This window comes from Teredinibacter sp. KSP-S5-2 (assembly GCF_032773895.1).
Classification (GTDB): domain Bacteria; phylum Pseudomonadota; class Gammaproteobacteria; order Pseudomonadales; family Cellvibrionaceae.
The window spans coordinates 600,686-658,356 of the sequence record NZ_CP120416.1 but is presented as its reverse complement, the minus strand read 5'-3'; the positions used below and the strand labels follow the sequence as shown (position 1 = coordinate 658,356).

The window sequence follows — 57,671 nt, the reverse complement described above, 5'->3', positions numbered from 1 at the left end:
TCTTCAGGAGAAATACCATCCTGATAAACAGAAACAACCGCAATGGGAACAGAAGGGTTAGGAGAAGCTTCAATTGTCATGTTATTGCGCGCCTGAATACCCGCAACAACAATTAAAACCATGATACAGAGCGTTGCTCTCGCTCTGGAAATTGCTGCACTGATTACATTCATTACTGGATACCTACAACAGATGCTTCAAGAACATCATCCCCTTCCTTTGAACTCTCCTCTCCATTAATCACGACCTTAACCTGCTGACCTTCAGAGACATATTCCTGTCCAACAGTAATGAGCAAAACATTTTCAGGTAAACCCGTCACCCAAACACCGTCTTTATCATCACCGATGAGGTTGACACTCACACTGCGAACTTTTTCTGACTCATCCAGTATACGTACAGCAATTTTTCCGGAATCCTCCAAAGAAAGTAGAGAAGGAGAAATTAAGTGCGCCACTTCAGATCGAGTTGCAACAGTAATATCTGCCGTTAAGCCAGCCTTTAAAACCAAATCTGCATTTGGCACCACAACCTCAATACGAAATGTTCGCGTCAATGGGTCTGAAGTATGGCCAATGAATCGCAATGTGCCATCCAAGGTTTCCCCGGAAATAAAATGGACTTTTGCTTGAGCACCTCGATCCAACTGCATCACTTCATCTTCCGATATTTGTGCTGCAACAACTAAAGGTGACAGTTCAACAAGAGAGGCACAGGGTTGACCACGTTGAAGAAAATCTCCCGCTTCAGCTTCACGTCGTTCAATGATGCCGGAAAAAGGTGCTTCAATTGTGAGCCGATCCAACTCCAAAGTTGCTCTCTTTAATGTTGCTTCAGCTAAAACCAGACTGGATTTCGCCGCAGCAATCTGAGATTTCGATTGGTAACCACCGTCTTTAAGTTTTAACGCGCCTTGATAGTCAAGCTTTGCTTTTTCCAATGAAGCTTTTGCTTGCGCCAATTTTAACGCCCTGTCTTCAGAATCCAACTCACAGAGAACGGAACCTTCTTCCACCCAGGTACCCTCTGTTGCTGGAGTGGACACAACAACACCATCTATTTCCGCCATAACCGCAACAGTTCGATTTGCTTCGGTTTTACCTCTGGCCAAAATTCCTCGCTGATATTCCCGGGCATGATGATATTCTGCCTGCACAGTAAATACCGACGCATTTTTTGATTGCTCAGCAAGCTCTGCGTCTTTTTCCAATTTATTTTGGCGAACATAACCAGAAGCGACCCATAATACGGTTAAAACCGATAAAAATAACGCCAGCCGGTAATTTGAATTCATGAGTTCTTCCCAATAAAAAAACGAAATGGATTAGCAATACAAACAGATACTTTTTATGCTCGAAAAGTATCAGAATTTCGCAGAGAAAGAGGGAACTCTATACGAGGGTGAAGACGGTGAAGTAGCTCCCCTGCACTCCAGATGCGGAAGCTTATTACATCAAAGGAACTGTGAACAGAGAGTGAATGTTACCCTTTGTTATCATTGATAAAAATCAACAATGTTAACCAATTGCAGCTAAAGTGGTGTAATCCAATTTATCTCTTGGTGAAATTGCTAATCTATCAAATTCTAAATTCCATTGTACTAATAAACGCGCCAACGCTCTTGCTTGTTCGTCCAAACTAATAAGCTCTTCCAGCGTGTCTTTTTTTCCAATGTAGAGTTTTACTTTACGATGATTTGAAGCAAAGCTGTGTTCAGGGTAGGACATTCGATAGACTTCCAATTTCCATCGTAAGTTATGCACCATATTGCGGTAGTAAACCAACTTGGTAAATAACGAAATTTTGCTGATATCAGTTAACTCACCGAATACAGTAAAGTCCGTTCCAAAAACCAAGACGCGCTTACAATTTGAATCAGCAATCACTGTCGCTGTTCGTTGATGATCAACCAAAACCGCCAAATCACCGAAGACCTCCCCAGGTGTCAGGTAGTTGACGACTTTTCTCTCTGCCTTGGTATCACCAACCAACACAGCAAGCTGACCTTTCAATAGGAAATACAACCATTGATCATTTTGCCCCTGTTCCATCAGAACCTCGCCAGGTCGAAATTCACTCACACGCGAATAGCGCATCAACAGGTCATATTGATACTGATCTGTTTGCTGTACTGTCTTATAAAATGGTATGGAGGCCAAAAGGTTATCAAGCGTTGCCTGAGGGTATCGACTTAGAGGATGAACTTCCATAAAGCGCCTAGTGAATTTTATTAAATCTGTTCTGCCTACGCAGCTCGACTATTCTTCTAAAACAATAGCCGTTAATCCGAGTAGCGAATCAAATTTGAACGACATTCTTATTCCATTTAGTATTTTTGTTACCCAAATCACGCTCAAAAACTGAACCAATGCTCTTTTCAAAATGGCGCAACAATCAACATAAGGATGTAACTCAAATTTGGGTGCACTCTACAACTTCAGGCGCCAACTGCCAAGACCTTAAAGAAATGTTTATACCTCTGAAATTTACTATAAATCCAAGAATTCACGGCTTGAAGTGAGACTAAATTCCTGTACAGTTAGTGGGGTAGTCTGGTGCTGTTCTCGCTAAGGCGAAAACTCGCACCGGACTTTGTCGGTATATACTTATATTACTTAGTTGTAAAACAGCGTTAACAGCATACTTTAGAAACCCCTTATAAAAGGGTAAAAGCAACGTATCCGTATCAATGAATACTGGAGCTTATGAGGTTCATATGATAAGAACGAAAAAAACTCCGATCTCTCAAATTGGTCGTCTAATCACAATTGCTGCACTCTCAATCGCCTCACTCTGTGCAAGCGCAGAACCAACGATAAATGGGATGTCCACCCACTCTGAGCTGGGTAAAGAACAGTTTATCGCCGCACTTTTCACCGAAACCCTGACAGACAGCTCTCGAGATGTGCTGCTGGCTGACGAAAACAAACGGATTCAAGTCAGAGTCACTGCAGATAGACTCTCCTCACGACGCTTTAAGCGAATGTGGATTGAAGGGATGGCGATTAATGCCAGCCCAGCTGAGCTGGAGAAACAAGCTCAAAATATGGCCGACTTCAGTAATATGCTGAAAATTAAGATGCTTCAGGGAGATATTTTTACCATCGACCGGGGGTCAGACACAGTAAAAGTCATTCTCAATGGTGTTCAACTGGGCGAAATAGAAAGTACGCAGTTTTTTGACCTGTTACTTCGAGCCTGGATCGGCCCTGTTCCGCTGTCCTCAGAGTTCCGCAGCAAATTGGTTGCTAATGGTAAGGTCGAGTCAGGCTTACAGTCCCGATTCGATGAAACTCGCCCCTCCGATGAACGTATTGCCACAGTGGATGAATTGGCTCAAAGCATCGCGGCGAGACATCAGGAAGCATCAGAAGATCAGACAGATATACCCAAGGTTGCGGTAGACCTGCCCTCGGAACCGACTGTTGCAGCGCCAAAAATCGCAACCGCTCCGCTTCCAACCGCAAAAGTGGATATTGCTCCACCCGCGGCCGTCGCGGCAACCAAACCCACTCCAGAGCCACCTAAGGCAAAACCTCAGCCCAAGGCAAAACCAAAGCCCAAACTCGCGATGGCCCCCAAAGAAGAGCTATTGGATGATGAGCTTGAAGAAGACGACCTGGATTTCACAGCAGAAAGTCTACTAGAACAGCAGCTCTACATTGCCAAGCTGAAAAAGTGGTCAAGCAAATTTATGAAATACCCCTCGCGGGCACTTTCACTTAGCCAGGAAGGAATAGTAAGGCTTGCCGTTACCATCGATCGAGAAGGAAAAGTATTGAATATTGAAAGCGTGCAAAACAGTGACTATTCGGCGTTGGATAAAGCCGCGGAGAAAGGCGTAAAACGTGCCAGCCCTTTCCCAGCTATGCCTGAAAAAATGAGCGGGGAGCAATTTACCTTTAGTTTACCCGTGGTATTCCAGCTCAAATAATTTGATAGCTATTCTGGCTGCCCCATTCCGGGGCGGCCATTTCTATACCCTTCCAGCAAGCTCCTGCAAACGCTCCAATACAACAGATTGAATATCCTTAACCTCCAAAGCAGATAGTTTTGGTAAATCCGAAAGCAACAGGGAATGTAAGTGCAGGCAGGGCGTATCCGCATCCAGTTCTCGTAGGTCACCTTTGATTAACACTGGCAAAAAAGGCTTGTCTGATGGGCGATGTTGATTTATCAGTTTTAACCCAACGTCAAGCGGAACACGTCGAAAGTTTCTCTTTCCGGCATCACTTCCTTTTAGCGGAATCATCATACTTAAACGACCTTTTTCATCTCTGGGGTCAGAAGGTACGATAAAAATGCCCGTCGCCTTAACAGAAGCCTCCTCAATTCCGTGGAAAGTGTCATGAGCAGCATAGGGGTTAGGAAGGATAACCAACTTGTGATTCTCATCCTTAGGGAAAAAGATATCGTAATTGGTATAAAGCTGTTCTACCGACCCCGAATAAACACACAGTTTATTTTCGAAACCGAGAACAAAATTTTCTGCTCTTTTTCGTTTTTGGAATTGCTCCAGATCCCAAACAAGGTCTTTGTTATCCATTCTGCTCCAAATAACTCTCTGAATTACAAATAACCCACTCAAACTAAGTGAAGTAAGTACTGAACGATACGATACCATTCCTTCAGGAATGCATTATCAACACCTAATGATAATAGTAACCGAAGACTTGGCGTTTAGCTCATTAATTTAATTGGGGTGATATTGCCAATATCTTACAAGAAGATATCATTGATAGCGAAAAATTATGACTATTAATACATTTAACAGCCATTTTTTATAGCAGCGAGTCTACATTGTCACCAGATAACACATTCAAGCACTCGCAAAACAAGCTTTGAAATAGGCAGGAGAGTATGAAAAAAGCGGAGAAGTAAAAAGAAACAACTGTTTGATAACGCCACAACACCATGCGAGTGAATGCATACCTGTGTCTCAGATGGTGTTTAAAGAGAAAATAAGTAATTAGCTCAATCCCGAGTATGGGTTGCAACAGAAAAGAGCTACACCGTTAGAAAAGCTCGATAGTATTGTCTGTTGAGTGCTTTTCCATAATCGGCATAGGACTAACTTTCCTCGACAATTCCGCGGCCTCATCCACCTCAGCGAGTGTGCGTGCCACCGCATACTCCAATTTGGAAAAGCACTCGTCGACTTTTAAGCCATCATTGAAAACCCGATTTGTTTCTGTCACACATTGATCGGTAATTTCATAAAGAAAGTTTTCATCCCCCTCCGTTAAAGCAAACGAAGGTACCCTGGCCTGTACCAGCTCAGACATATTTTCAACTTCGGTCGCAATTTGATTCATTACCGTTTGATACGACTCTTGCAATGTCATCATAACAACCTGGACATCTTTAGATAATTTCCGCAGAGATTCTCGTTCCTCCAATAAGCGATGCTTATCTTCCAACGCGATAATTCGGGCATTCATTCCCTGAATCAGCGAAAAAGTATTGTCTTTAATCGAGCCGTACTTCTCTGCATCATCGATTGGCATGTTTTTAATCAACAGCGAAACCCGATCGAAATTGATGATTGTCCTTTTACCAAAATCGATATACCTGTCAGATCCCTTTAACTGCGTTAACAATTGCGATTCCAAGTCTTTCGCCATGCCGTGAGCTTCCATATTTTTCTCACCCATAATGCTACGCATTTGCAAACTACAATGCAGACCATAACGCTCTATCGTGGCAAAAAACTGTTGGCCAAGCTGGTCGAGGTTGTCACAGGAATGCACGCTGAGCAAAAACTGTATATTGGCTCCCAAATCACTATTGTCTACCAGTGCACTGCGCGCAGTTTGATTTGCCATTTCCAGGCGACTGGATAACTGGTCGGTAGCAATACGATGAAAAATGGACTTGGTAATTCGAGCACACACCTCATCTTTGGTAATTGAACCATCAATAAAGTCGTCGAAACCTATATCAAAGGCTTTGAGTTTATCCTGAAGAGAATAGCTCCGCGTAAGTATTACAACGGGCAGTTTAATCAGCTCTGCATGAGATAAAACACTTTCACACAACTCAATATCCAGGTCTCCCGCTTCCATGGTGTCGAACACCACAGCTTTGTAGTCCTTACTGGATACCATTTCAACAGCCTCATCAACATCTGCTGTTGAATCAGCTTCAAAAAACGATTGAATGTGTTTGCCTAAATCAGAAATTTGCTGCTGGAATAAGATAAGAACCTTGTGATGCGCCATGAGTCAACATATGCCTCCAGTCCTACTATGCATTGGCGAAACGCCCCATCACCCTACTGCGCTATTCATAGCGCATCCACAGAGAAATACCCTGTCGTCACTATCTTTGAATCTAGACTATGGAAAAATGCTTTGCCATCAATGCGAAGTCATATGCGACAAAACGCGACAAAAATTTGATTTATGAGCACAGAGTTTTTGCTATATAAATCAGTGATATAAAAAGAATCGTCTACAGCATTTTCTTTTATTTTGTCTCAGATTAAGGATTTGCGCTCTCGAAAGCTAACTACGTGCTAAATTTATAACAATAGCCAATAAGAAATGTTTAAGCGCCTCAAGGTAACTTTTTATGACCACCGAAGCTGTCCAGTCCCCCGCTTTTTTACAGGTTGAGCCTCTTCTCCGAGAAAAAACACTCAATGGACAGATCGACGTCCCCATGTTGCCTGAAGTCGCTGGTAAAGTTGTCCGTTTAACGCAAGACCCCGAATCCGACGCGATCGAACTGGCGAAGCTCATACAAAGCGATCAAAGCCTGGCAGGACACGTTATGCGAGTGGCAAACTCCGCCGCATACAGCCCAAATAGCACGATGGTTTCGTTACAACAGGCGATTACTCGACTGGGAATGAAAGTAATTTCAGAAATTGCCCTGGCAGCTTCCATAACCTCATCCCTTTTTGATGCCCCCGGATTTGAAAAGTACATTCAACATGAATTACGTTTTTCTCTGGCAACGGGGCTTTGGTCAAAAGAAGTCGCAAGGGTATGCAGAAAAAATGTTGAGGCGGCTTTCTTAGCCGGCCTGCTTCACGATATTGGCAGGCCTGTTGCCATACAATCCTCTCTCGAGGCGGCTAACGAATTAGGTGTGGATTTAACCAAAGACGATGTCTACCTCCTTGAAAGCCACTACCAACGCCTTATCGGTTCCAGAGTTGTGGAAGAATGGGAAATGCCCGCTTCCGTTATTAGCGTTGTTCGTTTATTTGATAACTACAGCCGTCCTCACAAAGGCCAGGATCAAACCATGGTGGTGGTTGCCGGAGCCCGCTTTGCCCATCATTTTATTGGGAAAAAACAGGGGGAAGACCGGTTGTCACTCGAAGAACTTACCGATAGTAACGTGCTTGCGGATTTAAACCTGTATCAAGATGACATCGAAAAAATATTGGAAAAAGAAGAAGTCATTACCAGTTCTCTGGAGGTAATGCACTCGTGAATGAACGTTACTACGATATGGTCGTTATCGGTAGCGGCCCAGCCGGGCAGAAAGCTGCGATTCAGGCAAGAAATCTGGGAAATACCGTTGCTTTGATCGAAAAAACACGGGAGTTAGGAGGTAGCTGCGTTCACAGAGGGACTATCCCGTCAAAAACACTCAGAGAAAATGCGTTACGCGTAAAAAATATGCGGATGAACGCGGAACTGGCTAACTTCAAGCTTCGAGAAGACCTGGAACTTGCAACACTTATAAATCGCCTGGAAATAGTATTACATGCTCATGACAAATACATGAGCAAACAAATGACACGATGCGGCGTAGAGTTTATTCATGGTCGAGCCAGATTTCTTTCACCAACCAGCCTGGAAGTAACAAAGTTACGCCAGGAACCGGAAATAATTAATTGCCAACGTATTGTTATTGCAACAGGTTCTCACCCGCGAGTACCGGATAATATTCCCATTGACCATGAGCATTTACTGGATAGCGATTCTATTCTCTCCATGATGTACCTGCCCAAAAGTTTGGTAGTTCTGGGCGGAGGAGTGATTGCAAGTGAATACGCATCGATATTTCAGGCCCTTGGGGTAAAAGTCACAATGATAGACAAATATCCCCGCCCATTGGGGTTTTTGGATGATGACTTAAGCTCAACCTTCATCAGTGCATTTGAAAACATGGGCGGAACCTGGCTCGGCAATACTAACGTGATTAAAGCCTATTGGAACGGCTATGATGGAGTCATTACAGAGTGCGAAGGCGGTCTGGAAATAAAAAGTGATAAATTGCTTTGTGCAGCAGGTCGAATTGCAAATGTTTCTGACCTGAATATTGAGGAAGCCGGGCTACAACTGAATTCCAGAGGGCTCATCACCGTCGACGAACACCTGCAAACACAGGTTCCCAGTATCTATGCAGCAGGGGATGTAATTGGCCCCCCTTCTCTTGCCTCTGCATCGATGGAGCAAGGACGAAGAGCAAGCTGCAACGCGCTCGGGAAAGAGTGTGGAAGAATTCACCAGCTTATCCCTACCGGTATTTACTCAATACCTGAACTTTCTTCCGTTGGCTTAAGCGAAACCCAAGCCAAAGAGCAATACGGAGAAAATGTCATAGTCGGACGCTCGTTCTTTGACGAGATTGCTAGAGGGCAAATCAACGACATTCAGGATGGTATGTTAAAAATTGTCTGTGATCCGCAGGGACGTAAAGTCCTGGGAGTTATGATTGTTGCCGAGGGAGCAACAGAACTGGTACACATCGGGCAAATGGCATTACTGAATGATAATGATGTCGATGTTTTCGTAGAAAGCATCTTTAACTTTCCAACGCTGGCAGAAGCCTATCGAGTTGCGGCACTGGATGTATTAGCCCAACGAGAAAAAATACAATAAGAATCTCTTGTAGTTACGCTCAAACAGTCGCCAATTAAACCTATACCTGACTTAAGCACTCGGTTTAGCGCACTATATTTGGGCACATAGCCGCTGGTAGTAACACACCAAAACTAAAATAAGACACAAAATCGTAACCAGCCAGCAGACAGTGCAAACTAAACACTTTACTATTAAAAGCGGTCTATTGGGTGTGTAAAAACCCGTATTTTATAAAATATGTCTGCAGCGAACCTACCGACACAATAAAACGCAATGGAATACAGCAATGATCCGTAAAACTCTATCTTTGTTAAGCTTAACCGCTATAGGCTTTTTTTCTGCATTTAGTTACGCAGAAAACCTCCAAATAGAAGGTACCTTTGGTGTAGCGAACCTTTCAAAATCCGGTTATACCTCGGGTGAAAATAGTGAAATCTCAATTGCCTACACCACTCCAAATATTTTTTACCGGGTTGGCGGAACATACATAGGCGGGTTTAGTTTAAGTGAAGATAGAGATCACTCGGATGTAAATATTGGTGGTATTTTTGCCGGAGTGGGTAACACATTTGACTTAGGCTTTCTGGACATGGACATAGAAGGCGGCCTTCTCTATTCAAAATTAGAAGCCAGCTACCAAGGGAGAGACCTTGATGAGCAAAATGACACCAGTCCGTACTTAACGGTTAAATTCGAAAAACGCCTTCCCAAACTCGTGGGTATACACCTCGGCTACAAATACATAAACGACCTTTCCGGTTCAGACATCAACCTAATCCAGGCTGGTGTCCGGTTCCATTTTTAAAAGGAGGCTAACAATGAACAATATTTGCAAAACCCTTATGCTTGGACTGCCTCTGTGTTTTTCTCTGTACGGTTGTGACGATACGGATGACAACACCAATAGAGTAGATTCTGACTACGTTGCAACCGGTGATATTTACGCCACAATCCAGGTTGTTGCCGACGAAGGCGATACTATTTACGCCGAGACACAATTAACCAAAGGTGTTCCGCCATCCTATAGCGGCAAGATTTACGTTCAACTGGTTAATAGTGATGAGCTCTGGTTTTCTGCGGGAGATAATATTAGCGCCATCGATTTATCCGACGATTTTTTCGGTGAATTTGCACAATTCCCCGACACCCAAGACAGATTTTATCAAGCCAAAACCACCAGTGAACGCTATGGTTTCTTATGGGATAAAGTCATTATTAATGAATATGGCACATGGTACAGTGCAGAACTGCCTAAAAAAGAACAAACAGAATTTACCATCTCACTACTTCGAGATCACAAAACTTCAGCTGTAAACTCCATGGTTAAAATACCTGGAGATTTCCAATTAATTCAACCTCAATCAATAGAGAGTTTCAGTCGAAGCACTGACGATATTGTTGTTGAATGGAACAACCTGGAGTCTGATACTCAAGTAGAAGTTGAAGCTGTAACCACCTGTTCAGATTACTCTGTAGAAACCTATAGTCAGCTATTCGATACAGACTTAGGCAGCGCTACAATCACGGCAGGGAGTTTACAAGATGTCAGTTTAGTCGGTGACTGCACAACCACACTAAACCTTCGCAAAATAAAAATTGGGCAGTTTGATTCGAAATTTATTGGTGGAACCATCAACGGCTATCAAATTCGACGCGTATCCCTAGTCACTTCGAATTAAGAATCAATATGTGCACGAGGCTCCAAAGCCCGTGCACAACATGAACTTAGTCCATTTGAGGAAGCTTTATCACACTCGCTTCAGCGTCCTTTTCCAACTCCTCCGAGCGATGCAGAATACTCCGACCAGATCCAAGCATTAACCCAATTGCACGAGTATCTTCAAAACTCTCCAGCGCAATTTTTACCGTCATTGTCAGGGGGATCGATAACAGCATACCCACCGGGCCAAGCACCCAGCCCCAGAAAACCAACGAAAGAAACACAACCAAGGCGGAGAGATCCAGACCTTTGCCCATTACTCTCGGCTCCAAAACATTACCAACAATAAAGTTCACCGCTAAATAACCTGCCGCCACCAATACAGCGTCACCCACTCCAAGCTGAACGACAGCAAGCAATACCGCAGGTACAGCCGCCAGAATCGAGCCCAAGGTTGGAACAAAGTTTAGTAAAAAAGCCAGTAACCCCCAGAGAACAAAATAATCAACCCCAAGAATCCACAACCACACCATAACAATAGCGCCAGTGAGAAGACTCATAAGCGACTTAATTGCCATATAGCTGTTGACACCAGAGGTAAATTTTTCGATCGCGGCGAGGGTTTTATCTGAGTTCTTAAAGAAGCGGATTTTTTCGCGAAAGCCCACTTCCTCAACCAGAATAAAAATTACAGTAAGCTGAATCAATAAGGCGTTAGTCATCAGATTGCCAAATGACGCTAAAGTATTTCCCGCTAAGGATAACGCTGCTGAAGGATTCAATCCTTCTTTAAACTGGCTGGCGTCGATATTAAAACCAAAGCTGTTTAACTTATGGAACAGGTTACCGGTCATAGTCTGAAGTCGAGCCTGATACTCTGGTAAGTCCTGGCGAAAGTCTGCAATGGACGCTCCAACCACCGTGCCGATAATTGCCCCAACAATGACCACTACACCGATCATAATCAGAATAGATAAAAAACCAGGAATCCCTTTGCTGCGCATTAACATTAAAGGTGGAGTAAGAATAACCGCGATAAACAAGGAGAGAAGAAAAGGCACCAAAATAGATTCCGCCGCCTTCATTCCCGCCACCACAATAACGAAAGCAGCCATGACATTTAAAAAGCGTGCAATTGGAGATTCAGACACCATAAAGTTCTCCCAGGTCGATTATTGTTTGTCTGGATGTTTAGCTGTGTATCTGGAATTTATGTATTCTCGCATCTGATCAATGTCTCGATAATAATCTCCAGTTGTTTGCCAGATTTTATCCAGATGCATCGTCTTGGATGGGTAATCCCATGCCACTAGCATAACGGGTACATTGGCTTTCTCCGCTACCCGTAAAAAGCCGGTTTTCCATTTATCCACTTTGGAGCGAGTACCTTCAGGAGTAATAACCACCCACACTTTATCGTGGGTGTTATACCAACTCGATATTTGCTCAACAGTATCTTCAGCTGCACTTCTATCCAGGGGAATTCCCCCCAGAGCCATAAACATATTTTTAAATGGCCAGAAGAAGGCTTCCTTTTTCATCAGATACGAAATTTTTATTCCAAGCGCCATAACCGCACTCATGGCCAGAATAAAATCCCAATTAGAGGTATGGGGGGCCGCGGCGATAATTAACTTCTTCTCCTTTGGAAACTCCCCAACCACCTTCCACCCTGCTAGTTTCAGCAGGGCTCGACCAATAAATTTTACCAAGCCCAATGCATAACGATTTTGCATTTGAGGCATGTGTTCAGGTACATCGGGTAACAATTTCGATTCGTCCATTATTTTTATTTTGTCGATTAGTGCTCTCGCGTCGCTCTGAACACAACATCAGGATAACGTTCTTCGGTTAATGACAAATTCACACGCGTAGGGGCCAGATAGGTTAAGTGACCACCGCCATCAACAGATAAATTATCCGCACACTTGCGTTTAAATTCTTCCAGTTTTTTGGCATCGTCACATTCCACCCAACGGGCTGTCGCCACGTTAACCGGTTCGTATATTGCCTCAACTTTGTATTCGTCTTTCAGCCGGTATGCCACCACTTCAAATTGCAGTACACCAACCGCACCAACCACAATATCATTGTTGTTAACAGGGAAAAATACCTGGGTAGAACCTTCCTCAGAAAGCTGCTGCAAACCTTTCTGCAATTGCTTGGTTTTCAACGGGTCTTTCAGACGAATCCGACGAAACAGTTCGGGAGCGAAATGAGGAATGCCGGTATATTTAAGCGTTTCACCTTCCGTAAAAGTATCGCCAATCTGTATCGTACCGTGATTATGCAAACCAATAATATCGCCCGAAATAGCCTCTTCCACATGACTTCTATCACCGGCTAAAAACGTTACGGCATCCGCAATTTTGACATCCTTACCAATACGCACATGTTTCATTTTCATGCCTTTGGTGTATTTACCAGAACACACACGCATAAAGGCAATTCTGTCCCGGTGCTTTGGATCCATATTCGCCTGGATCTTGAACACAAAACCCGAGAACTTTTCTTCATCTGGCGCAACCTCTCTTGCTTCCGACAAACGACTGATGGGAGGAGGAGCCCACTCGACAAAACCATCGAGCATTTCCCGCACACCAAAATTCGCCAGGGCCGTACCAAAAAAGACAGGTGTCAGCCTGCCAGCAAGATACTCTTCTAAATCAAACTCGTGAGTCGCACCTTTAACCAATTCGATTTCTTCTCGAACATCGTCAGCGTATGGCCCCATCAACGCATCAAACTCAGCGCTGTCCAAACCTTTTATCTGAATATCTTCAGGAATGGTATGACCCTGACCATGACTGTATACATGAACGGTATCGGTATACAGGTTGTATACACCTTTAAATTCTTTACCCATTCCCAACGGCCAGTTAATGGGCGCGGCGGCGATTTTTAACACATCCTCAATCTCATCCATTACCTCGATTGGATCGCGAATATCCCGGTCCATCTTGTTAATAAACGATAAAATAGGAGTATCTCGCAAGCGACAAACATCCATGAGTTTGATAGTTCGATCTTCAACACCCTTGGCCCCATCGATTACCATCAATACAGAATCCACTGCGGTTAGGGTGCGGTAGGTATCCTCAGAAAAGTCTTCGTGGCCCGGCGTGTCCAGCAGATTTACAACACGCTCTTTATAAGGGAATTGCATCACCGAAGAGGTCACAGAAATTCCACGCTCCTGCTCCATACTCATCCAGTCAGATTTCGCATGCGGTCCCTTTTTTCCTTTTACGGAACCCGCTAACTGAATGGCATTGCCGAAAAGAAGGAGTTTTTCGGTGATGGTGGTTTTACCTGCGTCAGGGTGAGAGATGATAGCAAACGTCCGTCGCTTGCCAATTTCTTCTTTAAAATGCGTACTACTCATGGAATTCTTATCAATAATGGGCCGGAAATAAAATGCCGGCCATTATATCCCGTGCAGATGCGGATTTATATTGAACGGGCTGAGTTTCTGCTCAAATAGCACTAACGCGAAGGTGCGGGCCGTAAAACCTGCCCGGGGTGGGAATATTTCATCCCCAAAGAGTCTGCAACTGCACGATGCGTGACCTCCCCCTCGCTCAGATTGACGCCACTTAGGAAGTAAGCATCCTCCAATAGGGCCCGCTTACCTCTACCCGCTAACGCCTGGATGTAAGGCAAGGTCGCATCAGTTAGAGCAAAAGAGGAAGTTTTGGCGACTATACCTGGCATATTTGCCACGCAGTAGTGCACTACCCCTTTATGGATATAGGTCGGCTTATCGTGAGTTGTGGGTCGACTGGAAGCAAAGCAGCCCCCCTGATCGATTGCCACATCGACCATCACCGATCCCTCATCCAGCAGGTCCAAGTCTTCTTCGTTAATGAGCTTCGGTGCCGATGCACCCGGTACTAGCACCGCGCCAATCACGACATCCATACTTGGCAATAAGCGCTCAATGGTTTCCTGAGTTGAGTACAAACAGGTAATACTCGGGCCATATAGTTCGTCAATTCCTCTTAAACGGGGAAGGGATTTATCCATAAGGGTAACCCGAGCCCCCATTCCGATAGCGACTCTGGCAGCATTTAGACCGACTACACCCCCACCCAGGATCAACACATTCGCGGGAGCCACCCCAGGGATTCCCGCCATCAACACACCTTTACCACCTTGATTTTTCTCCAGGCAGGTTGCCGACGCCTGAATCGAAAGCCTCCCGGCAACTTCGCTCATCGGTGAAAGCAATGGCAGTGCTCCGGTTGGGTCGGTGACGGTTTCGTAAGCAATGCAGGTCGCCTCGCTCGCCAATAACTGTTCTGTCAGCGCTTTATTGGCCGCGAGATGCAAAAAAGTAAACAGCATGTGCTTTTTCTGCAGCAGACCGGTTTCTTCCGGCAACGGCTCTTTCACTTTGACAATAAGCTCAGCCTCCTCGAACACTTCTTCCACAGACGGTAATACCACCGCTCCACTCCTTTGGTACTGCTCGTCACTAATACCTATACCTAATCCCGCTCCTGCCTGTACATAAACATCATGCTCAGCGCTAACAAGCTCTCTGACCCCCGCAGGGGTCAGTCCCACTCGGTATTCTTGTGGTTTGATTTCTTTCGGAATTCCAACACGCATGTTTTTCACCCAAGCAAATGACAAAGGAAACTTTTCTAGAGCTTAGCTTATGCCGCCACCAGAGAAAAATATTACCTTTCAGAAAAGTCGAACAGACTCACATGAAATAATTCCGATGCCCACCAACAAAAGATAAAGCTGAGCAAAATACATACAATCACGAGTAACGACTTGCAAAAACCAAAAAAACGCTGCCAACCAACTCGCACGAAAAAAACAATCCTCAAGCCCCTTATGACCGTTGGCCGGGCCGGACAAAAAACCGACGAATAGCAAAGAATTGAGCAAATTGCTCCTCGCTCAACCATTGGCGCAGCTCAACAAACTCCCGACAAAAACATCCGTCATGGGCACTCGACCCACAGAATTAAGTTATACCAAAAATAAAAACGTTTCGGAGAAACTCACACATTCCCTACAGTTTCCATTGCCATTTTAGCCATACCACCTAACGCGAAAAAGTATCAAAATCATTGAGCTCAACTTATTATTCCTGTGAGCTAAAAACTATTGAAGAACAAATAAAAACATATCAAATCACAACAATAAAAAACCAGATAGTACAGAAAACAATATGTTAATAGCTATTGGATAGAGCCCTTAGGATAAACAGCTATTAGGCACTAATAGTGAAATAGAAATAAAAGCACACACCCTCTTATTAGCAAGATCCATTATGCATTTACTTTATGTTAAAAATTTTTATTAATTAAAAAAAATATTTAGTAAATCCAGGAATTCTGACCAATGTCAGCGTTATTTAGTTTCGCACCGCTATACTTTGAATGCACATCCGCTACATTCGGAGGGTTATCCAATGACCATATCGAAAAGAGTGAGCGACTATTTAGATGCTAACAACATCCAATACGACACCCTAGACCATTACTACACCCACAGCGCTTATGCATCCGCATTGGCAGCACACATTCCAGCAAAAACGATTGTTAAAGCCGTAATTTTTGAGGATCACGAAGGGCATCATCTCATGGCGATTCTTCCCGCTGATGCAAAAGTCAGTGTAAGCAAGCTTGAAGAAAGTCTCAGTAAAGGACTTCACTTAGTCGACGAAGAACATATCTATGCGATGTTTAATGACTGTGAACCCGGAGCAATTCCAGCAATTGGCCAAGCATATAATATGAATATCGTGTGTGAACAGGATCTTGATAAGCTAAACGATGTTTACATCGAAGCAGGTGATCATGAAACCTTACTTCACTTATCTCAGGAAGCGTTTCAAAAACTCATGAAAAATATCAAGCATATACATTTCAGCCAACGAACATATCACTAAACTCATAAAAACATATGTAACAAGGAAGTTTACTTTTTTATGATCGACCAGCTGATTGAAGACGTTAAACAGGATTTCCTACTCACCAGTACAACAACTGGGTTTAATTCCCTGAGCAACAAGGTGGCGAGCGGTCCCCAGAGAGGCGTTTGTTCCACAAGAACTCGAACCAATGAGTTATGACAACCGCCCACTTCCCATTGGCTACGGACAAACCATTTCCCAGCCATTTATTGTTGCCCTCATGACTCAATACCTGGATATCAATAGTGATGACATAATTCTGGAAATTGGCACCGGTTGTGGCTATCAGGCTGCAATCCTTGGTGAGTTGGCCAAGCGGGTTTATTCTATTGAAATCATCCCGACGCTTGCCGAAAGTGCCAGACAAAGGCTTCAGGATTTGGGATATACAAATATTGAAGTGTATTCTCAAGATGGCCATTTAGGGCTTGATGATTACTCCCCATATGATTCGATTATTGTTACTGCCACCGGGAAAACTATCCCTAAAGCACTAATTAAACAGCTAAAACAGGGAGGGAAAATGATCCTTCCCATTGGTGGTGAGTATGAAACGCAGTATTTGACGCTCGTAGAGAAAAAGTCTGGTAATCGAATAGAAAAACTCCGTTCAATTCCCGTTAGGTTTGTACCACTAACCCATGACTAAATGATCCGCCCCTATTTATCGTCACCCGATTGCATTCTCTGCAAGGTGTCTTGCCATATTACATGAGCACCTTGTTCAAACAGATAAAAATAAATATCAAGACCAGAATAACGATCAGCCAAGCAGCACTTTATCGCTATGTGAGCGGCTTCTCTCAATGGGTAACCATACACACCACATGAAATAGCTGGGAATGCGATGGATTTACAACCTTTTTCCAGCGCAAGATCAAGACAGGCTGTATATGCAGAGGCCAATAATTCTTCGGGCTTTTTTTCAAAGCGGTATCTCGGTCCTACCGTATGGATGACATACTTCGCGCGCAGCTTTCCTGCACCAGTGACTCTGGCTTCCCCTGTTGGGCAACGTATCCCATTAACCGATTCCACCTTATAGCATTCTTCCAGTAACTCGGACCCGGCAGCTCGATGAATAGCACCATCAACACCTCCACCACCCAACATAATTGGGTTGGCTGCGTTAACAATTGCATCTGTCTCGGCGAGTGTAATATCACCTGCAATGATTGCTATATTAGCCAATATGCCGCCCTCACAAGTAATACTTTGCGCTAATCAGCGCTAACCTCTTCACTGACAATCAACGGAAAGTAGTTTTCTATTTTGCCAATAATTCGATTGTGCTGAATCTGACATTCACGCCCAACCACAACGACATCACAGCCCGCAGCCAAGGCAGAACATACACCGTTGTTGGAATCCTCAAACGCCAAACAACGCTGGGTAGCAAACCCCAACCATTCAGCCGCAATCTGGAACTGTTCCGCGTTTGGTTTTCCTTGATACACCATCTCAGCAGTAACAAATACGGAAGGAACCGGCAAATTAGCAGCATTCATCCGCATTTTTGCAACAGCTTTGGTTCCGGATGTCGCCACCCCCCAAGATTTACCCCTCTCGGTTAACTGGTGAAGCCATTCGCCCGCACCTGGGATTTCGGTCAATCCTGTTTGAACCTCAAGCTCCCGCTTTAACAGGTACTCAACCTCGTCCTCCACATCAAGTTGTGGAGCCACACTAGGCAGCACATCAGTGATACGGGCTCCATGCGATGCGGCAAGCATGATTTCCAAGTCGAGTTCTCGAGACTCACACCATTCGTTTAATATTTCCAAAATGGCTTTTGATGAATCAACCAACGTACCGTCTAGATCAAAAATGTACGCATCGTAAGTCTCAATCTGCTGGATCAGCTCAGCAAAAGTTTTCGCAGCCATACACTCCCATTTCAATGTTATTTTTTAACGGCAATTAACTATATCTCATCTTGCCTGAGAAAAGATAAAACCAGCGTGAAATTCATTTAATACTGAATATCATACGTTAATTGCCTTGCAGCATGAATACAGCGTTTTGCGTCTTTCATACCAAGCTTGGCGATACCAATATAGCTTCTTTCCATCACTGAACCAATTTTTTGGTAAAGCTCTTGTTCGTCAGAAGACGCAACTTTCTCCACCGTATCAACATGTGCAAGCCAAAGAATTCTGGCAAACGCTGTACCCACCCACTGAATTCGTACCAAATCCGAAAGTCTGACCAACTCGTCTAGCTGGGAAGGTTTGATACCCGTCACGTCAATCAGATGTTCCCGCCTTTCTTTTGTGGTCGAAGCATTAAATAGCTGCTCACTGCTATCAATACCAATGCTTTCCAAAGCATGAACTGAAGTCATGTCCACATTTGGGAACTCCCTTAATTTTACCGGACGAGCCTCCATACTATTTATTTCACGTGCGAGTAATATTAAATATTCCATATTAACCCCGGATCGGGTAGCAAAGTCCTCTAAACGTTTTTTCGTTTTAAGTACTGCCCGCAGATCCTGCAGATTTCGAATCCCTTGTCGACTGATTTGGGTAAAGCGTTTTTCAAGGCCAAATTTGAGCGCCGATCGACTTGGCAAAAGCTCTTTTTGAGTAAGCTCTTCCAGGTATTGGCCAAGCTCGATCTTATTAAAATCAAGTGCATATGCCATAGCCGCCCCCTATATACCCTTATATAACACTATTATTTTCACCCCATATTTGTAGATTGATACTAACTACATCAAATTTACAGAATGAAAATAAGTTTATTTGGGGCTAACTATCCATGTTTTTATAAACAATAGAATTAAATACAGAATAGTGCACTTGCTAGATTGGTGACGATAGAATAATACACCAGACACGGCATATATTGTCTGGTGTTTATGAAGAATCCGACTATTGAAGATAGGTTTTTGAAGTATCGACCGAAATATTTTGAGCCTCGGCGGAGTGAACAAGCTCACGAACATACTCAGCAATCGCCTTACACCGCTTTTTCTCATTCAAGTATTCAGTTATTTGCCCTTTGACACAGTCAAAAGATCGCTCTCTGGCAAATGCTTTATCGAGAATATTCACAACATGAAAACCAAAACGCGTCTCTATTGGCGCAGCTTGGATACCCAACTCGCCTTTCAGTAACGCTTTTTCGAATTCTGCAACCGCTTGGCCATTGGAGACTTTGCCAAGATAACCACCGTTATCCCGTGATGGGCAACATGAATACATATTAGCCATTTCGGAAAATGTAACAACACCGGCAGTTAAATCAGATATTAATTTTTCGGCCAGAGATTTTGCGACCTGTTTACTCTCTGCATTCTCGGAATCTGCAGAAATTAGGATGTGGCTAACCTCTATAGTTGGGATTGAGAAAAATTCGTGTTTGTTTTCTTCATAGTACTTCAGACACTCTTCTTCTGTAGTACAGGAATATGTCACTTCTTTTTCAAATACAGCCTCAGCCAATGCGACATCATCCAAGCTCGTATCAATACCCAACGACTTGGCTTTTTTTCTCAGCAAACCATCAATAATTAAGGCCTGTGCTGATGAACCGCTATGGCGACTCGTATTAGAAGAAACCGAACCAGCATCACGCTTTGGGAGGTTAATATCCAAATCTGAGATATCCGAAAAGACCATAGTGTTCACCACTTATTTGGAAAAAACCTGGAGTAATACGAAACCCCTGTCTGCCAACAGAGGTTCCTATTGTTAGGGTGACTTAGTACCACTCCAGGGTCTAAAGCGCTTTGTCAAATACTCCTGACAAAGCCAGCAAAAAAATTATTTTGTGCTTATAGATCGATCAATTGGATCCAAGCTTTGAGCCGCTAGACTACATGAGGGGATAAGCTAAAAGTTTGCGACGAATCAAAAAGTATCGGCTTGAAGGGGCAGAAATATAGACCAAAAGGAAATGAGAATGAGAACGGATTTTTTAATTCCTGCTAACTGCATTTTGTTATAAAAATAGTCAAAAAAAGAATAAGAAAAAGGGAGATATTTCCCCCTTTTTCTGAATCAAAAATGACTAAATCTTATTCAAACTTATACCTTGTAACATTAATGCTGATGACCACCATCTCCGTGAGCATGGCCATGAGCAAGCTCTTCTGCCGTGGCTTCACGAACACTGACAATATTGATATCGAACACAAGCGTCATCCCCGCAAAAGGATGGTTAGTATCAATATCCACAGCCTTCAGTCCATGTTTTACCACGCGCGCATCTCTCATTCCCTGAGGGGTTTTGACTAACACAATTTGTCCCGGCTTAAGCTTGCCTTTTACAGGAGCATTGTCAGGTAATTGAATATTTTTTAACGGCACTCTCGCTGCCGCGTTTTCACGTCGTCTTCCATAGGCATCATCCTGCTCCAAGGTTACAGACACATTTTCTCCATCTTGTTTTCCTTCCAGCGCTGTTTCGATACCTTGCAGCATATTATTATGACCATGGAGATATAAAGAGGGGTAACTACTGCTTGATGCTTCCAGTAAATTCCCGTCAACATCTTTTAACTCGTAATGAAACGAGACGACTTTATCTTGCTCAACCTTCATTGGACACACCATTCTCTTTTAATTTTTTCTGACACTTCATTATTTTTTTAAGGTTACGTTTCAATCCGCCATCAACTTCACTTTCAACTACAATTTTCAAGGCGTCAGCCTTAAAAAAAACACTATTTTTTTTGAAAAACTCAACAAACCATTCTGCAACAGCAATGTCATTTCGATACGGATATTTGTTATTAAAATATTGCTGATTCATGGTATCAACCATTAAATTAATGCCGTTTTTATTGTCATAGGAATCATTCAATAGTTTTTTTATCCCAGCGACCTGCAATCGCCAATGAGGAGAAGCTATTGCCATCATAAGCAGCGCGTCTTCATCCGTACCCAAATCATGTTGCTGCCTGATTTGACTAATCGTTTTGTACCAATGCTCATAGGCATGAAACTTAGTCCACTGTTTTTTTGCATGTCTTCGTAAATGCTCATTTTGAGCATTCAACGCCTTTGACAAGCTAGGCTTGAACTGAATATCGCCTGATGACGAAACTGCCTTCACCCAGTGACCAGCAACGGTTCTATCCTTAGCAGTACCATCCAAGAGAGCTTGAAGCTGGTGATCCAATATTTTCCACGAAGCCGTGTCCAAAACACCCAGGTTATAAATTGACTGGACGGCTCGAACTCTTAAGTCGATATCATTTTTACTATCACTTTCAAGTAACAAATCGCGAGCAATCTCCTCTTCGCTCAAATGCGGGAAGTCAGCAACATCCCCCTGATGTGATTCAACCGCCTCTTTTATATCACTGAACAGTTGAAGCTGAAGATAACTCTGCCCATAGGAAGAGGAGAAATCGCCTTCAGGATAACTTCGAGGTTTTTTATTGTATAGATCGATCAATAAAGATTTATCATTGGTACGCTTTGCGATTTCAAACATCGCTTCACGCATGTAATTTTGCAACCTGATCACATCTAAATCATTGCCATCCCATTTTTCAATAGAACGTTCATAGATGTTTTTAAGTGCGACGCCTTCTTGTATACCGCCTGACAGTTTTAATACACGTATTAAATTAACCGCAGTATCAGTAATCAATCCACGATAGTAGATCGGCTTTGCCTCTATCAACAGTTGAAGGTATTCAGATACGGACAACAATGTTGCGCCATCGACTCGTTGCTGGGAATACAACGCCCACGCTGCTGCACTTGCCACCTCTGGATCATCAAACCATATTAACGCGGTGTAAATACGACTTAAACCAACAGTACGTTCAGACTCTTGCGGCTTTAGAGCATAGGCGACAGCTTTTTCTTTTCGAGAAGAAACCACTGCACGCTGAACAGCCTTTGCGACCGCAGAATCCAACCGACCATGTATGCCTTCCAGAGAGAGATAAAGAGATATGTATTTTTTATCTTCAGCATCAGCCAGCATATCCACCATAGACACGGCCAATTTCTTGTTATTCTCAACAAAGCTTTTATTCTTCAATAATTTGGCAAACAACTCTTCATATTGTTGGACAGGCGTCTTCTGCTCAACAATTTTCTCAAGTTCAACTAAAGAGGGTTTCCCACCAGATTCAATAAGGCTTACTGTATCTGACGAAATATCTGAAAAAACAATAGAGGAAAAAACGACACCAACCAAAAACAAAAAACTATGCTTTAACACGGATTTACCTATCAACAATATTTTGCATGTTCAATCATAAGCTGAACACTTTTCACACCACGAAACTCATTCACATTAATCGAATAAACGAAATGCATTTTTTTATTCTCGCACTGCCCAAACTCTGCAATATCGGTATTGAACCATATCGCATCAAAGGTATGCGCTGAAAATTCATTTTCAGCCACAATCATTTTCAAATGCTTATTGGCCAACACACGTACACTGACAATATAAAATTCCCCATCAAATAATGGCATAGGAAAATGCTGTCCCCAGGGGCCTGCTTTCTCAATCATCTCCGCAGTTGATAAGCTAATATCCTGTTCAGACAAACCACCATCAGTGTAGATTTTTTCCGCCAGCTGATCATCCGCTGCATGTTTATCCACGACTTTATCGAACGCCTGACAAAACAGCTCATATAAATCTTCCTGTATTGTCAGACCAGCCGCCATTGCATGACCGCCAAATTTTTTGATCAAGTCAGGATGCGTTGTCGCGACCTCATCCAAAACATCTCGAATATGGATACCTTCAACAGATCTGGCTGAACCTTTAATTTCACCATTATCAGATTGAGCAAATACGATCGTTGGTCGATGAATTTTATCCTTGATGCGTGATGCCAAAATACCAATGACGCCCTGATGCCAGTCTTCTTTATATACACATACGCCTGCTGGCAGAGCTTCCTCATTGAGATTTAATGCCTGCAAGTAACTCATCGCTTCGACTTTCATCGAGCTTTCAATCGATTTTCGTTCCTGATTTAAGTTATCCAGTTCTCTGGCCAATACTTGAGCTTGGTGTGGAGAGTCCGCAAGCAAACATTGTATTCCAATTGACATATCATCCAGTCGGCCAGCCGCATTTAGCCGTGGCCCCAGAGCAAACCCCAAGTCGGTGGAAGTGAGTTGTGTGATGGATCGATTGGCGATTTCGATAAGTGCGAGTATGCCCGGCCGGACACGACCAACTCGAATACGTTGCAAGCCCTGATCGACCAAAATACGATTGTTCTGATCCAGAGGTACGACATCGGCAACTGTACCCAAAGCCACTAAATCCAGAAAGGCAGCCATATTGGGAAGCGAAATATTTTTTTGTTCAAACCAGTTGAGTTTCTGCAGATGCGTTCTTAACGCACTCATCAAATAAAAGATAACGCCTACACCGGCAAGGTTTTTACTGGGAAACGGGCACTCCGGCTGATTGGGATTAACAATCGCTTCAGCCTTCGGCAATACATTACCTGGAAGATGATGGTCGGTGACCAAAACCTTAATGCCAAAAGCGTTTGCACGCTCAACACCCTGAATACTGGAAATACCGTTGTCTACGGTAATTATCAGATCCGGTTTATTCTCTGCCGCAAGGTCAACGATTTCGGGAGTAAGCCCGTAACCATACTCAAAACGGTTAGGTACAATGTAACTCACATTCTCCGCACCAAATTCCGTTAACGCTTTTACGGCTAATGCCGTACTTGTCGCGCCGTCGGCATCAAAGTCGCCGATGATGCATATACGCTGATTTGTTTGCAGGGAAGCAGTTAAAAGCGTTAAGGCAGTGTCCAGACCTTTTAACGAATCAGGTCGAAGGAGATTAGTAAAGCGGTAATCAATTTCCTGATAAGAAGAAATACCACGATGAGAATAAATTCTTTGTAGAAGAGGATGAAGTTGTTTTAAAGACGTGTCCACCTCAACCAAAGGTGAACGTCGGATAACATGTTTTTCCATTGCAGGTTTATTCTTGGCTCACGTCCCTGTGAACATAGGATTATGCGTTGATGTTACTTTTTATAAAGCCGTGCACTTTTTCCATGTCATTGGCAATCACTTCGTAGGCTTCTTCCCGCTCAAACAAATCGGACATATGATGTGGTAACGCCGGATCTTCTGTTTGCCCTGCCTGTTTTACTGCTTCCGGGAATTTGGCTGGATGTGCTGTAGACAAGCACACCATTGGCGTTTCCGATGACCGTCGGGTTTCACGAGCAGCCTGCACACCAATAGCCGTATGCGGATCCAGTAAGTATTCTGTTTTCTCAAACACTTCGCGAATAACATCGATAGTTTCGTTGTCATCCAAACGATAACTGGAGAATAATTCGCGGGCTTTTTCCAGCGCTTCGTCGCTTAGTACCATGCTGCCAGATTTAAAATCTTCCATCAGTTTTTTGATTTGTGCACCATCACGACCGTATAAATCGAACAGCATACGCTCGAAGTTACTGGACACCATAATGTCCATACTTGGCGACAACGAATGAATCAACGGCTTTTTACTGTGATCGTTGTCGCTGATACAACGATGCAAAATGTCATTGCTGTTGGTTGCTATTACCAGCTGCTCAATCGGAAGACCCATTTGATTAGCTAAGTAGCCGGCAAAAATATCACCAAAGTTTCCAGTAGGCACGGAGAAAGAAATTGCACGATGCGGCGCACCAAGCGCCAAACCAGCATAAAAATAGTAAACGATCTGAGCCATAATTCGGGCCCAGTTAATGGAGTTTACTGCAACAAGCTGTCGACCTTCAGGCAGAAATGACTGATCGGCAAAGCTGGCTTTCACCATATTTTGGCAATCGTCAAAATTACCTTCCAATGCAATGTTGTGAACGTTCTTTTCGATCACGGTGGTCATTTGTCGACGCTGCACTTCCGACACTCGTTGGTACGGGTGCAAAATAAAAATATCGACATTTTCACAATCGCGACAACCTTCAATCGCCGCTGATCCTGTATCGCCAGAAGTTGCGCCCATGATGACAACTTTTTGATCACGCTTTTTCAATACGTAATCCAGCAAGTGCCCTAAAAACTGCAGAGCAAAGTCTTTAAACGCTAAGGTCGGCCCTTGGAACAATTCCAATATCCACTCGTTGTGACCAGTTTGTACTAGCGGCGCAATCGCTTCATGACGGAAGCTATCGTAGGATTTATCAATCAGGTTTTTTAAATCTGCTTCAGGAATCTCGTTAGCAACAAACGGGGTCATAATCTTCAGAGCAAGCTCGCGATACTCCAACCCAGCCCAAGAGGCAATTTCTTCCTTGGAAAACTTTGGTAGGGTTTCCGGCACATAGAGACCACCGTCACTTGCCAGACCTGTTAATACGACATCCTCAAAACTCAGTGAAGGTGCTTCTCCACGGGTACTGATATATTTCACAGCTATTCTCACTCACTAGTAGCTGCGCCTTTTGGCGCAGAGGTAACAATTACCCTAAAGATTCAACACGGATGCGAACGACTTTGTCTTGAACTGAGCCCAAGGCTTCAATTTTTTCGATCGCAGCATTAATTTGTTTTTCAATAACCCGATTGGTTAACAGAATGACCGGCACATGGTCTTGGCCTTCAAGCGGTTCTTTTTGAATCAAGGCCTCAATGCTGATACCTGCATCGCTAAGTATCTGGCAGACTTTGGATAGAACCCCAGGCTTATCCAAGGCCGATATACGCATGTAGTACGCAGTCTCTGTTTCTTCGATCGGAAGCACATCATAGTCACACAAATTCGCCGACGAGAATCCCAATGCAGGTACGGAGTTGGATTCAGCTACAGCCACATTTCGACTTACCGATACCACATCCGATATCACCGCTGACGCCGTTGGCTCAGAGCCCGCTCCAGCACCGTAGTAGAGTGTCGGGCCGACAGCATCCCCTTTTACCAATACGGCATTCATCACGCCATCAACATTGGCAATAATTCGTGACTTGGGTATTAAGGTTGGATGAACTCTGAGCTCAATACCATTGTTGGGTCTGCGACGGGTAATACCCAAATGCTTAATTTGATAACCTAATTCGAGTGCATAAGACACATCCACTGGTTCAATTTTGCTTATACCTTCAGCAAACACTTTAGTGAACTGAAGCGGCATACCGAAAGCAATGGAAGATAAAATAACCAGCTTATGGGCAGCATCTATCCCCTCCACATCGAATGTTGGGTCTGCCTCTGCATACCCCAGTTCTTGAGCTTCTTTCAGTACATCAGCAAATTCACGCTGTTTATCGCGCATTTCGGTAAGAATGAAGTTGCCGGTACCATTAATGATACCCGCCAACCACTGAATTTTGTTTGCCGCCAAACCTTCTTTCAACGCACGGATAATGGGAATTCCACCAGCAACAGCTGCTTCGAAAGAGATGGTCACGCCTTGCTTGTCCGCTTCGGAGAATAACTCGTTACCAAACTCAGCAATAAGTGCCTTATTTGCTGTTACCACATGCTTACCATTGGCAATCGCCTTGAGAACAAGATCTTTCGCAACCGTTGTGCCACCAATGGTTTCTACCAGTATGTCAATGTCAGGGTCTTCAGCCACAGCAAAGATATCGCGACTCACTTTTATCCCGGATGTGTCGCAGTTTGGGTTATCCCGCCGTGCACCCACATGGGTAATTTGGATGTCACGCCCGGCACGGGCATTGATATCAATTTGGTTTCGGTTAATAACGTTAAACACACCACCGCCAACGGTGCCAAGACCACAAATTCCGACATTGACCGGTTTCAAAAGAGACTCCTCAGATACAAGAGATTGAGCGCTCTGGATAGCTCCAGAAAAGGAAGTGCAACATTACTGATGCGGCATTACGCTGTCAATGTGGCACGACAGAATAGCGTGATTTTAGGGGGGTAGATTAAGAAAATCGCCGAAAATCTGGCAGGATCTTCGGCGACTTAATACATTAGAGGCCTAATCGTTTGGCTAACTGGGGAGCAGGCATATAACCTGGCACCAATTCACCACTTTCCAATACCAGTGCAGGGGTACCAGTCACACCAGCTTTCCGACCCAAATTAAACTGCTTAGCAACAGGGTTATCAGCACAAAGGTTTTCCGGGATAGACTCACGACGCTTCAATTTGGTCAGAGAATCTTGCTTATCCTTCGCACACCAGGCCGAAACCACTTTTTTGTAGGATGGAGAACCAATACCTGCTCTTGGGTAAGCCAGGTATTTCACTTCGATTCCCATTTCATTGAGCTGAGGGACTTCGTTGTGTAGTTTTTGACAGTAGCCACAATCCACATCGGTAAAGACCGCAATACTGGCTTTTACCTCACCTTTAGGTGAAAAGATGATCATTTCATCGCGGCTCACCTCGGCCATCATGTCTTTACGAGTACCATTAAAGCGACTCTGGATCTCACGACGCTTATCATCACTTACATTAACCAAACCGGAGTCGGTTACCTGAATCATATCGCCAGGAAAGAAGAAATCAGCCGTTTCAGTAACATAAATAATACCTTCACCATTCACCACCCCTTGGTATATTCCGGGTGCAGGAGAGGGTTCAATATCGGTGAATTCAAGATCTGGTCGCACTTTATTCAAGCGAGCCAGAATTTGGCCTTCTTTACTATTTGGGTCAATATCGGCATTTTTGACAACTTCAACTTCTTCAGATTGTGCAGCCGCCGACTTAACCTGAGTTTCCTCAATGACTTCATTTGTCTTGGAAACAGCATCTTTTTCAGCAGCCTGGGCATCTTTCTTACACGCCTGTAGACCTAAAGCGACAACCGCCGCGAGTATCATCATTATTGTTTTATTTAGAAAAATCTTCATAGCATCCTCAAACGGCCCTTTCAGACCAACAGCCTAGACAAGTTAATGGGATAGACTACCAGAGAGCCGCCAGGTTCCACACTCTAAAAAAAGGAAAAAATATAGAAAGATGTCTCAATTAGCCACGAGGATGATGCTCGGCGTGCAGATTTTTCAAACGTTCAGTCGCTACATGAGTGTATATCTGCGTAGTAGACAGGTCGCTATGCCCCAAAAGTAGCTGTACAGAGCGAATATCAGCACCATGACTGAGCAGATGGGTGGCAAAGGCGTGACGCAGAGTATGGGGAGACAATGACTTGTTAATTCCTGCTACATTGGCCCAATGCTTTATCCTGTGCCAAAAGGTTTGACGAGTCATAGCCCGAGCCCGAATACTGGGGAAAACCACATCACTAATCGCATTATTGAGGATATCCCCCCGCGCACTGGACAGATAGCGTTGCAACCAGGTTAACGCCTCGTAGCCCATTGGAACCAAGCGCTCTTTACTCCCTTTACCAACCACCCTCACAACCCCCTGACGAGTATTGATTTGATCCAAAGTCAAATTGACTAATTCTGATACGCGCAAACCACTGGCATAGAGGAGCTCAAGCATTGCCCGGTCCCGGCAGCCAACTGGATCTTCCACATCCGGAGCCTCAAGCAAGCTTTCAACGTCGTACTCAGACAAGGTTTTGGGGAGAGAGCGCCCAAGCTTCGGGTTTTCTATATGTTCAGTAGGTGCGGCTTGCATACTGCCTTCTCGAACCAAAAACCGATAAAAGCCACGCAGGCAAGATAAAAATCTGGAAGTAGATCTTGCGCTTAGCTTTTCCCCCATCCGGAATGCCAGATGCTGTTGGATAATAACCTGATCAGCCGACTTAAGAGAGATCCCCTGCTTATCCAGCCAACCAGCAAAAGAAGTAAGATCTCTCCGATATGAGCTTAGAGTATTATCACTGAGCCCCTTTTCCGCCCAAACTCGGTCTAAATAGTAGTCAATCAGTTGTTTATCTGAGCTTTTCAAGACTCTTCTCTGCGAATAGGTAAAAATAACTTTGACCCAATAAGATGTAATCAAAGGCGTTTCTTATTATAGTGGAGACGAGTGAGCCGGGGTTGCTCACTCAATTAGGGCACTTAATGCTGTCTCACGAAGGCATTATCCTAATTTCCAATAACAACGAACATAACATTCTATTGGGAGTTATACATGAAAGCTTTAACCATTCTTTTCGCCATTTTAATCTCTCTCACATTGGCTGCGTGCGACAAAAAAACAGACAAACAGGATGCTGTCAAAGCAACAGAAGAAACGAGCACACTGGAAGCCGTTAAAGAGAAATCTGATAGAGCTGTGGATGCAGTTAATGACAGCGTAGAAGATGCAGTGAAGCAAGCTGAACAAACAGCTTCAGACGTCGCCGAAGCAACAGAAGAAGCCATTGAGGACGCGGTTGACGAAGTCAACGAAGCTGCAGAAGACGCAAAAAAAGCAGCTGAAGATACTGTTCAAGATGCAAAAGATACTGCCAACGCTTTATTAAAATAAGGTACAAAAACAGCCGAAGAGTAGGGTTCGCTCTACTCTTTTTAAGTTTTTCATCTCCTCCCACCTACAATAATTTCCGCCTCTTAAAATACTTAGACGCCACATCACTCCAAACCAGAAAAAACTCCACAAGCTAGCTTTACGCCCTTGTCGCTCAAAATATATACAGAGATCACACTTACATCAAAAAAAGTCATATTTTTTAACCAAAAAACATTTTGTCACCTAATACAATAGAATTATTTATTGATACAAATAAACTAATACTAAAGCAGTAAACAATCATTCACGAGGTGCCGAATGAAAACTATCAATAAATACATTCTTCCAATCGCTTTCATCCTTCCAGCTTTTTCATCTGGAGCCAATGCACAGGAAACACTTTCCGCAACCATCTCGTGGGAGATTCCAACAACCCGCGTCAATGGGGATGCGTTGCCATTAAGTAGCATAGGTGGATACCAAGTTCTGTTTCGCCAAACCAACCAAACAAGCTACGCCGAAATAATGGTTTATGACGAAGCTCAAACATCACTATCAATAGATAATATTGAATCTGGAGAGTATGAATTTTTGATAGCTTCATTCGACACTGATGATATTTTCAGTGCGTACTCCTCGCCTTATGTTACTCAACTTGGTGACGCAAGCCCTGGTGGTGACATTGATACAGGAGGCAGTACTGGAGGTAATGATGGCTCTGTTCAAATCATTTCAGCGGAACTTGACTGGGCGGCCCCAACAACACGACGCGATGGACAACAGCTGAGCCAAAGTGAAATTGGAGGTTATCAAATTCTGTATCGTAAAACAGACGAGATGCAATACACCGAAGTGAACGTTGCAGACAGAGCGGCAACCAGCCACCTGTTTCAGGAAATTCAAACCGGTGAATATGAGTTCATGATCGCGTCTTACGATACAGACGATGTATTTAGCGAGTTTTCTGCTCCAATGATTGTGTACCTGGACTCAACAGGAAGTACTGTCATAGATAGCGGCAATGGCGATAGCACTGACAGCAGCGGTGGCACTGGAGACGATACCAGTACCGGCGGCACAACTGGTGGCGGAGATAGTACTGCCGATAACGGCTCATCAAATGATGACGGTTCATCAAGCGGAGGCAACGGATCTTCAGAACCAACACTGCTTTCCGCAGAGGTAGATTGGACAATCCCAACCACAAGGGAAAACGGTGATGAACTACTACTAAGTGAAATTGGCGGCTACCATATCCTTTATCGCCGTACAGATGAGATGCAATACACTGAGGTGGTAATTACAGACCAAACGATGAGTAACTACATTATTCAAAACCTTGAAGCTGGTGAGTATGAATTTCTAATCACCTCGTTTGATACCGACAACCAATTCAGTGCCTACTCAACACCTTATGTAACACAAATCAGTATGTAGGGAAGAAACTGGGCAAGTCACACGATTCAGACCCCGCTCTCGACCAAAAAGGGAGTAATAACAGAAAGCCATCGCCCAACCAGGCGGTGGTTTTTTCTTTGTAAGAACCAAGTGTAAAAAACGACGAGTTTACGCCCTAAAACACACAGATTTTAGCTTTGCGCTAAAACCAGGAAGAAAAAACTCGAACTGAAAGAATGAGAATATATTAAAAACAACCTGCGCTCAGTCTTCCTGATAAAGTAAACCCAATTACAGAATATGGATTTTAGACAACGAAAAAAGCCAGCTCATACGGGCTGGCTTCTTCAGAAAATAGGAAGAGAATAACTTAGTTAAGTTTTTCTTTAATACGAGCTGCTTTACCAGTAAGTTCGCGTAGGTAGTAAAGCTTAGCCTGACGAACATCACCACGACGCTTAACTGTGATGCTATCGATTAGTTTACTGTGAGTTTGGAAAGTACGCTCAACACCGATACCGTGAGAAATCTTACGAACAGTAAACGCAGAGTTAACACCGCGATTACGAATACCGATTACAACACCTTCATATGCCTGAAGACGCTCACGGTTACCTTCTTTTACTTTAACCTGAACAACTACAGTGTCACCTGGAGCAAACTCAGGAAGATCTTGTTTTAGCTGTTCGCTTTCCAGCTCTTGAATGATTTTATTTCGTGAACTCATGGTTCTGCTCCCAATTAATCCGCTTAAGCCTCACGGCTAGAATCTAGTTCGCCAAGGCGATTTAACTTTTTAACTTTTCAATCTTTAGTCTGTTCAGCCTGGTACTTATTCAAAAGTTCAAGCTGTCCATGATCCAATTCAGTGTCTTGCAACAAGTCGGGGCGCCGGTTAAAGGTTCTCCCCAAAGACTGCTGCTGTCGCCACTGACTGATCTTTCCATGATCACCGGAAAGTAATACATCCGGCACTTTAAATTCTTTTACTCCATCCGACCATACTTCTGGTCGAGTGTAGTGAGGGCAATCCAATAATCCCTCTTCAAAGGAGTCCTGCTCTGCAGACTGTGCGTCACCCAATGCGCCAGGAATTCGCCTTATAACGGCATCCAGCAAAACCATTGCTGGCAGTTCCCCACCACTGAGAACGTAGTCACCGATAGACCACTCCTCATCGATATAGCGCTCAATAAAACGCTCATCAATTCCTTCGTAACGACCAGCAACAATAATCATGTGCTGTCTATCACCAAATTCTTGTACACCCGAATTATCTAACAGGCGACCTTGCGGCGACATATATATTACTTTCGCTTTATGCTGCGAGCCCGAAACGTTTTGCAACCAGTTTTGAGCATCTTCCACAGCTAGAGCCAAAGGCTCGACTCTCATCACCATGCCTGGCCCGCCGCCGTAAGGGCGATCATCCACAGTCTGGTGTTTGTCTGTCGTATATGTTCTCGGGTTAAAACACTTTAGCGTGATTAACCCTTTTTCTACTGCTCGCCGAGAAATACCACTCTCGGTTAAAGCGCTAAACATCTCTGGAAACAAGGTAATAACAGCAATATGTTTAGCGATGTTATCCATCTGTTTCTGCGGCCTAAAATTCCGGATCCCAGTCAACGAATATAACATGTTCCGTCAAATCTACCGACTTTACAAACTGTTCCGGTACATAGGGAATGAGTCTTTCCCGGTCATCCAGACTATCTTCATCTGGACTAATTACCAACACATCATTGGCACCGGTTTCCATTAGACTAGAGACCTTCCCGAAAGAATACGTCTGTCCATCAAACTCACTGACAACTGTCAAACCAATCAGCTGATGCCAGTAAAACTCGTCATTTTCTAAGGGTTCAAAAGCGCTCCGCTCTACCGCCACATCAACTTTCGTATACTCAGCGGCAATATCCCGGTCATCTACGCCTTTTATATGCACTATCAAGCCCTGAGGGCGTATTTGATAGTCATCTATTTCTATTTCACGAACCCCGTGACGGGTTTTAAGGAACCAGGGAACATAGCTAACAATGTTGTCCTCTGGATCAGTAAAAGATTTAACTTTTACCCACCCCTTAATACCAAAAACGCCAGTGATCCGTCCGACTGTTTCCAAGTTGGAACGTTTAGATGCCACTGACGTTAAGAGCTCTGCCTCGGTTTACCCGAATTAGGCAGCAGCAACTTCTTTCAAAAGAGTTGCAACGCGATCAGACACTTGGGCACCTTTGCTTACCCAGTAGTCTACACGCTCATTGTCAATACGAAGACGCTCTTCCTGACCACGTGCTACTGGATTAAAAAAGCCTACACGTTCAATAAAACGACCGTCACGAGAGTTACGGCTGTCAGTCACTGTCAAATGATAAAATGGGCGCTTTTTAGAGCCGCCACGAGCTAAACGAATGCTTACCATGTAAGTCTTACCCTGTTTTGAATTCTTTGTTTACAGATGGACCCGCGTTTCTGATACCAGCCTCTGTAGCCTGCCCCTAAGGGCTATGCTCATGCTAAATCCTATTGATTTGCCGAGCTTTTCAGTCGCATAAAAATAAGCCACCTGCGAAAGGCGGCGTATTTTAATGGAAACCTATGCCAATGTATAGGCCTGATATAGATTTTATTTCAGGCCCAGATAAGCCCCTCAAATAGGGCTTTATTGACCCAATCCCGGGGGCAAACCACCCCCACCCATTGGCGGCATACCTCCTGGTCCACCACCGGGGAACATCCCCCCCATACCGCGCATCATTTTTTGCAAACCGCCGCCTTTCATCTTCTTCATCATCTTGGCCATTTGCTTGTGCTGCTTGAGCAAGCGGTTGAGGTCTTGAATATTCGTACCGGACCCAATGGTAATTCGTCGCTTACGCGAGCCGTTCAAAATATCCGGGTTGCGACGCTCAGCTGGGGTCATGGAGCCAATAATCGCATCCATCTGTTTGAACTGCTTGGTCATATTTGCCTGCTCAGCCATTTGAGCGATATTGCCCATACCCGGCAGTTTTTCCAGCATGGCCGTCATGCCACCCATGTTTTGCATTTGCTGTAGCTGCTCACGTAAATCCTCCAGATCAAACCGCTTACCCTTCTGGACTTTCTCTGCAAGCTTGGCCGCTTTTTCTTTATCAACTTTCTGCTCAACTTCCTCGATAAGCGACATGATATCGCCCATACCTAGAATTCGAGACGCAATACGATCCGGATGGAAAGGTTCTAAAGCATCAACCTTCTCACCCACCCCCAGGAATTTGATCGGCTTACCCGTTACCTGACGGACAGACAGAGCCGCACCACCCCGGGCGTCACCATCGGTTTTGGTGAGAACCACACCGGTAAGCGGAAGTGCCTCATTAAATGCTTGCGCCGTATTCACGGCATCCTGACCGATCATGGCATCGATGACGAACAGAGTTTCTACTGGATTGATTGCGCCATGTAAGTCTTGAATTTCCTTCATCAGCTCGTTATCAACATGCAGACGACCTGCCGTATCGACAATCAACACATCCATATGCATTTTTTTGGCCTGGCTAAGCGCGTTTTTAGCGATATCGACAGGCTTTTGCTTTTCATCAGAAGGGAAAAACTCAACCTCGACCTCACCAGCCAGTGTTTCCAGCTGTTTAATCGCAGCAGGACGATAGACATCAGCACTGACGACCATCACCTTTTTCTTTTCCCGGTCTTTAAGATACCGAGCCAACTTCGCCGCCGAAGTGGTCTTACCCGCACCTTGAAGGCCTGCCATTAACACCACGGCAGGAGGCTGAGTGGAAAGATCGAGTTTTTCATTGACCTCCCCCATCATCAAGGTCAACTCACTCTGAACCACCTTGAGAAACTGTTGACCGGGGTTAAGTGAACGAGCAACTTCCTGCCCCAATGCACGCTTGCGTACATGGTTGGTAAACTCTTTTACCACCGGTAGCGCAACGTCTGCCTCTAGCAGCGCTTTTCGTACTTCACGCAATGTGCCTTGAATATTGTCGTGATTAAGACGGGATTTACCGCTGATCTTTTTTAACGATCGCGCCAGGCGATCCGATAAAGTCTCAAACATGTTTTTGAAATCTGTCCAGAATTTACGTGTCTGTGTGCGCCAACACCGCCGCAAAAGCAGAGCGTGTGTCGACAAAGGGCCGCAAGTATAAATCCATTAGGTTGGAAATGCGAAGACGAACGATTGAGAAGTGAACAACTCTCTGTTTTTTTGTGTCAGAGGGAGGATATTGGCTTGCAATTGAGATAAATAAAAGCCTAATCTACTGATCAACAAAGCATCGGCTGACGGGATTTCAACTCAATAACAATGTTTAGCGCCGCCTCTATTATTTGCTATCTTGGTGCTTGGGGCATCTTGATACACTTTATCAAAGTACGAAATCAGAACGTTTTACCCAAAGCGCTCGGTGTTTTGTGTATAGGCATTCTGCTTCACATTGCTACAACCCATCAACAAATGGTCAGAGCCGACGGATATCAACTCGGTATTTTCCAGGTCCTATCTCTGTTTTTCCTAGTCATAAACAGCCTTGTTCTACTCAGCAGCCTTAGAAAGCCTCTGCACAATCTGTTTCTGTTTTTGTTACCTCTGTCAGTAGCAGCAATTATTGTGGCTTCTATATACGGCCAATCCACCAAGCACGCATCAGAGCTTAGCGCTGGCCTGGTTGTCCATATCCTGCTATCTATACTGGCATACAGTTTGTTGACTATTGCGTGCTTACAAGCACTATTTCTCGCATATCAAACCAGACAACTCAGACATAAGCACCTGAAAGGAGTAATGGGCTTACTCCCTCCGTTACAAACAATGGAAACCCTGCTGTTTGAACTGATTTGGGCCGGGGAAATATTACTCACTCTCTCAATTATCACCGGTGCGGTGTTTATCGAGAATTTGTTGGCTCAACACTTGGCTCACAAAACCGTCTTCTCAATCTTGTCCTGGTTAATCTACGCAATATTGCTTGCTGGTCATTATCGCTATGGCTGGCGCGGACCCGCCGCAATACGCTGGACTCTGGGCGGCTTTGCAGCATTAATGCTTGCCTATTTTGGCAGTAAACTGGTACTTGAAGTGATATTGCACGTCAGCCAGTAGTCCGCCTCTTGAATGCGAGTTCAATCTGGTACAAGATAGCCCTCCCTTGATGACATAGGCCTCATTTTTCTTGGATAACATTTCAACCAACCTACTGATACTCATACTGGTTCTGCTGATCTTCCTTTCCGCTTTTTTTTCCAGCTCCGAAACCGGAATGCTATCGCTCAATCGTTATCGCCTTCGTCATTTGGTCAACAAGGGACACAAAGGGGCTATTCGCTCGTCTGCTTTGCTAAATAGAACAGACCGGCTCATTGGCGTCATTCTGATCGGTAATAACCTGGTCAATATCTTTGCCACCATAGTTGCAGGACTGATTGCAGAAAGATTGTTTGGCGAGTGGTTTGCTCTCACGGTAATGCCGCTACTTCTTACGCTGATTATTCTGATTTTTGCCGAAGTGACACCAAAATCCGTTGCCGCTGCATTTCCAGAGAAGGTGGCGTTTCCTGCCTCTATGGTTCTGCAAGCACTACTTTTGCCTCTTTATCCAGTGGTTCTGCTGATTAACGCCATATCCAACGCTATCGCACGTATATTTGGTCTGGATACCAGCAAAGTGAAACTCACCGACCACCTGCACCCTGAAGAACTGAGAACGGTTGTAGATGAAGCGGGCGATTTGATTCCCGATCATCACCAGGGGATGCTGCTGAATATTCTGGATTTGGAGAATGCGACAGTCGAGGACATTATGATTCCTCGTAACGATGTTCAGGGTATAGATCTGGAAGACAGCATCGAAGAGATTGCCGAAACCCTGCAAAACACAGAATACACACGATTACCGGTTTACGAAGGGGACATTAATAACGTCATCGGTATTTTGCACTTACGCAAAGTCGCACGTTTTTCACTTGATGGAGAACTGAAAATCACTCACGAGGCAATACGCAACCATCTATCCCCACCTTACTTTATTCCCGAGTCCACCACGCTGCCCATGCAGCTGATGAACTTCCAAAAGGAAAAACAACGCACTGCGATCATTGTTGACGAGTACGGTGAAGTAAAAGGGATCGCCACGCTGGTGGATCTGCTGGAAGAAATTGTGGGTGATTTTGCCACCGACACGTCTGAAGAAGAGCATGACGAGATACTGGAACAGCCGGACAATTGGTTTCTTATCGACGCCGCGGCTTCCATCCGAGATATCAACAAATCACTGGGCTGGGAGTTACCAACTGACGGTCCCAAAACCCTTAACGGGCTGATTGTTGAGTTTTTGGAACACATTCCCGACGCACTGGTAAGCTTTGAAATTGGCCATTACCGCTTTGAAATAAAAGAGCTTGGTGATAACCGAATTGAGAAAGCGATGGTGTTGGAAAAATACGACCTGGAAAGCAACTAAGCCCATAGCACCTCAGGCGAAGTATGCTGCCGGGTAACACCTGCGTTGTAATGTCGGTTAACAAATTCCACCAGAACCCGCGCTGTGAATCCCCAGATTGTATAACCCCCATATTCATAGACCGGTGCCCAATAGGTTCGTTGCTGAATACGGAATACATCAGTTTTCACTCGTCGATCCTCGATAAAGTGTTCAACAGGAACCCAGAACAAGTCATCCAACTCGTCACTATTGGCTTCCAACGGATGATATTCGGTAACTCGAGCGGCAAACGGCGTCACACACATCCCCTTTCGCGTGTAGGCCACAGGTAACTGGTCAATCACTTCCAGGCTCTCCTGCCTTAAACCCACTTCCTCGTAAGATTCACGCAATGCAGTTGCTTGCAGGTCGATATCCCCCTCCTCCCACTTTCCTCCAGGAAAAGCAACTTCCCCCGAATGCAGATTCAAATGTCGGGCACGCAAGGTAAGGAGGAGATGGTCACCGGAATGGCGGTCAGGACTATCACATAACGCAATTAATACTGCCGCCTGACCTGCATAGTTTTTCATTTTTCGTTTACTAATAGGAAAGTCTTAAGTCAAATATTAGCCAGTTTGGGCGCCATTTGCATTGGAATGGATCACTCTTTGCGCTAACCCATGACACGTCTATTTATAGCCAATCAGTATAAACGCATGGATACACATTCCATATCCAAGTCTGATAGTATATTTTTCATCCAACTAGCAACAGTGAAACGTCAGAGGGATGAAATAAGAGCCAAGGCTAGCCGGGGGGCAGAGCTTGGCTCTGATGAGGGCATGGATTCCTGCCCATTTAGATGTACCCATAGGGGGAGGTTAAGATGTCGAGAAAATTGCCCCACATAGACCAGCTGATAAAGCTGGCCCAGAGTAATCCAACTGAACTTGAGGAAATCAGGCTACGCGAAATTGAAGCACTGATATCAAGCGCACCAGAAGAAATGCAAAAGCGCCTCCGAGGCCTACAGTTTCAAATAGACTGTCGTCGCCAACTGCATAAAACGTCATTGGGCAGCTGCATTTCAATCTCGCAAATGATGCATGAGTCAGTCGGTAAACTAAACTCCGCCCTACACGGCTTAACCGCTCCAAAGGGCTCTCCCCAAGGGAAAACAGCAGACATTATTGAGTTTCCAGTTACGGCCTAATCAATATCGGACAGCTGCCAAACATCGTAAGCAGGCTCTTCATATGGGTGAGCCTGCTTTAACGCAAAAACCGCCGCGTTGATTTTGTCGTCGTCACACACCATTTCTACCCGATACTCATCAACCGTTTCACGATTCCCTAAAGTGCCAATAAACGGGTTACTGCCCGGCAACGGACGAAATTGTCCCTGCCCCAGTGTCTGCCACGAACACTGATCATAATCCCCTATTTTCCCGGCACCCACATCAAATACGGCTTGTTTTACCGCCTCACAGTGAGAAACAGGAACAAAAAACACCAACTTATGCATAGCAGCCCTCTTTGAGAAAACACAACATTCATCGTTTGCATGAGGTAAGATAGCGCGATTTTAATTCACCTTCACAGAGAACTTTCTCCATGCGCTTGTTTGTGGACAACCTGATCAACATCGATTTCAGTTACCTGCACCCAGTACGAGGACTATTGGGAGAAACCTGGCTCGCCAGCGTTGAGCTACAAGGTAAACTGGACGAACAGGGAATGGTCTGTGATTTTGGCGTGGTTAAGAAAAGAATCCGTGATTGGCTAAATACCGAGTTAGACCACAGATTGCTTGTGCCTGGCAAGGCTCAAAACCTCACCCTCAAATCGGAAAATGGCAGCCATGAAGTGCTCTGGAAATTTGGCCAGACACAGGAAAAACACCTTGCCTGTACGTCTCCAGAACAAGCTATTACACTGATTGAAGCTGAAGAAATTACTCTGGAGTCTGTAGCCCAATGGTGCCAATCTGTTCTCCTGCCACAGTTTCCCGAAAGCATTGAAAGTTTTAGCATTCAATTTATATGCGAAGCAATTGACACACCTTTTTATCACTACAGTCACGGCCTGAAAAAACACGCCGGCAACTGCCAACGTATTGCTCACGGGCACAGATCAAAGATTGAAATCTGGCGTAACGACATACTTTCTACTGACGATATGCAAGAATGGGCAAAAACCTTTGAAGATATTTATATTGCGACTAAGGAAGATTTGGTTGCAGAAAAAGAAAGTCACTTTGCTTTTGAGTACCAGGCAGAACAGGGTAACTTTTCTCTCGAAATACCCAAAGACACCTGCTACCTCATTGATACAGATTCAACAGTAGAATACATTGCGCAACATATTGCATCAAAAATTAAAACAAACGCCCCTGGAGAGACTATTACCGTAAAAGCCTATGAAGGCTTGGGTAAAGGTGCCATCATTTCGTTAAAGTAAAATGTCCCGAATATTAAAAACGTTTATTCACACGCTTTAATTTTAGTGAGTGGGTACACGTTGTATGGCATGGCGAACCATCGTGGTAGTTGAGCTCCACTTCATGCTCAGAAACATTGACTCGAGTAAAACTCACCGTCTCTGCATCTTCTCTATGCATGCAAACAGAATAAGCCGACTTTGCAGGCTTATGCCCCGCATGAAACGCCACTAACTGTTCATTGGTTATCGGCTTGCCATGACGACAAAGGTCCCAATAACAATTCATTCTCGATGTATACACTTCTTCGAATTTGAAGGCCGATGAAATCAAGGGCGAAGATTGACTGAGATAAAGCAACTCGCGACCATTCCAACGAATCATCTCCACTTTATCTTTTATCGCTAACGTCGGAGGAATAAATACCAACAGGGAAAAAGGTGCATAGCGCTGTAAACGCAGATTAGTAAAAAAATTTTCAATATCCGCCCAATTCTTTTTGCCCGCCAAACCGTTCACAATTTGCCCCCGCGAGAACAAGGTTCCTTTAGGAAAATGCCCTTGATAGAAATTCAGCAAAGCAAAACCAAAACCATATTCATTCACGGCAACCCAAGTGCCTTTACCTTCCGGGTCTATCGGCGCGATATAGGAAATCCCATCCACGGTAAGATGTTGTGGAGGGATGGCTTTTAATCGTGTTTTTTGTTCGTCCCTGTTAAAAAACAGTGAGTAGCCATTCGATGAATATTGCCAACTGATTGTGCACATAGAATTATTAGAAGTAAAACCTTACCCTAAACAGATTATTTTTGAACGTGCTCAGGTGCGTTCCTCAGGTAACTCGCCGTTGTAGGCGCAATTCCAAAAGAATCCTTTACCTTGACTCCTTGAAGCTTAGCCAAGATTGCTATTAATGCATAATGATGAACTGCATGGCTACCGGCAAAAATAAGCTCACGAGTGTAGCTCGATTGAACCGACACAGAATCCGTTTTAACAAGAGAAACTTCTGAGATGACTTCCACATTCAAATCATCACTTTTCATATTATCCCGCTGGTACTGATCAAGAAATTGACATAGCCATTGCTGTATTTCAGCCAATTCCGTTAACGCAGTCTGTCGGCAACGCTCAACCTGAGCGCCTCTTCGTCTCAAATCATAATTAACCAGGCGATTGGGATACCCCCCCGTCACAGCAAGAAATAAGTCGATAATATGGCGAAAATGTTCGCCAATGCAGCTATGTGCATAGTCCTTCACAATATGAGTATATTGCTCGTCGGTTAATGACGATACAAGCTCTGCACCTTGTGCTAAAGCTTCAATATTGCTTTCGATAACCGATTCGAGAGAAGTGATATTCATTCAGTAAGTCAACGTATTTATTTTTTAATAAAGGCTCTCAAGCCACTTTCTTTTGCTGTCACATCTTTTACAACCAGGGCTACAGAACTCAGCCAAGTTAAACATGCCATGACAAACAACGTTCCACCATCATCTCCGATCACCACACCTAGGGAATCAAAAGCGGGCATCACAATACCTAGTGGTGTAAAAAGGTGGAAAACAATCGCTCCAGACATAATTTCAAACGCAAGCAGCGCTCCCCAGGCCCACCAACGAGTGAACAACAAAATTGAAGCAATAAGCTCCAGGCTACCAACAACATATGCACCATAGGGATTAATGCCTGCCACACCAAACAGGTCTGCCAATACGCCAAAAATATGTTCTGTTTCGGGGGCGCCGGTAAATTTAAAGAACAACGATTGCACAAAGACAAATGCAATCCATATACTCAACAATAATGGGTAACGCTGCTTAATAAATTCCATATTCACCCCTCAAAAACGTGTTCAGCTTCGACCACGACAAAACTGAATAGTTACGCCTGAGTATCTGTTACATCCAACTTAATTAGATTCAGGGTAGTGCTTAGATAACTTTAGCTCACGCAACCACACTTTTATCAAGGTGGTAGCAGGTGGAGGTTGATAACCTTGCGCCCGCAATCGGTCCCCCATTTGGAAAAGTATACGATACTGACGAAAGAGCGAACCAAAAGCTTCCCACAGATGTGCTCTTGAATCCCAAATGTGGACAGCTTCACTACTCGCGCCGTTAATCTCGATAATGGTAAACGCCTCTCCATGCTCAAGCTTTTCTGTGCTCTCGAATTTAATATCCAGACGGCCGTAGTGAAAACCTCTTACATCCTGTAATACCCTGTCGATTGCGGCTTCCAGCTTTGGCGTGATGTGTTGCCAACCATTGCGAAAGATAGCACCTCTTGCATGGCTTCCAGCAAAGGTAAGTGCAACGTCTTCGCCTTTTTTTGGCACCCAAGTTAACCGATGCGCATTTCGAGAAACATACACCCCATATAACTTGCTCGCCCGCGGATCTCTGGCAATCAATGTTTGTAAATTTGTCGCCCCATCACCTTTTACAGTCGCAACATATTTTAATGTTAATGACGTTATTCTTCCCTGAGTTTCCCCCGGCATGCGCTCATAAAATACTCCCGCTTCTGCAGAGTAAGGAGCGAGAGTCTGCACCATACACCGCTGACCATCTGGAAACGCATGCAAATATGTATTCAGTTGTTCTATGGATCGAATAACACGTACCCCGGTTCCCCGACAACCTTTATCAGGTTTTATCACAAACGGCATATTGATATTGGATTGCTCAGCCAACTCTATGACCGATTGCGACAGAGCAGACAATGAAAGAGCCGGATCTTTGACAAAGGTGACAGCTCGTAATATGTATTTCGCAGCATACTCCCCGGCCAAATGCAAAATTGCACTTTTGGACTCTCCTACCATGCCACCTAACTCAATCTCGGGGTTGGCAAGCATCGGCAAACCAAAACTTCGATAACGAATCGATAACCATAACCAATAAAACACAACTGGTATATAAAAGAACCAGGCTGGCCAAAATTCAAAAAAGGAAACCGGCCTATCCTCCAAATCAAGAGGGGGCAAACCTTCATTAACGGATGTTTGATTAGGCATGAATGTATCAGAAAAAGATTTGTAATTATTTGGTGGTAAATTTGCGAGAGGCAAAATAATTATTTACCAACAGTAAAAGCAAGGCAACGGCTAGCAGCGAATATTTCCAGGATGAATCAACAAAAAGACGACTCACTCCCAAACTGTATACCCCGGAAAAAACAATAGCCACCCACAGTATACCGGCGACGCCCATGGCAGTAATAAACTGAATTTGAGGAACCCGCCATAAACCACATAGGGTGAAACCGAGAGTTCTCAAACCAGGAATAAAACGGATAATAAAAATATTGGATAACAAGCGAGCCCTAAATCGACGATTCAGCACACGGCAATATGGATTTTTTAACAGGCGAAAACGCAGTCCTCTCCAACGCTGAGCCAATCGTCCCAAATAATATAACGCCAGGTCGCCAGAGGCGATACCAACAAAAACAGAGAAAGCGGCTACCGGAACAGAGATTAATTCATCGGCCGCAAACAGGGCACCAGAAACAACCGAAGCATCTTCCCATATCCAGGAAACGACAATTAATGCCATGGCAAGAAGAACCGGGCTAGAAGCATATTGCTGCAGGAATTCAATCATCGGTATCCAGTACAGGTCATAAATATTGTGACAACTCGGCTAAGACCCATGTCAATGACCAAGAGTTCAATAAAGCATACTACAAACCAACGAATAACAACGAAATAAACCGAAAAGGATATACCTAATTGATACCCCTTTTCGGTTGAATTAGTGACAATAGATTATAAGGCGTCGCAACTCATCCGGCCGCGTTGATCATCCGAGATTTCCACACGAAGATTGGCGACGACCAGTTCCATACTGCCTTCGGTTGATATCGCAAACGCCTCAGTTTGATCAAACACATTGGATTCGGACGACAAACAGTCGAGCTCGATAGACAACGGCGTCCAGACATGGCCAGGGATTTGTTTTAAAGTTTCGGTCAGGTCAACGCTTTTCTTGCAGCCTTCACCACAATCCAGTTGTAAAGAAACGGCTTTAACCGGTTTGGTCAACACACGCACATCCGCGGATAATACCGCATTCTGTTTGACATACTGAGCAAGATTCACCGATTGCTCCGATTCAAATATCAATGACGCTAGTGCGTCCCCCTGCCAAATAACACGTCGAGAATCTCCCTGAGTGGTTTTATCCTCACTGAACGATTGAATATGAGTGGATTGTTCCGGCAACATATTGCGTATGCTGATTTTACCCTGGCTATCTTGTATATAGGCTTGCCAGGGTTCCACTGGCCGACCAACAAAGATATCCACTGGCTCCAGTTGCGCGACATCTTTATCGAAGGAAACGTCTTCAGGCAGAAGATCAAGATTGGTATTCTTATCCTGATACGTCAGACCAAAACCATAAGCAAATAACGGGTCATAATTTTCGTCTCCCCAGTTTAATATTTCCTGATGGCGATACTTCGGCCAGGAAAACGAAAGCTTACCAGAGAAGTCGTAATTCATTTCACCATTTACCCGACTAAACAAAACATCTGCCACGCCCTGACCTTCACTGCCTGGCAACCATGCAGCCACAAACGCATCGGATGCATTAATTTCTTTGTTTACCCATAGTGGACGACCTGAAAGAAACACGGAAACTACCGGGATACCTTGGTCTTTCAATTTATTTAATATTTTCAAGTCCACGTGGACATTCGATTGATACCCCAGGTGTTTAATATCTCCCTGCATTTCGGCATAGGGTTTTTCGCCATAGACAACAATGGCCACATCCGGCTTTTCTGAGAAGTTGCCAGCTTCATTTAATTCAACCTGTCCATCCGCTTGCTCAACTACCGCTTTAATACCTTGATATATGGATGTTCCATCGGGAAAATCTTTATTGCTGTCAGTCACCCCCTGCCAAGTTACCGTCCAGCCACCCGAAGCCCAACCAATATCATCCGCAGCCGGGCCAGCAACCAATACTTTTTGTTTCGCAGATAAAGGAAGAATATTCTGATTATTTTTCAATAACACCAATGATTCTCTTACAGACTGACGAGCGACGGCACGGTGTTCATCACTTCCGAGAAATTCATATTTGCCACTGAACTTTCTTTGAGATGGTGCGCCGCGATCAAAAAGCCCCATGCGCATTTTAACCCGCAGAATTCGCGTTACCGCATCATCAATACGACTCATGGGAATATCACCTTGCTTCACCGATTCGATTGTATTCGCAATTAACGCCTGCCAATCACTTGGCACCATAACCATATCAATTCCAGCATTTATCGCCTGAGGGCAGCTTTCGTTGCTACACCCTTTTACCTGCCCATGCCCATTCCAGTCACTAACAACAAAACCGTCAAAACCCATTTGGTTTTTTAACACGTCTGTAAGCAAGTGTTTATTGCCATGAACTTTTTCGCCATTCCAACTATTAAAGGAAGCCATCACCACTTGAGCACCTTCGGCCAAGGCACTGAAATAACCTTGACCGTGAATATCACGCAGCTCTTTTTCTGAGGCCATCGTATTTCCCTGATCGATGCCGTATTGTGTGCCACCATCACCAAGAAAATGCTTTACGTTGGCAAGCAGTCGGTCCTCGGCAAAAAGGCTCGGAGTGTTAGCCTTCCCCTGAATGCCCTTGACCACAGGAGCAGCATAACTTTTTACGACTTCCGGATTTTCAGAAAAAGATTCATAGGTTCTTCCCCAACGATCATTTCTTACTACCGCAACTGTCGGCGCAAAAAGCCAATCCACCCCCGAGGTTAAGGTTTCAATCGCAGTAACGTGCCCAATTTTTTCCATCAGCTCAGGGTTACGCATTGCGCCCAAACCGATATTGTGAGGAAAAATCGTCGCACCAATAATATTACTTGCGCCGTGCATGGAATCTGTCCCCCAAAATATAGGGATAGGCACGGCACCATCAGAGTCGTCAACAGAAGCATAATAATAGTCATCGGCTCTTTGCACCCACTCAGCCAAAGTTGCGTAACCATCTTTACCTGCTATTGATCCTCCACCATTCAACACCGAACCGATGTGAAACTGTTTCACCTGCTCGGGAGTTATATACCGAACTTCCGGTTGCATCATCTGACCCACTTTTTCTTCCAGAGTCATTTTCTCCAGCATCTCGGTAACGCGGTTCTCAATAGTTTTATCTTTGGCGATTGGGCTTTGAATACTTGGCCATTCAACGCCAGACACTTGACTATCCGTTTTCTGATCGCAGGCTATTAACCCCAAAACAATCACAGTGAGGAAAAAATATTTGTTAATCGTCTCCATAAGTAAAAGCCTTATCTGTTTGTTGCAGTTTTGTGCAAAGCGTTATTCACCCTTAACACCCACAGAGTCTCGTTGGACTATTTTGGTTGGTATGACAATTTGGTGTTGCTGTATTGGCTCGCCACGAATTTGTTTTAAGAGTAGCAAAGTCGCTTGTTCCGCCATGTCGAATATTGGTTGCTTGATAGTGGTCAGTGCCGGCCATATTCGTTGTGCCAATGGAATATCGTCAAAGCCAACAACAGATAAATCTTCGGGCACACGAACCTTGTTCTGATGTGCATAAAAAATAACACCTGCTGCCATATCATCGTTGCTGGCAAAAATTGCGGTGACAGGGTTCGGCTGCGCTAACAGCTGGGCCGCGGCCTCAACACCGGATTCAAATGAAAGATCCCCCTGAACAACCCAATCGAGCTTCGACGACAAGCCATTTTTCGATAGCGCATTGAGGTAGCCCTGATAACGATGTGCGACCGCCTTATGGTCCGCCAGCCCGGTAACAAAACCAATCAGTTGATGCCCCTTATCAATCAGGCTCTGAGTCAGTTCTTCAGCTGCGGGCTTGTCCGTTGTCCGAACAGATATTTGACCCGGACGAATAGAAGCCGGTGCGATCAAGACAAATTGAATCGAGGCCTCTTCTAACCTATCAATCAGGTTTTGTTTGTCCGATAAAGGCGGGGTCAAAATCAGGCCGTCAATATTTTTGTCTTTGACCAATCGGATGATGTCGTATTCAAGCGCTTCATCTCTGAAATCGCAGGGGTGAATGAGCAGGTCATAGCCGGAAGATCGACAAACAGACAAAGCCCCTTCCTGCACATTGGTTACATAACTGGCGCTGGGGTTGTCATAGAGCAGAGCTAAAAGAAAAGAACGTTTTCCTGCCAAACGTCTGGCAGACAGGTTAGGGCTATAACCAAGCTCGGCAATAGCACCCGATACTTTTTCTCGCGTGGTTTCACGGACGCCGGTCTCGTTGTTGACCACGCGGGATACCGTTTTTATGGAGACTCCGGCAAGTTTGGCCACGTCTTCTATGGTGGGTCTGGACAAATTTCACCTCAAACGAACAATTGACAGCGCTGTCATTTCAAGATTAATCTACTCTTATTCAAATGACATAGCAAGCATCATGACTCCGATCCGGCCTTTCTTTTGTGAGTAACTGGCATGAATACAACGACCCCACAGCGCAACCCCTACCTCATTCCTTTAGTCATCGTTACCGCCCTGTTTTTTATGTGGGGAGCCCTGACCGCTTTGAATGATGTACTTATCCCTCACCTGAAAGGGGTATTCGAACTCAATTACACCCAGGCTATGCTGGTGCAATTTTGCTTCTTCAGCGCCTACTTCGTAGTTTCCATACCCGCCGGGCAGCTTATCAGTCACATCGGGTACCAACGGGGGATTGTCTGCGGTCTCACAGTGGCGGCATTGGGCTGCCTGCTGTTCTATCCCGCGGCATCCAGCGAAATATACTGGGTGTTTTTGTTAGCCCTGTTTGTCCTTGCCTCCGGCATCACGGTATTGCAGGTCTCAGCCAACCCTTATGTCACAACCCTTGGCGCTCCCGAAACGTCTGCTAGTCGCTTGGTGCTGACACAATCGTTTAACTCACTCGGTACAACAATAGCCCCAGCTCTGGGCAGTTTTTTGATTCTGGCAAACGGCAACAAAACCCCCGAGGAAATTGCGGCACTCAGCAGTACCGCACTGGAAGCCTATAAAACGTCGGAAGCACAGGCCGTACAAGGCCCCTACCTGATGCTGGCAGCAACACTATTCATTATGGCCGTGATATTTGCCGTTATTAAGCTCCCGGCAATCACTCATGCACTGCAGAAAACACACACCGGCGTGCTGCAAAACTTTAAAGAAACCCTATGGAAATTCCCGAACCTTAGACTCGGAACCATCGGCATATTTGTTTACGTGGGAGCAGAAGTTAGCATCGGCAGTATTTTGGTCAGTTATTTCTCACAGGACAGCATTGCGGGAATGACAGAAGAAAGTGCGGGCTATTATGTGTCCCTATATTGGATGTTTGCCATGATTGGTCGATTCATTGGCGCGGCAGTAATGTTGAGAATAAAACCTGCGTATGCACTGGCATTTAACAGTATTACCGCCATTGCCCTGCTGCTAATGACCACGACCTCTTCAGGTAGTTTTGCTATGTGGACAATCCTGCTTGTTGGCCTGTGTAATTCAATTATGTTCCCAACCATATTCAGTATTGCGGTGTCTGGGCTTGGGGAACACACCAGCCACGGTTCCGGTATTTTATGTATGGCGATAGTGGGTGGTGCCATTATTCCAGTAATATTTGGTGTATTTGCCGACTCGATTGGCATACAAATGGCGTTCCTGCTCCCGGCCTTATGCTACGCCTATATCGCATACTACGGTTTACAAAGCATTAAAAATATCTGACTACAAACTTGTTCGTTGTGACTTCTTTTGTTTAAGAACAGATATTCTAAAAGCCACCTATATAGCGGGTGGCTTTGATCGAGTCACCAATAAAACACCGAAAACCGGTTACGTTTATTACTTCTATTTTATTGTTGCTGTTAGACTTTTATAATCTGAACACTTGAATCGAGAGCCATGCAGCTCTATTCTCGGTAAATTAAATAGACACTCTGGAGAGCAACATGAAAGGTGACGCCAAAGTCATAGAATACTTGAACGATCTTTTAGCCGGGGAGTTGGCGGCAATTGATCAGTATTTTATTCATTCACGAATGTACGAAGACTGGGGGCTCACAAAATTATACGAGCGTATTGGCCACGAAATGCAAGATGAAACAGGCCACGCTGATTTGTTGATCAAACGTATTCTTTTCCTAGAGGGCAAACCAAACATGGTTAAGCGTCCTCCACTTAATATAGGTACAGATGTACCCTCAATGCTACAGAGTGACCTTGATCTGGAGTTACAAGTTGTGGCCGACTTAAAAGAAGCCATGGCTTATTGCGAAGGCGTTCAGGACTACCAAACCAGAGAAATTCTTCGCGTTATGCTTGAAGATACCGAAGAAGACCACGCTTATTGGTTAGAACAACAGCTTGGTCTGATTGGAAAAATCGGTTTGCAAAACTACCTGCAGTCGCAAATGTAATTATGCTTTCGGGCCACTGAATCACGTAGTGGCCTAGTTAACCCCTTAGAATAAAAAGTCATAGCCCCACACTTTTCGCTCCGAACTACTGATCACATCCCATGCAAAATTCATCAACGAAATCGGAAACGCTTCTTGCTAAGCTAAATGCCGAAACGGCAAAAATTTCCTGGCGAGAGTTACAACGCTTTTTTGCTTCAGGCAAAGCTATTTATGTCGATTCAACCCTAGACTTAATACATACAGCCAGCCTAATGGTGGAAGACGATACGGCGCAACTGAAACCATTAATGGATGCACAGCAATTTGCACCAGTCTCCGATCAGCAGGCAGAAATATGGTACGAACAAGACGAAAATTTATGGGCCGTTGTCGTATCCCCCTGGGTTCTGGTTCAGGAACAAAAAAAATAGGTATTTTTTTTTCGGTGTTTTTTGTCTAGCAACGTTATTACAGTAAGACTACATCGATTTTAGGTGAACACATGCAACTTACGGATATCATCAATTTTCAGAAAGTGAATGCACGGATCGCAACATCCGGTCAGCCATCCCCATCACAATTTGAACAGATTGCTCAAAATGGTTACGGCTTGGTGATTAACCTAGCTATGCCCGATAGCGATAACGCCCTACCTAATGAAGGGGCTCTGGTATCCTCCCTCGGGTTGAAATACATTCATATTCCTATCAAGTGGGACAACCCGCAGGTTTCAGACCTGGAATACTTCTGTAAGGTAATGAATGCCTCAGCCGAACAAAAAATTTGGGTACATTGTGCGTTGAATATGCGCGCTTCATGTTTTGTGTTTTTATATCAGACTTTAGAATTAGGCATCGAGAGTAAATATGCGAAAGCGCCTTTGGAAACCATTTGGCAACCCCAGAACGACAAAGTCTGGGGCAGTTTTATGAGTGCCGTAACATTGAGCAAATTATCATCATCTTCAGCTAACCTGTCGCCTGTCACATAGAGTTTTTCACGTCTTTTTTCCTGAGCCTGATACGAATCAAGCCTCCCCTCCCCAGAGATTGCTAAAGTTACTCTGTACCCATCAAGAGGTACCTGACTGACACTGGGAGGCATAAAAATTGAGTAGTACATCGAAATCTGATCATAAGCGCATAATCAGCCTGTTATCAGGCCCTGCAATACTGCTTTTTTGTTTGATCATACCACCTCCCTTTGAAGGGATGCCGGTTGCGGCATGGCAAGTGACCGGGTTGGCGATCATGATGGCTGTCTGGTGGACAACCGAAGCCGTGCCCATCCCAGTTACCGCACTCATCCCAATTGTATTAGCTCCGCTCCTGGGTACAGCCGATGTTAAGACTGTAACAGCCGCTTTTGCACACCCTCTGATCTACCTGTTTTTAGGTGGTTTTATGTTGTCTTTGGCGATGGAGAAATGTCACCTGCATAAGCGTATTGCGTTGCTTGCTCTTTTAGCTTCAGGTAGTAAGCCAAAAATGCAAATTGCGGGTGTAATGATCATCACCGCATTCTTAAGTATGTGGATGAGTAACACCGCCACATCCGTGATGATGCTTCCAATCGGTTTATCCATTATCGGTCTGGTAAAAGCTCAAGACGATGGCAAGAACCCACAAGATACCGCCAATTTCAGCACTGCACTTCTCCTATCTATTGCTTACTCAGCCAGTATCGGCGGTGTTGGTACTTTGATTGGTACACCACCAAACGCGCTACTCGCAGCCTACCTGTCTGAAGCTTATGGTTACCAAGTCGGCTTCGCCAAGTGGATGATTATTGGTCTTCCTGTTAGCTTGATCATGCTTCTTTTCTGCTGGTTATGGCTAACTCAATGGGGTTACAAGCTATCCAATAAAGGTTCTTCCAATACTGAAGCGCAGCTAAAAGAACAAATTAAAAACCTTGGGAAAATGACCCAAGCAGAAAAGTACGTAGCTATTATCTTCGTTATAACTGCCGTTTCCTGGATGACTCGACCACTTCTTGCCAAATGGTCAGGCCTGCAAATTACTGACACAGGTATCGCCATTGCCGCTGGTATCATCCTATTTACCATCCCTGCCAACATGCATGGCAAGAAAGAGTATCTACTGGACTGGGAAAACACCAAGAAGCTTCCTTGGGGTATTTTGCTTCTCTTCGGTGGCGGTCTGTCTCTCGCAGGTATGATCAAAGATACTGGACTGGCTACTTATATTGCTGACGCCATCAGCCATAACTCTGCAATGCCGCTGATTGCCATGGCGCTGTTAGTCACCGCTGTAGTAGGTGTACTTACCAACTTCAGTAGTAATACCGCTACCGCCGCTGGTTTCCTTCCTCTATTAGGCCCAGTATCAATGAGTTTTGGCGATAGCCCACTACTATTGACAGTTCCAGCAGCCCTTGCAGCAAGCTGCGCATTCTTAACCCCTATTGCGACGCCCCCCAACAGCATTGTTTTCGCCTCGGGTGAGCTGACCATTAAGCAAATGATGAAAACAGGTATCGTCCTGAACGTGTTTGCAACCATACTCATTGGCACAATCGGGCTTTGGTTAATCCAAACATTCTTTGCTTAAACCATTTTAAAGTTTTTTATCTCCTGATATTTGGCCGGTTCACCCCGGCCCTTTTTTTGTCTGTCATTTATCCATTAGTGGTTAATACCAGCCGGCAAGTACTCCTCATTCACCAAACCACTCTCTTCTGAAACAGATAAGCGGCTTTTCACCTGCGCCACATGCGTTAACTGACATTGAATATGACCAACCAGCTTCGCTGCGATTCGTTGATTATCAGGGTGTAACTGAATACTTGAAGACATGACACGCAGTTTGCTTTTCATTTCTTTCAAATAATCGTAAGCGGTGGGAAGCTCACCAAGCTGACATAAACTGTTTACCAAGCATTGACCAGCGGCAGAAAAATGCAGCGGGTCAAATTGGGTTGATTTGTGGTACATGCATTCCAAGCTAATTTCATAAGCTGCGCCAAAGAACGCACTGGCAGGCTTCCAACGGCTATGTTGGTATGAGCGCTCCCCATTTGCAAAAGCACCACTCCAAAGCTTCATACCCAAACAAGGATTAGATTTCACAATACCAAGGTGTTTGTTACATAAAAACGCCATTACCGCCTCCATTTAAATGTCATGAACCACATACTGAATATTTGTAATTGATAATGATTATCATTTATAATAATGGAAAATTTCATCCCTAACAAGCCAGATACAAGGCATTGTAGGTATGAGCTTTTCAATTAACTGGAGGGATATCAGTGCACAAAAACATTAAACTGGCAGTGTCCGAAGAACTCATTGCCAGACTTATACGAGCAGGAATACTCAGTGTTGAAGACTTTCAATGCCTGGACTCCTACTCCAAACAGAGCATGCACAGGATTTATCTAAAAAGCTTAATTAATAATTTTCGTACGAAAAAAGATCTGTAAAACCGCTAACAACAGGCTAATAACCCTTTAAAAAAAAATGCTTTTAAACGGATGTCCCATTATCACTCCTTATCATTAGAAGAAATCAACTAAAGCAGTTATTATTAGGATAGGTTTAAAAGTTATATAGAAAGATTCGCAAAACCAACGCCAGCTGATTTCGTTCTTTTTGCTGTTTCTTCCCGCCGTTCAATATCTACCGGGGGATACAAGTGACACAACACAACACTTACGATGTAACGGTCGTTGGAGGCGGAATACACAGCGTCAGCATTGCTAGTGAGGCTGCCAGCAGAGGGTTAAAAACCTTACTTGTCCAGGATGGAGACCTTGCTTCAGGCGCTTCAGCTGTTCCTCTCAGTGTCCTTACTGGTGACCTGCGCAAGCTTGAAAGCTTCGACCTAACAGGCCTTTCGTCCAATTTGGATGAAATCAGTAAAATCCAAACAAAAGCGCCTCATTTAATCGAAAGCCGCCCTTTTTTCCTCATACAAAATCCTGAGGTTCGTTCCGCCAAAAGAGTTAACACTGGTATTGCCGTCTACCGCCGTATACAGCCTCGCTGGATTGAAACCCTAACCTCCACTACTCATCCCCAGAATCGCCTCAAACCAGACATAGATATTGCAAAATACACCGATGTTCTGTTTAAAAATGGGCGTTTTATCCTTGGGCTGGCACACACAGCACAAAACCTCGGTGCAGAACTTTTGTGTCATCATCGGGTAATCCAGGCAGATAGGCAAAAAAGTCGCTGGGTTTTGAGCATTAGAAAACAGAGTTCCCATGAATGCTTTCAGATCTCCAGTAAAGTTGTTGTCAACTGCTGTGGCTGGCTCGCCAATAACTTCCTGGAAACCCTGCAAGTAAAAACCCGGGCGAGAGCAACACGTGTCGACTATGGCCACCTTTATATTCGAACTCAAGCGCCTCTGGGCGGCGTTTATGCGATTCAACAACCGACTAAATGCTTAACCTACGCCTACGATTTCAGCGAAGGTATCGTCTGTATTGGCCCCTTTCTTTTACCTGAAAACACTCAAGAAAAACGTTTATGCGTAGTGAATGACGTTATTGAACAGTGGAATCATGTTTTTGCCGAACACATCACTAGAGACAATATTATTCACCAGAGCTGGTGTTACCGCGCTCTGATTGAAGACCCGACCTGTAACGACTATACGGTGATGAGAGATTCTCTGCTCGACCTGAATAACCCAGGGAGACAGGCTCCTGTACTAAACCTGTTTGGCATAGAACCCACCAAGCACCGTCGCATCGCCGAACAGGCTCTGGATATGCTAATGCCCTTCACAGGGGCAGCCAGGAATACGGAATACAGGAACACCCCCATCGCCTCGGCGAAGTTTAACAGCACATCGCCAAGAGAATTCGGAGAAGATATCGGCCGCAAGTATCCGTTTGTTCCCTCGCAGATAGTCTCACGGCTTGTTGAGCACTACGGAACCGAAGTAGAACGAATATTAAACAAGTCAACGCAGTTAACCGATCTGGGTGTCCATTTTGGTCACGGCTTATATGAAGCTGAGGTCAAGTACTTGCTAGAACAGGAATGGGCATCAACAGCAGAAGATATCCTCTGGCGGCGCAGTTATCTGGGAATGGTATTTTCTGAAGAAGAAACACATCACCTCCAAACTTGGGTTTCAGAACAATCGAAATAATCACGCTCTCGGGCTCAGGATATTTACCATAACCCCAATCAGGAAATGGACCCCCTCCAAACCGCTCCTCAAAACAGATAAAAAACCATTTAACCAATTCTAAAACGCAATTATTTATTGCGCCCATTAAATGATTTTGACGACATAATTTTTTAAATGATTTTACTCGAACATAAAAGAGAAAATCGCCCTCTGACATGCATTTTTTCATTTAGTCGTCATTAAAAAGGGTTCATTTTTGTGGTTTTTATTTGCACATTTTTCCGCACAATTTCCACTTCGGATTGACCAATACTTTCCCTAAAAGACAATTTTAATGCAAAAAATAAAGGCACAAAACGAACCAAAAACAATAGATGCCAGAGGATTTTTTTACCACTAACCTATTGATTTACATAGAGAAAAATAGCATATCAAAAATGAACATAGGGATATCATAAATAAAACCCCTAGTGCAGAAATAAACAATTGACAACAAATTTGTCTGAATTAGCTTTTAGGAAAACAAGGCGGACAAAGAAACAATTTTGCTCACGCTCCAAGACAAAATTGATGAACATGAAAGAACTGTCGCCAAAAACTTCAACAAAACAAAGATGCCACAAGAGGTTTATTATGCCAACCATTATTTTGAAAGTAGATTGCGGTTACACAGATCAACCACTAGACAAAGACGAAATCGCGCTTATTGAAAACAAGGTTCAGGAAGCGCTAACAGAAATTGATTTTAAATATTTGGTCTTTGACACAAAGTACAAAAGTGAATCCCTATTGGATTTGGAAGACGAAGAAATTCCGGATACGCGCTTCCTGGCACCTGTCGCAGAGTTTGCTGCCCGAAAAGCCAAATAGGATAAATCATCATGCGAGGTTGCTTGTGGCCAACCTCGCAGCCAACGGCGGCTGTTCAGCCTTTTGACCTTATCACTGAACGGATATGCCCTCGGCACCAAACCAATAGCCATTCACCCCCTGAGAACATTGCTTCTCAGAATAATCTCCATTACAGGCTAAAAGCGCCAATGTAGCGTCCTCTTCAGGGCTAAACCGTGCGATATCAACAATACCTGACATATTCCCCAAGTCAGACAAGATATTGTGACAACTGCCAGAAAGCGTCTGGATGCCATTTAAGACAAACATTTCCTGATTATCCTGATTGAAGGCTGTTCTTCCTTTTGGGTAATGAATACAACACCGCTCACACTCACTTTTATCCCGGTTTTCAGACCTGGCAGTAAAGCACCTCGCGGAGTAGGCCAAGGGTAAGTGGCCATGGACAAATACCTCGATATTCAACCTTTCCCGTATACCCAAAGCATCACAATCCAACAGCACTTGCTGTAACCAGGATTTAGACAACTCTACCGGTAATACCCATCGACTCATTCCCAGATTCAAAAAGGTATTTAGCGTTTCTGCGTTATAGCAGTTGACCGCGGGGCCCACCACGAAAGGCAAGCCCTTCTGCGCGAGCAAATGAATGGCACTGACATCGTTGGCCTCGACGACAAAGTCTTCCTGTTCACACAAGCTTTTAACCAGCGTTAAATCACCTGCTGACTCTATTAGCGCTAGAGATGAAAGAACCACCTCCTTTCCTGACTCTTTCAGTTTGTTAGCGATAACTAACCAATCATTTCGTTTCAACTCAGAACGTTTACCACAGACGGTTTCACCCAGGTAAACGATATCCACCAGGCTTGATGCAACACGATCATAAAACGCCTCCACATCCGCTTTACGCCAGTAGTAAAGAATTGGCCCGAGAGATGTTTTCAATTTCGAGGTCAGGTTGTTTGTTGTTGTCATTGCCATTTCCTCGAATAAGCACCAAGGGTCATTTGCTTGCCTTCCGATAGTTTTTCCAGAACCTGGGTTTGTTCCACCGTAGGTATAAAGTCATGCAACTGACGCTTAGCTTGATCAATCGCTTCACGCCAGACTTTGGTAACTTGCGCAACATACGCGGGGCTTCGCTGACGCCCTTCAATTTTGACCGCAGCGATACCCATCTGCAGTAATTCGGGCAAAAGGTCTAGGGTATTCAAACTCGTGGGCTCTTCCAAAATATGGTAGGTATGGCCATCCACCACATAACGCCCTTTGCACAAAGTGGGATAACCCGCATGTTCCCCCGGAGCAAATCGATCAATCAAAAAACCATTCAAACGAGTTTCAAGCACGTCGTTTTCTTCCCGCCACTCGACATACTTGGCAGGGGAACAAGCGCCACAGGTATTTGGCGACTCACCAGTGAGATAAGATGACAGGTAACAACGCCCCTCAGCCATGATACAGAGACTGCCATAAGCAAAAACCTCCAGCTCCATTGGTGAGGACTCAGCAAGTGATTTAACTTGCTCCTTGGACAGCACACGCGGCAGGACGGCACGCGTGGCATTGAAGTTCTGCCGGTAGAAGTCCAGAGCGGCAAGATTAGTCGCGGATGCCTGTACGGAAACATGTAATGGCATATTCGGGTATCGATTGGCACAATACTCCATCACCGCAATATCAGAGACAATAATGGCACTCGCCCCCATATCGACGGCTTTATCCACAGCATGGAACCAAAGCTTAACGTCGCCGGGGTGGGCGAATGTATTGATGGCAATAAGCAGTTTTTTTCGTCGCTCAGAAACAAGCTTGCCGGCTCGGTTCAGGTCATTATCAGTGAAATTCAAACCTGCGAAACAACGGGCGTTCGTTCCATTCTTCAAACCGATATAGACAGAATCTGCGCCGTTCTCAATCGCTGCTTTCAGAGAGGCAATACTTCCTGCTGGGCAAAGTAATTCCATGGGGTCTCCTGAACTCAAATGCTGGATTTTATTCTTGCTCGGATAGCGTTCCTTTGATTCAAATTAATAATTCACGGTCAAGTGAACATACAATCTTACGATTTACCCAATAATAAAGGCTGGCGAAATGGCTGTTACCTACTTCGATATACAAAAATTACCCGCAAAGGTACACTCAAGCCTCCCCCAATTGGCTAAGCATTCTTTTTCACTCTTGCCGATGGCACCTTTTAATTATGCCGCAAGTGAAATACTCAATAAGCTGTACCGCACCCAAATCAACGACGGTGACCTGGATTTTTTA

General features: G+C 44.5%; 59 protein-coding genes (2 of these 59 running past the window's edge). 22 read left to right on the top strand and 37 right to left on the bottom strand.

Features of this window, described 5'->3' with window-relative positions:
- The 3 genes from P5V12_RS03095 to P5V12_RS03085 form a co-directional block, all read right to left on the bottom strand.
- Positions 1-173, bottom strand: the 5' portion of a protein-coding gene (locus P5V12_RS03095; RefSeq protein ID WP_316955772.1) for an efflux RND transporter permease subunit. 3,040 nt of this gene lie to the left of the window's left edge; only the first 173 of its 3,213 coding nucleotides appear in the window; the start codon lies at positions 171-173; the stop codon falls past the left edge of the window.
- On the bottom strand, positions 173-1,294 hold the full coding sequence (locus P5V12_RS03090) for an efflux RND transporter periplasmic adaptor subunit (RefSeq protein ID WP_316955771.1): 1,122 nt from the start codon (positions 1,292-1,294) through the stop codon (positions 173-175). Before P5V12_RS03090 ends, P5V12_RS03095 begins: the two co-directional genes overlap by 1 nt.
- A 223-nt stretch (positions 1,295-1,517) precedes the next feature.
- Positions 1,518-2,210: a cyclic nucleotide-binding domain-containing protein gene (locus P5V12_RS03085; protein WP_316955770.1), complete on the bottom strand. Its 693-nt coding sequence runs from the start codon at positions 2,208-2,210 to the stop codon at positions 1,518-1,520.
- A 506-nt stretch (positions 2,211-2,716) separates the two neighbouring features.
- Between P5V12_RS03085 and P5V12_RS03080 the strand changes: the two genes are divergently transcribed.
- A complete protein-coding gene (locus P5V12_RS03080; RefSeq protein WP_316955769.1) occupies positions 2,717-3,934 on the top strand; it encodes a TonB family protein in 1,218 nt (405 codons plus the stop codon).
- A gap of 42 nt (positions 3,935-3,976) precedes the next feature.
- On the opposite strand, the gene P5V12_RS03075 is transcribed toward P5V12_RS03080, so the two are convergent.
- Both P5V12_RS03075 and P5V12_RS03070 read right to left on the bottom strand, forming a co-directional pair.
- On the bottom strand, positions 3,977-4,546 hold the full coding sequence (locus P5V12_RS03075; RefSeq protein WP_316955768.1) for a hypothetical protein: 570 nt from the start codon (positions 4,544-4,546) through the stop codon (positions 3,977-3,979).
- A 469-nt stretch (positions 4,547-5,015) separates the two neighbouring features.
- Positions 5,016-6,221 (bottom strand): DNA-binding response regulator, encoded by a 1,206-nt coding sequence (locus P5V12_RS03070; RefSeq protein WP_316955767.1) that lies wholly within the window; start codon positions 6,219-6,221, stop codon positions 5,016-5,018.
- 352 nt (positions 6,222-6,573) lie between these two features.
- On the opposite strand from P5V12_RS03070, the gene P5V12_RS03065 reads away from it, so the two are divergent.
- The 4 genes from P5V12_RS03065 (at position 6,574) to P5V12_RS03050 (ending at position 10,504) form a co-directional block, all read left to right on the top strand.
- Positions 6,574-7,446 (top strand): HDOD domain-containing protein, encoded by an 873-nt coding sequence (locus tag P5V12_RS03065; RefSeq protein WP_316955766.1) that lies wholly within the window; start codon positions 6,574-6,576, stop codon positions 7,444-7,446.
- A gap of 17 nt (positions 7,447-7,463) precedes the next feature.
- The gene (sthA, locus tag P5V12_RS03060) at positions 7,464-8,843 is read left to right on the top strand and encodes a Si-specific NAD(P)(+) transhydrogenase (RefSeq protein ID WP_410483332.1); all 1,380 of its coding nucleotides are present in this window, start codon (positions 7,464-7,466) and stop codon (positions 8,841-8,843) included.
- A 268-nt stretch (positions 8,844-9,111) separates the two neighbouring features.
- Positions 9,112-9,630, top strand: coding sequence for a hypothetical protein (locus tag P5V12_RS03055; protein ID WP_316955764.1), 519 nt, complete (start codon positions 9,112-9,114; stop codon positions 9,628-9,630).
- A 13-nt stretch (positions 9,631-9,643) separates the two neighbouring features.
- Positions 9,644-10,504: a hypothetical protein gene (locus P5V12_RS03050; RefSeq protein ID WP_316955763.1), complete on the top strand. Its 861-nt coding sequence runs from the start codon at positions 9,644-9,646 to the stop codon at positions 10,502-10,504.
- A gap of 46 nt (positions 10,505-10,550) precedes the next feature.
- On the opposite strand, the gene P5V12_RS03045 is transcribed toward P5V12_RS03050, so the two are convergent.
- From P5V12_RS03045 to ald, 4 genes are all read right to left on the bottom strand, one after another.
- Positions 10,551-11,639, bottom strand: coding sequence for an AI-2E family transporter (locus P5V12_RS03045; protein ID WP_316955762.1), 1,089 nt, complete (start codon positions 11,637-11,639; stop codon positions 10,551-10,553).
- An 18-nt stretch (positions 11,640-11,657) separates the two neighbouring features.
- Positions 11,658-12,269, bottom strand: a complete 612-nt coding sequence (locus P5V12_RS03040; protein ID WP_316955761.1) for a lysophospholipid acyltransferase family protein — start codon at positions 12,267-12,269, stop codon at positions 11,658-11,660.
- A 17-nt stretch (positions 12,270-12,286) separates the two neighbouring features.
- On the bottom strand, positions 12,287-13,870 hold the full coding sequence (locus P5V12_RS03035) for a peptide chain release factor 3 (RefSeq protein ID WP_316955760.1): 1,584 nt from the start codon (positions 13,868-13,870) through the stop codon (positions 12,287-12,289).
- Between the two features lie 101 nt (positions 13,871-13,971).
- On the bottom strand, positions 13,972-15,099 hold the full coding sequence (gene ald / locus P5V12_RS03030) for an alanine dehydrogenase (protein ID WP_316955759.1): 1,128 nt from the start codon (positions 15,097-15,099) through the stop codon (positions 13,972-13,974).
- Positions 15,100-15,916: 817 nt separating this feature from the next.
- Here ald and P5V12_RS03025 point away from each other — a divergent pair.
- Together P5V12_RS03025 and P5V12_RS03020 are read left to right on the top strand one after the other, a co-directional pair.
- On the top strand, positions 15,917-16,396 hold the full coding sequence (locus P5V12_RS03025; RefSeq protein ID WP_316955758.1) for a YbaK/EbsC family protein: 480 nt from the start codon (positions 15,917-15,919) through the stop codon (positions 16,394-16,396).
- 172 nt (positions 16,397-16,568) lie between these two features.
- Positions 16,569-17,069, top strand: coding sequence for a protein-L-isoaspartate(D-aspartate) O-methyltransferase (locus P5V12_RS03020; RefSeq protein ID WP_316955757.1), 501 nt, complete (start codon positions 16,569-16,571; stop codon positions 17,067-17,069).
- 11 nt (positions 17,070-17,080) lie between these two features.
- Here the strand turns inward: P5V12_RS03020 and P5V12_RS03015 are convergent, their stop codons facing one another.
- The 11 genes from P5V12_RS03015 to xerD form a co-directional block, all read right to left on the bottom strand.
- Entirely contained in the window at positions 17,081-17,611 is a 531-nt protein-coding gene (locus P5V12_RS03015; RefSeq protein WP_316955756.1) for a macro domain-containing protein, read from the bottom strand.
- Between the two features lie 29 nt (positions 17,612-17,640).
- Positions 17,641-18,306 carry an HAD-IA family hydrolase gene (locus P5V12_RS03010; RefSeq protein ID WP_316955755.1) on the bottom strand — a complete coding sequence of 222 codons (666 nt, stop codon included), beginning with the start codon at positions 18,304-18,306 and terminating at the stop codon, positions 17,641-17,643.
- A gap of 86 nt (positions 18,307-18,392) precedes the next feature.
- Positions 18,393-19,067: a DUF4332 domain-containing protein gene (locus P5V12_RS03005; RefSeq protein WP_316955754.1), complete on the bottom strand. Its 675-nt coding sequence runs from the start codon at positions 19,065-19,067 to the stop codon at positions 18,393-18,395.
- Positions 19,068-19,296: 229 nt separating this feature from the next.
- Positions 19,297-20,046, bottom strand: coding sequence for a peptidylprolyl isomerase (locus P5V12_RS03000; RefSeq protein ID WP_316955753.1), 750 nt, complete (start codon positions 20,044-20,046; stop codon positions 19,297-19,299).
- Between the two features lie 423 nt (positions 20,047-20,469).
- The gene (locus P5V12_RS02995) at positions 20,470-20,970 is read right to left on the bottom strand and encodes a peptidylprolyl isomerase (RefSeq protein WP_316955752.1); all 501 of its coding nucleotides are present in this window, start codon (positions 20,968-20,970) and stop codon (positions 20,470-20,472) included.
- Positions 20,960-22,609, bottom strand: coding sequence for a hypothetical protein (locus P5V12_RS02990; RefSeq protein WP_316955751.1), 1,650 nt, complete (start codon positions 22,607-22,609; stop codon positions 20,960-20,962). The genes P5V12_RS02995 and P5V12_RS02990 overlap by 11 nt, the downstream gene beginning before the upstream one ends.
- Before the next feature lie 11 nt (positions 22,610-22,620).
- Positions 22,621-24,354, bottom strand: a complete 1,734-nt coding sequence (recJ, locus tag P5V12_RS02985; protein ID WP_316955750.1) for a single-stranded-DNA-specific exonuclease RecJ — start codon at positions 24,352-24,354, stop codon at positions 22,621-22,623.
- Positions 24,355-24,394: 40 nt separating this feature from the next.
- Positions 24,395-25,792 (bottom strand): threonine synthase, encoded by a 1,398-nt coding sequence (gene thrC / locus P5V12_RS02980; protein ID WP_316955749.1) that lies wholly within the window; start codon positions 25,790-25,792, stop codon positions 24,395-24,397.
- A 49-nt stretch (positions 25,793-25,841) separates the two neighbouring features.
- On the bottom strand, positions 25,842-27,149 hold the full coding sequence (locus P5V12_RS02975) for a homoserine dehydrogenase (protein ID WP_316955748.1): 1,308 nt from the start codon (positions 27,147-27,149) through the stop codon (positions 25,842-25,844).
- A 175-nt stretch (positions 27,150-27,324) separates the two neighbouring features.
- On the bottom strand, positions 27,325-28,212 hold the full coding sequence (locus P5V12_RS02970; RefSeq protein WP_316955747.1) for a DsbC family protein: 888 nt from the start codon (positions 28,210-28,212) through the stop codon (positions 27,325-27,327).
- 118 nt (positions 28,213-28,330) lie between these two features.
- Positions 28,331-29,227, bottom strand: a complete 897-nt coding sequence (gene xerD / locus P5V12_RS02965; protein ID WP_316955746.1) for a site-specific tyrosine recombinase XerD — start codon at positions 29,225-29,227, stop codon at positions 28,331-28,333.
- A gap of 186 nt (positions 29,228-29,413) precedes the next feature.
- Here xerD and P5V12_RS02960 point away from each other — a divergent pair, with 186 nt between their 5' ends.
- Together P5V12_RS02960 and P5V12_RS02955 are read left to right on the top strand one after the other, a co-directional pair.
- Positions 29,414-29,752 carry a hypothetical protein gene (locus P5V12_RS02960; RefSeq protein ID WP_316955745.1) on the top strand — a complete coding sequence of 113 codons (339 nt, stop codon included), beginning with the start codon at positions 29,414-29,416 and terminating at the stop codon, positions 29,750-29,752.
- A gap of 300 nt (positions 29,753-30,052) precedes the next feature.
- Positions 30,053-31,171 carry a fibronectin type III domain-containing protein gene (locus tag P5V12_RS02955; protein ID WP_316955744.1) on the top strand — a complete coding sequence of 373 codons (1,119 nt, stop codon included), beginning with the start codon at positions 30,053-30,055 and terminating at the stop codon, positions 31,169-31,171.
- Between the two features lie 331 nt (positions 31,172-31,502).
- Here P5V12_RS02955 and rplS read toward each other — a convergent pair whose 3' ends face one another.
- The 5 genes from rplS to ffh all read right to left on the bottom strand — a co-directional run bounded on the left by rplS (position 31,503) and on the right by ffh (position 35,204).
- Positions 31,503-31,859, bottom strand: a complete 357-nt coding sequence (gene rplS / locus P5V12_RS02950; protein ID WP_316955743.1) for a 50S ribosomal protein L19 — start codon at positions 31,857-31,859, stop codon at positions 31,503-31,505.
- A gap of 77 nt (positions 31,860-31,936) precedes the next feature.
- Positions 31,937-32,725, bottom strand: a complete 789-nt coding sequence (gene trmD, locus P5V12_RS02945) for a tRNA (guanosine(37)-N1)-methyltransferase TrmD (protein WP_316955742.1) — start codon at positions 32,723-32,725, stop codon at positions 31,937-31,939.
- A gap of 13 nt (positions 32,726-32,738) precedes the next feature.
- Positions 32,739-33,278: a ribosome maturation factor RimM gene (rimM, locus tag P5V12_RS02940; protein WP_316955741.1), complete on the bottom strand. Its 540-nt coding sequence runs from the start codon at positions 33,276-33,278 to the stop codon at positions 32,739-32,741.
- A gap of 33 nt (positions 33,279-33,311) precedes the next feature.
- Entirely contained in the window at positions 33,312-33,557 is a 246-nt protein-coding gene (gene rpsP / locus P5V12_RS02935) for a 30S ribosomal protein S16 (RefSeq protein WP_316955740.1), read from the bottom strand.
- Positions 33,558-33,797: 240 nt separating this feature from the next.
- A complete protein-coding gene (gene ffh, locus P5V12_RS02930) occupies positions 33,798-35,204 on the bottom strand; it encodes a signal recognition particle protein (RefSeq protein ID WP_316955739.1) in 1,407 nt (468 codons plus the stop codon).
- Positions 35,205-35,501: 297 nt separating this feature from the next.
- Here ffh and P5V12_RS02925 point away from each other — a divergent pair, with 297 nt between their 5' ends.
- Positions 35,502-36,248, top strand: coding sequence for an inner membrane protein YpjD (locus tag P5V12_RS02925; RefSeq protein WP_316955738.1), 747 nt, complete (start codon positions 35,502-35,504; stop codon positions 36,246-36,248).
- A gap of 70 nt (positions 36,249-36,318) precedes the next feature.
- Positions 36,319-37,605 carry an HlyC/CorC family transporter gene (locus P5V12_RS02920; protein ID WP_316955737.1) on the top strand — a complete coding sequence of 429 codons (1,287 nt, stop codon included), beginning with the start codon at positions 36,319-36,321 and terminating at the stop codon, positions 37,603-37,605.
- On the opposite strand, the gene P5V12_RS02915 is transcribed toward P5V12_RS02920, so the two are convergent.
- Positions 37,602-38,159 carry a CoA pyrophosphatase gene (locus P5V12_RS02915; protein ID WP_316955736.1) on the bottom strand — a complete coding sequence of 186 codons (558 nt, stop codon included), beginning with the start codon at positions 38,157-38,159 and terminating at the stop codon, positions 37,602-37,604. The two genes, P5V12_RS02920 and P5V12_RS02915, sit on opposite strands and share 4 nt — an antisense overlap.
- 296 nt (positions 38,160-38,455) lie before the next feature.
- On the opposite strand from P5V12_RS02915, the gene P5V12_RS02910 reads away from it, so the two are divergent.
- Entirely contained in the window at positions 38,456-38,782 is a 327-nt protein-coding gene (locus tag P5V12_RS02910; protein ID WP_316955735.1) for a DUF3135 domain-containing protein, read from the top strand.
- Here P5V12_RS02910 and P5V12_RS02905 read toward each other — a convergent pair.
- Positions 38,779-39,093 (bottom strand): YqfO family protein, encoded by a 315-nt coding sequence (locus P5V12_RS02905; protein ID WP_316955734.1) that lies wholly within the window; start codon positions 39,091-39,093, stop codon positions 38,779-38,781. The genes P5V12_RS02910 and P5V12_RS02905 overlap by 4 nt on opposite strands.
- A gap of 89 nt (positions 39,094-39,182) precedes the next feature.
- Between P5V12_RS02905 and P5V12_RS02900 the strand changes: the two genes are divergently transcribed.
- Positions 39,183-40,028 (top strand): 6-carboxytetrahydropterin synthase, encoded by an 846-nt coding sequence (locus P5V12_RS02900; protein ID WP_316955733.1) that lies wholly within the window; start codon positions 39,183-39,185, stop codon positions 40,026-40,028.
- Positions 40,029-40,041: 13 nt separating this feature from the next.
- On the opposite strand, the gene P5V12_RS02895 is transcribed toward P5V12_RS02900, so the two are convergent.
- The 7 genes from P5V12_RS02895 to P5V12_RS02865 form a co-directional block, all read right to left on the bottom strand.
- The gene (locus tag P5V12_RS02895) at positions 40,042-40,779 is read right to left on the bottom strand and encodes an NRDE family protein (protein WP_316955732.1); all 738 of its coding nucleotides are present in this window, start codon (positions 40,777-40,779) and stop codon (positions 40,042-40,044) included.
- A 35-nt stretch (positions 40,780-40,814) separates the two neighbouring features.
- The gene (locus tag P5V12_RS02890; RefSeq protein WP_316955731.1) at positions 40,815-41,378 is read right to left on the bottom strand and encodes a DinB family protein; all 564 of its coding nucleotides are present in this window, start codon (positions 41,376-41,378) and stop codon (positions 40,815-40,817) included.
- A 17-nt stretch (positions 41,379-41,395) separates the two neighbouring features.
- Positions 41,396-41,848 (bottom strand): hypothetical protein, encoded by a 453-nt coding sequence (locus tag P5V12_RS02885; RefSeq protein ID WP_316955730.1) that lies wholly within the window; start codon positions 41,846-41,848, stop codon positions 41,396-41,398.
- Positions 41,849-41,926: 78 nt separating this feature from the next.
- Complete coding sequence (locus P5V12_RS02880) at positions 41,927-43,036, bottom strand: D-alanine--D-alanine ligase (protein WP_316955729.1); 1,110 nt, start codon at positions 43,034-43,036, stop codon at positions 41,927-41,929.
- A 25-nt stretch (positions 43,037-43,061) separates the two neighbouring features.
- Entirely contained in the window at positions 43,062-43,625 is a 564-nt protein-coding gene (locus tag P5V12_RS02875) for a DedA family protein (protein ID WP_316955728.1), read from the bottom strand.
- Between the two features lie 164 nt (positions 43,626-43,789).
- Positions 43,790-46,315 carry a glycoside hydrolase family 3 protein gene (locus tag P5V12_RS02870; RefSeq protein WP_316955727.1) on the bottom strand — a complete coding sequence of 842 codons (2,526 nt, stop codon included), beginning with the start codon at positions 46,313-46,315 and terminating at the stop codon, positions 43,790-43,792.
- 42 nt (positions 46,316-46,357) lie between these two features.
- Positions 46,358-47,374 (bottom strand): LacI family DNA-binding transcriptional regulator, encoded by a 1,017-nt coding sequence (locus P5V12_RS02865; RefSeq protein ID WP_316955726.1) that lies wholly within the window; start codon positions 47,372-47,374, stop codon positions 46,358-46,360.
- Positions 47,375-47,491: 117 nt separating this feature from the next.
- Here P5V12_RS02865 and fucP point away from each other — a divergent pair, with 117 nt between their 5' ends.
- The 5 genes from fucP (at position 47,492) to P5V12_RS02840 (ending at position 52,004) form a co-directional block, all read left to right on the top strand.
- Complete coding sequence (fucP, locus tag P5V12_RS02860; protein ID WP_316955725.1) at positions 47,492-48,757, top strand: L-fucose:H+ symporter permease; 1,266 nt, start codon at positions 47,492-47,494, stop codon at positions 48,755-48,757.
- 224 nt (positions 48,758-48,981) lie between these two features.
- A complete protein-coding gene (gene bfr, locus P5V12_RS02855; protein WP_316955724.1) occupies positions 48,982-49,449 on the top strand; it encodes a bacterioferritin in 468 nt (155 codons plus the stop codon).
- A gap of 101 nt (positions 49,450-49,550) precedes the next feature.
- On the top strand, positions 49,551-49,862 hold the full coding sequence (locus tag P5V12_RS02850; RefSeq protein WP_316955723.1) for a DUF2288 domain-containing protein: 312 nt from the start codon (positions 49,551-49,553) through the stop codon (positions 49,860-49,862).
- Positions 49,863-49,933: 71 nt separating this feature from the next.
- Complete coding sequence (locus P5V12_RS02845; protein WP_316955722.1) at positions 49,934-50,422, top strand: protein tyrosine phosphatase family protein; 489 nt, start codon at positions 49,934-49,936, stop codon at positions 50,420-50,422.
- 118 nt (positions 50,423-50,540) lie between these two features.
- A complete protein-coding gene (locus P5V12_RS02840; protein ID WP_316955721.1) occupies positions 50,541-52,004 on the top strand; it encodes a DASS family sodium-coupled anion symporter in 1,464 nt (487 codons plus the stop codon).
- Positions 52,005-52,078: 74 nt separating this feature from the next.
- Here the strand turns inward: P5V12_RS02840 and P5V12_RS02835 are convergent, their stop codons facing one another.
- On the bottom strand, positions 52,079-52,555 hold the full coding sequence (locus P5V12_RS02835) for a hypothetical protein (protein WP_316955720.1): 477 nt from the start codon (positions 52,553-52,555) through the stop codon (positions 52,079-52,081).
- A 149-nt stretch (positions 52,556-52,704) separates the two neighbouring features.
- On the opposite strand from P5V12_RS02835, the gene P5V12_RS02830 reads away from it, so the two are divergent.
- The 3 genes from P5V12_RS02830 to P5V12_RS02820 all read left to right on the top strand — a co-directional run bounded on the left by P5V12_RS02830 (position 52,705) and on the right by P5V12_RS02820 (position 55,415).
- On the top strand, positions 52,705-52,878 hold the full coding sequence (locus P5V12_RS02830; RefSeq protein ID WP_316955719.1) for a hypothetical protein: 174 nt from the start codon (positions 52,705-52,707) through the stop codon (positions 52,876-52,878).
- Positions 52,879-53,090: 212 nt separating this feature from the next.
- Positions 53,091-54,563 carry an FAD-dependent oxidoreductase gene (locus P5V12_RS02825; RefSeq protein WP_316955718.1) on the top strand — a complete coding sequence of 491 codons (1,473 nt, stop codon included), beginning with the start codon at positions 53,091-53,093 and terminating at the stop codon, positions 54,561-54,563.
- 615 nt (positions 54,564-55,178) lie between these two features.
- Entirely contained in the window at positions 55,179-55,415 is a 237-nt protein-coding gene (locus P5V12_RS02820; RefSeq protein ID WP_316955717.1) for a hypothetical protein, read from the top strand.
- Between the two features lie 72 nt (positions 55,416-55,487).
- Here the strand turns inward: P5V12_RS02820 and P5V12_RS02815 are convergent, their stop codons facing one another.
- Positions 55,488-56,375, bottom strand: coding sequence for a U32 family peptidase (locus P5V12_RS02815; RefSeq protein WP_316955716.1), 888 nt, complete (start codon positions 56,373-56,375; stop codon positions 55,488-55,490).
- Entirely contained in the window at positions 56,372-57,367 is a 996-nt protein-coding gene (locus P5V12_RS02810) for a peptidase U32 family protein (protein ID WP_316955715.1), read from the bottom strand. Before P5V12_RS02810 ends, P5V12_RS02815 begins: the two co-directional genes overlap by 4 nt.
- A gap of 127 nt (positions 57,368-57,494) precedes the next feature.
- On the opposite strand from P5V12_RS02810, the gene P5V12_RS02805 reads away from it, so the two are divergent.
- Positions 57,495-57,671: the start of an SCP2 domain-containing protein gene (locus P5V12_RS02805; protein WP_316955714.1), read on the top strand. The gene runs 324 nt beyond the window's last position; 177 of the gene's 501 nt are visible here — the first part of the coding sequence; it begins with the start codon at positions 57,495-57,497; its stop codon lies off the right edge, out of view.

Excerpts from the sequence above, each read along its gene's own strand:
- P5V12_RS03090 (WP_316955771.1), bottom strand. The coding sequence starts at position 1,294 with ATGAATTCAAATTACCGGCTGGCGTTATTTTTATCGGTTTTAACCGTA.
- P5V12_RS03085 (WP_316955770.1), bottom strand. The coding sequence starts at position 2,210 with ATGGAAGTTCATCCTCTAAGTCGATACCCTCAGGCAACGCTTGATAAC.
- P5V12_RS03080 (WP_316955769.1), top strand. The coding sequence starts at position 2,717 with ATGATAAGAACGAAAAAAACTCCGATCTCTCAAATTGGTCGTCTAATC.
- P5V12_RS03075 (WP_316955768.1), bottom strand. The coding sequence starts at position 4,546 with ATGGATAACAAAGACCTTGTTTGGGATCTGGAGCAATTCCAAAAACGA.
- P5V12_RS03070 (WP_316955767.1), bottom strand. The coding sequence starts at position 6,221 with ATGGCGCATCACAAGGTTCTTATCTTATTCCAGCAGCAAATTTCTGAT.
- P5V12_RS03065 (WP_316955766.1), top strand. The coding sequence starts at position 6,574 with ATGACCACCGAAGCTGTCCAGTCCCCCGCTTTTTTACAGGTTGAGCCT.
- sthA (WP_410483332.1), top strand. The coding sequence starts at position 7,464 with ATGGTCGTTATCGGTAGCGGCCCAGCCGGGCAGAAAGCTGCGATTCAG.
- P5V12_RS03055 (WP_316955764.1), top strand. The coding sequence starts at position 9,112 with ATGATCCGTAAAACTCTATCTTTGTTAAGCTTAACCGCTATAGGCTTT.
- P5V12_RS03050 (WP_316955763.1), top strand. The coding sequence starts at position 9,644 with ATGAACAATATTTGCAAAACCCTTATGCTTGGACTGCCTCTGTGTTTT.
- P5V12_RS03045 (WP_316955762.1), bottom strand. The coding sequence starts at position 11,639 with ATGGTGTCTGAATCTCCAATTGCACGCTTTTTAAATGTCATGGCTGCT.
- P5V12_RS03040 (WP_316955761.1), bottom strand. The coding sequence starts at position 12,269 with ATGGACGAATCGAAATTGTTACCCGATGTACCTGAACACATGCCTCAA.
- P5V12_RS03035 (WP_316955760.1), bottom strand. The coding sequence starts at position 13,870 with ATGAGTAGTACGCATTTTAAAGAAGAAATTGGCAAGCGACGGACGTTT.
- ald (WP_316955759.1), bottom strand. The coding sequence starts at position 15,099 with ATGCGTGTTGGAATTCCGAAAGAAATCAAACCACAAGAATACCGAGTG.
- P5V12_RS03025 (WP_316955758.1), top strand. The coding sequence starts at position 15,917 with ATGACCATATCGAAAAGAGTGAGCGACTATTTAGATGCTAACAACATC.
- P5V12_RS03020 (WP_316955757.1), top strand. The coding sequence starts at position 16,569 with ATGAGTTATGACAACCGCCCACTTCCCATTGGCTACGGACAAACCATT.
- P5V12_RS03010 (WP_316955755.1), bottom strand. The coding sequence starts at position 18,306 with ATGGCTGCGAAAACTTTTGCTGAGCTGATCCAGCAGATTGAGACTTAC.
- P5V12_RS03005 (WP_316955754.1), bottom strand. The coding sequence starts at position 19,067 with ATGGCATATGCACTTGATTTTAATAAGATCGAGCTTGGCCAATACCTG.
- P5V12_RS03000 (WP_316955753.1), bottom strand. The coding sequence starts at position 20,046 with ATGGTCTTTTCGGATATCTCAGATTTGGATATTAACCTCCCAAAGCGT.
- P5V12_RS02995 (WP_316955752.1), bottom strand. The coding sequence starts at position 20,970 with ATGAAGGTTGAGCAAGATAAAGTCGTCTCGTTTCATTACGAGTTAAAA.
- recJ (WP_316955750.1), bottom strand. The coding sequence starts at position 24,354 with ATGGAAAAACATGTTATCCGACGTTCACCTTTGGTTGAGGTGGACACG.
- P5V12_RS02970 (WP_316955747.1), bottom strand. The coding sequence starts at position 28,212 with ATGAAGATTTTTCTAAATAAAACAATAATGATGATACTCGCGGCGGTT.
- P5V12_RS02960 (WP_316955745.1), top strand. The coding sequence starts at position 29,414 with ATGAAAGCTTTAACCATTCTTTTCGCCATTTTAATCTCTCTCACATTG.
- P5V12_RS02955 (WP_316955744.1), top strand. The coding sequence starts at position 30,053 with ATGAAAACTATCAATAAATACATTCTTCCAATCGCTTTCATCCTTCCA.
- rplS (WP_316955743.1), bottom strand. The coding sequence starts at position 31,859 with ATGAGTTCACGAAATAAAATCATTCAAGAGCTGGAAAGCGAACAGCTA.
- trmD (WP_316955742.1), bottom strand. The coding sequence starts at position 32,725 with ATGGATAACATCGCTAAACATATTGCTGTTATTACCTTGTTTCCAGAG.
- rpsP (WP_316955740.1), bottom strand. The coding sequence starts at position 33,557 with ATGGTAAGCATTCGTTTAGCTCGTGGCGGCTCTAAAAAGCGCCCATTT.
- ffh (WP_316955739.1), bottom strand. The coding sequence starts at position 35,204 with ATGTTTGAGACTTTATCGGATCGCCTGGCGCGATCGTTAAAAAAGATC.
- P5V12_RS02915 (WP_316955736.1), bottom strand. The coding sequence starts at position 38,159 with ATGAAAAACTATGCAGGTCAGGCGGCAGTATTAATTGCGTTATGTGAT.
- P5V12_RS02910 (WP_316955735.1), top strand. The coding sequence starts at position 38,456 with ATGTCGAGAAAATTGCCCCACATAGACCAGCTGATAAAGCTGGCCCAG.
- P5V12_RS02905 (WP_316955734.1), bottom strand. The coding sequence starts at position 39,093 with ATGCATAAGTTGGTGTTTTTTGTTCCTGTTTCTCACTGTGAGGCGGTA.
- P5V12_RS02900 (WP_316955733.1), top strand. The coding sequence starts at position 39,183 with ATGCGCTTGTTTGTGGACAACCTGATCAACATCGATTTCAGTTACCTG.
- P5V12_RS02895 (WP_316955732.1), bottom strand. The coding sequence starts at position 40,779 with ATGTGCACAATCAGTTGGCAATATTCATCGAATGGCTACTCACTGTTT.
- P5V12_RS02890 (WP_316955731.1), bottom strand. The coding sequence starts at position 41,378 with ATGAATATCACTTCTCTCGAATCGGTTATCGAAAGCAATATTGAAGCT.
- P5V12_RS02885 (WP_316955730.1), bottom strand. The coding sequence starts at position 41,848 with ATGGAATTTATTAAGCAGCGTTACCCATTATTGTTGAGTATATGGATT.
- P5V12_RS02880 (WP_316955729.1), bottom strand. The coding sequence starts at position 43,036 with ATGCCTAATCAAACATCCGTTAATGAAGGTTTGCCCCCTCTTGATTTG.
- P5V12_RS02875 (WP_316955728.1), bottom strand. The coding sequence starts at position 43,625 with ATGATTGAATTCCTGCAGCAATATGCTTCTAGCCCGGTTCTTCTTGCC.
- P5V12_RS02870 (WP_316955727.1), bottom strand. The coding sequence starts at position 46,315 with ATGGAGACGATTAACAAATATTTTTTCCTCACTGTGATTGTTTTGGGG.
- fucP (WP_316955725.1), top strand. The coding sequence starts at position 47,492 with ATGAATACAACGACCCCACAGCGCAACCCCTACCTCATTCCTTTAGTC.
- bfr (WP_316955724.1), top strand. The coding sequence starts at position 48,982 with ATGAAAGGTGACGCCAAAGTCATAGAATACTTGAACGATCTTTTAGCC.
- P5V12_RS02850 (WP_316955723.1), top strand. The coding sequence starts at position 49,551 with ATGCAAAATTCATCAACGAAATCGGAAACGCTTCTTGCTAAGCTAAAT.
- P5V12_RS02845 (WP_316955722.1), top strand. The coding sequence starts at position 49,934 with ATGCAACTTACGGATATCATCAATTTTCAGAAAGTGAATGCACGGATC.
- P5V12_RS02835 (WP_316955720.1), bottom strand. The coding sequence starts at position 52,555 with ATGGCGTTTTTATGTAACAAACACCTTGGTATTGTGAAATCTAATCCT.
- P5V12_RS02820 (WP_316955717.1), top strand. The coding sequence starts at position 55,179 with ATGCCAACCATTATTTTGAAAGTAGATTGCGGTTACACAGATCAACCA.
- P5V12_RS02815 (WP_316955716.1), bottom strand. The coding sequence starts at position 56,375 with ATGACAACAACAAACAACCTGACCTCGAAATTGAAAACATCTCTCGGG.
- P5V12_RS02810 (WP_316955715.1), bottom strand. The coding sequence starts at position 57,367 with ATGGAATTACTTTGCCCAGCAGGAAGTATTGCCTCTCTGAAAGCAGCG.